The organism is Herbaspirillum sp. 3R11, assembly GCF_004563925.1.
Classification (GTDB): Bacteria; Pseudomonadota; Gammaproteobacteria; order Burkholderiales; family Burkholderiaceae_D; genus Herbaspirillum.
The window spans coordinates 457,031-513,068 of sequence record NZ_SPNJ01000003.1 but is presented as its reverse complement, the minus strand read 5'-3'; the positions used below and the strand labels follow the sequence as shown (position 1 = coordinate 513,068).

The following is a 56,038-nucleotide window of genomic DNA, read 5'->3' as shown; positions in this document are numbered from 1 at the left end:
CCAGGTTGAACGAAATCGTCACCGCCGGGAACTGGCTCTGATGGCTGATCGACAGATAAGCAGTCTTGGTCGTGTCGACCTTGATGAAGGTCGACAGCGGCACTTGCTGGCCGGTCAGCGGCGAGGTCAGGTAGAGCTTGTTGAACAGCGCCGGATCCTTTTGCAGTTCAGGCGTCACTTCCAGGATCACGCGATAGCTGTTCACTTGCGTGAAGTACTGCGCGACCTGGCGCTGGCCGATGGCGTCATAGATCGTGGCGTCGATCAGCGCCGGCGAAATGCCGAAGCTCGATGCACGCGCACGGTCGATTGTGATGGTCGCCGTCGCCGCCGAGTTTTGTTGATCTGAGGCGACGTCGGTGAGTTGCTTCAGACGGCGCATGCGATCCACCATTTTCGGCGCCCAGACATTGAGCTCATCGAGGTTGGAATCGGTCAGCGTGTATTGATACTGCGTACGTGACAAACGGCCGCCGACGTTGATGTCTTGGCTGGCCTGCATGAACAGGTTGACACCCTGGATCTTCGCCACTTGCGGACGCAGGCGCGTGATGATCTCGCTGGCGTCCAGCGTGCGGCCTTCGCTCTTCGGTTTCAGCGCAATGAAGAAGTTGCCGGTATTGAAGGTAGTCGAACCCGCGCTCATCGCGAAGCCGGTCACGTCCGGATCCTTGCGCACCACATCGGCCACTTGCAGCAGGCGGCGATGCATCGCGGTCGAGGAAATATCCTGCGCCGATTCGGCAAAGCCGGCGATCACGCCGTTGTCCTGTTGCGGGAAGAATCCCTTCGGAATGAAGATGAACAGCACTACGGTCACCGCAACGGTGGCGAGGAAACTCATCAGCGTGATGAACTGGTGACGCAGCACCAGATCGAGGCCGCGCTTGTAGCCGTTCAGCAGGGCGTCGAAGAAGCGCTCGAACAACTGGTACATCTTGCCGTGCTTCTCAGCGTGGCTGTTCTTCAGGAAGCGCGAGCACAGCATCGGCGTCAGCGTCAGCGAAATGATCACCGACACGCCGATGGTCAGCGTCACGGTCACGGCGAACTCGCGGAACAGACGGCCGACGATACCGCCCATCAGCAGCAGCGGGATGAACACCGCCACCAGCGACACCGAGATCGAGATGATGGTGAAGCCGATTTCGCTGGAGCCTTTCAACGCCGCTTCCATCGGCGACATGCCTTCTTCGACGTAGCGGTAAATGTTTTCCAGCATCACGATCGCATCGTCGACCACGAAGCCGACCGCGATCGTCAGCGCCATCAGCGACAGATTGTCGAGACTGTAGCCGACCAGATACATCACGGCGGCGGTACCCATGATCGCCAGCGGCACGGTGATGCTCGGGATCAGCGTCGCTGCGATGTTGCGCAGGAACACGAAGATCACCATCACCACCAGCGCAATCGTCAGGACCAGCGTGAACTCGACGTCTTCAACCGAGGCGCGGATGGTCTGGGTGCGATCGATCAGCGTATTGACGTGCACGCTGGCCGGGATCGCTGCGCGCAGGCGCGGCATCGCGGCCTTGATGCGGTCGACCGTTTCAATCACGTTGGCGCCCGGCTGCTTGGTGATCGCCAGCACGATGGAGCGGCCGTTGGTCAGCGTCGTGTCGGTCTCTGCGGCAGCGCCGGAGAATGCCCACGCGGCGATCTTCATGTTTTCAGGCGCATCGATCGCCACGCCGATGTCGCGCACGCGGATCGGTGCGCCGGCGCGGTAAGCCAGCACCATGTCGTTCCATGGATCGGCGCTCAGCAACTGATCGTTGGTGTAGACGGTAAAGCTCTGATGCGTGCCGTCAACCGTACCCTTGGGCTGGTTCACGGTGGTGGTGGCGATCACGCCGCGGATGTCTTCCAGGCTCAGGTTCAGCGTGGCCAGCTTGGCCGGATCGACCTGGATGCGCACGGCCGGTTTTTGCGCGCCGTTGACGTTGACCAGACCGACGCCGGAGATCTGCGAGATCTGCTGCGCCAGGATATTGTCGGCAAAGTCGCTGACCTGCGTCAGCGGCAGCGCATCGGATTGCACCGACATGATCATGATCGGCGAGTCGGCCGGATTGACCTTGCGGAAGGTCGGCGGATTCGGCAGGTTGGCCGGCAACTGGCCGGTCGAGGCGTTGATCGCCGCCTGCACGTCCAGCGCGGCGGCGTCGATGTTGCGGTTGAGATCGAACTGCAAGGTGATCTGGGTGCTGCCCAGCGCACTTTGCGAAGTCATTTGCGACAGGCCGGCAATCAGCGAGAACTGGCGTTCCAGCGGTTGCGCGACGTTGGAGGCCATGGTTTCAGGACTGCCTCCGGGCAAACTTGCGGAGACTTGAATCGTCGGGAAGTCGACCTGCGGCAGCGGCGCGACCGGCAGCAGCGGCCAGACCGCAACGCCGACCAGCAGGATAGCCAGCGCCAGCAGCGTGGTGCCGATGGGGCGCTTGATGAAGGTAGCGGACACACTCACTTTGCGGATCCTTTCGCAGCAGGAGCATTGGCAGGAGCATTGGCAGGAGCAGCAGAAGCAGCAGAAGCAGCAGAAGCGCCGGCGCCGTTGGCAGCCGCCTTGTTTTCAATCACGTGGCTGCCGGGTTTGAGCTTGTACTGACCGTCCAGCACGACACGTTGATTGACCTCGAGACCCTGGCTCAGCACCGCAATGGCGTCCTGGATGCGCGTGACCTTGACCGGCTGGATCGCCACCGTTTCGTCGGCCTTGACGATGTACACGTACGTGCCTTGCTGGTTGCGCTGGATCGCAGCGGCAGGCAGGGTCAGCGCCGGCGCATGGTCATCCATCTGCAGGTTGACGTTGACGTACTGGCCCGGCCACAGCGTGTGCTGCTGGTTGGTGAAGCGCGCCTTGAGCTGCACGGTGCCGCTGGTGGTGTCGATCTGGTTGTTGAGCAGGATCAGCGTGCCGGTCGCCAGCGGTTCATTGCTGGTGCGCGCGTAGGCGGTGACCTTCAACGGCTTGTGGCTGGAGAGCTGGGCGCGGTTGATGGCCGGCACAGCTTCTTCCGGCAAGGTGAATTGCACGGTGATCGGATCGATCTGGTTGATGATCACCAGGCCGTTGGCATCGGAGGCGTGGACGATATTGCCCGGATCGACCAGACGCGCGCCGACGCGGCCGCTGATCGGCGCGTTGATGGTGGTGTAGCCGAGCTGGACCTTGGCGTAGCTGATCTGCGCTTCATCGGTTTTGACGGCGGCTTCGAGCTGCGCCACCAGGGCCTTTTGCGTATCCAGTTGCTGTTGCGTGGCGGCGTCCTGCTGACGCAGCGTGGTGTAGCGTTGCAAGTCGATTTTTGCGTTCGTCAGCTGGGCCTGGTCACGCGCCTGTTGCGCCTGTACCTGCGCCAGTTGCGCCTGCAGCGCGCGCGGATCGATCTGCGCCAGCAACTGGCCTGCCTTGACGTCCTGGCCTTCGGTGAAGCCGACCTTGTCGAGCTGGCCGTCGATGCGCACCTTGACGACGACGCTGGCGTTGGCGGTCACGGTGCCGACGCCCGACAGGTAGAGCGGAATGTCGCGCTCCTGCACCTGCACGGTGGTGACGGAAATCGACGGCGCTTGTTGCGCCTGTTCCTTGGACGCGGCGACTGCGTCGGCGCGATGGAACAGCGACCAGGCGCCGCCGCCGATGGCGATCAGCACGGCAGCGGAAATCAACAGGGTGGAACGTTTTGGTGTCAAAGAAGTAGTCATGCTTTCACTCGCGAAATTGTTTTTATTGCTCGGCTTATTTGTCGGCTTTGTTGGCGGAGGTGGATGCCGCGGAAGCACTCACCTTGTCGATGTCGGCCACGGTCCAGCCGCCGCCGGTGGCCTTGATCAGCGCCACGCTGGCCACCAGCTGGCGACCCAGCAGGGTGACGGCGGTGCGCTGGTTGGTCAGCGAAGTCGCCTGCGTCGTCACGACCGCGATGTAGGTGGTGGTGCCGGCCTGGTACTGGCTCAGCGCCAGTCGCTCGGACAATTGCGCCGCCTTCACCGCCTGATCCTGCACCTGGCTTTCCTGATCCAGCACGCGCAGCGTCGACAGGTTGTCTTCGACTTCCTGCAAGCCGCCCAGCACGGTTTGTTTGTAGGTGGCGACGGCGCCGTCGAACGCCGCGGTGGCCTGGTCGTTGCGCGCGCTGCGGGCGCCGCCGTCGAACAGCACCACCGCCAGCGTGGCGCCGAGCGACCACACGCGGCTAGGCGTATCGAACAACTGCGAGAACGATACGCCGCTGTAACCGCCGGAGGCGCCCAGGGTCAGCGCCGGGAAATACGCCGCGCGCGCCACGCCGATGTTGGCGTTGGCGGCTGCGGCCAGACGCTCGGCGTTGGCGATGTCAGGACGACGTTCCAGCAGATCGGACGGCAGTCCGGTCGGCGTCGCCGGCATGCTGGCTTGCAATGCTGCGGCATCGGTAGTCAGCGGCGCCAGCGAGAATGCCGCCGGTGCCTTGCCGAGCAGGATGGCGATGGCGTGTTCCAGCTGGTTGCGGGTGGCGTCGAGGTCGATCAGCTGCGCCTGTGCCGCGCGCAATTGCGTTTCCGCCAGCGCGACATCGGAGCGCAACGCCACGCCCGCGTCATACTGATGCCGGGTCAGCTGGAACGAGCGCGTATAGGCAGCCACGGTGCGCGCGTACAAATCCTTTTGCAGATCAGTCACGCGCAATTGCAGGTAGTTCTGCGCCAGCGTCGCCTGGATGCTCAGACGCGCCGCGCCCAGGCTGGCCGCGCTGGCGTGGCTGGCTGCGTCGCCGTTTTCTACCGAGCGCCGCACGCGGCCCCAGATGTCTGCTTCCCACGAGGCGTTGAGACCGACAGCGTAGGTATCGGTCAGCCTGCTGCCGGCGGTCGGGCTGTTGGTCTGCGCCCGCGTAGGTCCAGCCGAGGCGCCGATGGTCGGCCACAGGCTGGCGCGTGCAATGGCGGCGGTGGCCTGGGCCTGGCGATATTGCGCTTCGGCAAGACGGATATTCTGATTGGCCTGGTTGGCTTGCTCGATCAGGCCGTTGAGCACCGGGTCGCGATACGCTTCCCACCAGCGCTGGTTGCTGTCGATCTGACCGGGCTCGGCCTTCTTCCACGGGCCTTGTTCCTTGTAGGCCGTGGGCAGGTCGAGTTGCGGGCGGACGTAGTCAGGACCGACCGCGCAGCCGCCGAGCAGCAGGGCCGTGGCGATGGCAGCGGCGGACAACAGGGGGGCTGGCTGGAATGCGGTGGAGCGGGGTGGCGATTTGGTGGTCGCTGTCATGGGTGGGTTTGGCGGCATGGTGGACGGCATTGCATTGAGCGGGCGATCAAAATGGAAATGTTGACGGACGGGAACTACGAATTGCGGACGGCCGTCGACACCTTTTTATACGGTGTTCACTTTATAGAGAGGCGGTCAACTGGAGGCTGACGGAAATATGACATTTCTGTCAGTTTCGGATTTGGCTAGCTTCGATCACGTGTTTGCGTTGCTGATGCTGTTCTTTCTTCGGACTACCGGGGTTGCCGGGGGCGGCCCGGCAGCCGCTTACTTTCTTTGCTTCGCCAAAGAAAGTAAGCAAAGAAAGGCGACCGCGATTCGCCGCCCCGCTGCGCGGGGTTCCCGTTGGCGCCGCACTCAAATCGGGAAGGGAAACAAACTCGCTGCGCTCAGACAAGTTTCCCTTCTTTTTCCGATTTGAGCACGTCACCAACGGCGACTCATAAGCGGAATTCTTTTTCCGGCTCGCTTCGCATTGCCTTGGGGGGCTCGCCTGCGGCATCGTGATTCTCATTCTTGGTTTTATTGGTAGCGGAGAACTGCGACCGTTGCTTCATCTCCGTCCCCTGGCGATGCGAAGCGAGCCAGTTTGGCCGTTCCGCTTGGAGCCAGCCGGTGATGCGATGCGAAAAATGGAAAAAGAGGGGAAACTTGTTTGAGCGAAGCGAGTTTGTTTCCCCTCCCATTTTTTGCATCGCAGCACCGGGAAGTCCGAAGGACCTGGATCCCGCGGTCGCCTTTCTTTGCTTACTTTCTTTGGCGAAGCAAAGAAAGTGAGTAGCCGCCGGGCTACCCCCGGCAGGGTTGATCGAAGAAAGGACAATTTAGGCTATCGACAAACAGAAGTCGGGACAATACGAGTACAAAAGCTACGGCAAATTCTCTCTCAACATCACACTAATCCTCACCGCCTCCACCCCCGCCAACGCCTCCTTCTTCTCCCGCAAATTCCCAAATATCCGCACACAATTCATGATCATGTTCTGCGGATGCTGCGTCAAAATCGCATCCACCGTCCCATCGATCAGCAGCCCCCGCGTATCCGGCGTCAGGCCATGCCCGATGAACACCACCTTCTGTTCGCGACCGCTTTCCCTGAGCGCGCGCCCGACGCCGTCCGACGCGCCGCCGATGTTATACATGCCGACCAGATCCGGATATTGCTCCAGCAGCGTGCGCGCCTGCTTGTAGTTGGTATCGGCGTCGTCATGCCCCTCGCGCAGACCGACCACCTGCAGATGCGGGAACATTTCTTCGAGCACATGCAGAAATCCCATCTCGCGCTCTTCATGACCGCGATAGCTGAGACTGCCGGCAATCATCGCCACCTTCATCGGCTTGGCCTTGGCACTACCTGCGCCGCCGAGAAAACGGCCCAGCAAATAACCTGCCGTACGTCCCGCCGCCCGATTGTCCATGCCGACATAAGCCGCACGGCGTGAATTCGACAAGTCCGAAATCAACGTCACCACCGGGATGCCTTCTGCCACCAGCGTATTGACCGCCTCACGCACCAGCGGATGTTCGAGCGCCATGAAGGCCACGCCGTCGGCCTGGCGGCCGTAGTGCAGCAGGCGCTTGGCCAGCACGCTGGGGTTGAAGCCTTCAATGTGATGGCATTTGCATTTCACATTGAACGGCGCCAGCTGCTCCTCGGAAAACGCAATGTAGTCGCCCAGCATCTGCATGAAACGATTGCTCTGCGGCGGCAGCAAGAACACCAGCCGCATCGGCTTCGGCTGCATCGCCTTGTACAGATCGGCTTCCGGCAGATAGTCGAGTGCGGCGGCTGCCTTCAGGACTTTTTGCATGGTTGCGGCGCGCACGCCGGGACGCTGGTTGAGTACGCGGTCGACTGTGGCAGTGGAGACGCCGGCGGCGCGCGCGATGTCGGTCACGCGGGCGCGGCCACCTTCGTTGATGCCTTCGTTGATGCCATCGGCCGACAAGCGGGGATCAGGGGAAAATGCCATAGCGGGATATTTTATGTTTACATCAAAAACCATCATGAAATCGCTTTGACCGCAGCAGATTCAAAGCCTATTCTCTGCAAAAAGCAAACGAGACAAATCAAATAACATCAAGAATATACAAGGAGACAGCCCGGGCGGAAAACCTTTTTTTCGCTGCATCGACGCGCTGGTCTTCGCTACCCGAACAGAATCTGCACGCCATCAACGACCTATAAAAATCCAGGAGATACGCAATGCACGCCATGACCCGCCGCCACTTTCTGAAGACCGCTTCGGTCGCCTCGGCCGCCGCCGCGACCGGACTCTACGCAGGCTCGGCCAGCGCCGCTGCTGAATTCACGCTGAAGTACGGCAACAACCTGCCGATGACGCATCCGATGAACGTGCGCGCCAAGGAAATGGCTGCCAAGATCGCCGCCGAGTCCAAGGGCCGTGTCGACTTCCAGGTCTATCCCAACGGTCAGCTCGGCACCGACACCGACATGCTGTCGCAAGTGCGCGCCGGCGCCATCGACTTCTTCACCATCTCGCCGGAAGTGCTCGGTACGCTGGTGTCGGCCGGCCAGATCAGCGGCGTCGGTTTTGCCTTCAAGGATTACAGCCAGGTGTGGGCAGCAATGGACGGCGACCTCGGCACCTACGTGCGCAAGCAGATCGCTGCGACGACCTCGCTGTTCGCGTTCGAGCGCTGCTGGGACAACGGCTATCGCCAGGTCACCACCAGCACGCGTCCGATCACCAAGCCGGAAGACTTCAAGGGCATGAAGCTGCGCGTGCCGCCGAGCCCGCTGGCGACCTCGCTGTTCCGCGCGTTCGATGCGGCGCCGACCAGTATCAACTTCGCCGAGGTGTATTCCGCGCTGCAGACCAAGATCGCCGAAGGCCAGGAGAACCCGCTGGCAGTGATCTCCACCGTCAAATTCTATGAAGTGCAAAAGTATTGCTCCATGACCAATCACGTGTGGAGCGGCTTCTGGTTCATGGGCAACAAGAAGTCGTTTGAACGCATGCCAAAAGAGCTGCAAGAGATCGTGACGCGCAACGTCAACGAAGCCGGCCTCAAGCAACGCGTCGACGTCAAGGCGCTCAACGAGTCTCTGGTGGCCGACATGAAGGGCAAGGGCATGCAGTTCAACGATACCGACAATGAAGCCTTCCGCACCAAGCTGCGCGCTTCCGGCTTCTACACCGAGTGGCACAAGAAGTTCGGTCCCGAGGCGTGGGCGCTGCTGGAAAAGTACACCGGGAAGCTCGCGTAAATGGAAGCAGTAATGAATTACGCCACGCCATTGCCGACCAACCCGCTGGCGCGTTTGCTGGCGGGCGTCAATCGTGGCGTGATGCACGTTGTCGCCGCGGTTGCTGCGGCGCTGGTGGTGGTGGAAACCGGCGTGCTGCTGGCCGGCGTGATCTACCGCTATGCGCTGCACGATCCGCTGATCTGGTCGGACGAACTGGCCTCGACGCTGTTCATCTGGCTGTCGATGCTGGGTGCAGTATTGGCGCTGGACCGGGGCGAGCACATGCGCCTGACGGCCATCGTCAACAAGCTCTCCGACAAATGGCGCGTCTGGCTGGAAACGGTGGCCGCGCTGATCGTCTGCATCTTTGTCCTGATGATCATCCATCCTGCGGTCGACCACGCGTCGGAGCAGATGGCGATCACGACGCCTGCATTGGAAATCCCCGACGGCCTGCGCGCAGCGGCTTTGCCGGTGGGCGCCATCCTGATGTTCCTGGCGGCGATTGCCCGCATGGCGAGTCGCTCCAGCATCAGGCAGGTGCTGTCCGCTGTAGCCGTTGTCGCCGTGATCGGCGCTGTGCTGTGGATCAGCAAGCCGGCCTTGTTGGCCATGGGCAACTACAACCTGATCGTGTTCTTCGTGGTGCTGATCGGCGCTTGTGTGGCGGGTGGTATTCCGATTGCGTTTGCGTTTGGTACGGCGACGATGGCGTATCTGACCATTGCTACAGGCGCACCGATGATGATCGTGGTCAGTCGTATGGATGAGGGCATGTCCAGCCTGATCCTGTTGTCGGTGCCGCTGTTCGTCTTGCTAGGCTCGCTGCTGGAAATCAGTGGCCTTGCCAGGACGCTCATCGATTTCATGGCGGCTTTGCTGGGCCATGTACGTGGCGGCTTGCAATACGTGCTGCTGGGCGCGATGTTCCTGGTGTCGGGCATTTCCGGTTCCAAGGCCGCCGACATGGCCGCGATTGCGCCGGCGCTGTTCCCGGAAATGAAGAAGCGCGGCTCCAAGCCGGAAGAACTGGTGGCCTTGCTGTCGTCCTCCGGCGCCATGACCGAAACGATTCCGCCTAGCCTGGTGTTGATCACCATCGGCGCGGTATGCAGCGTATCCATCACGGCCTTGTTCATCGGCGGCCTGATGCCTGCGGTGATCGCAACAATTGCGATCGGCATCGTCTGCTGGTTCCGCGCTCGTCGCGAACCGATGCCGGATGTGAAGCGCGCCACCATCGGCGTGATCGGCAAGACATTGATCGCGGCGATTCCTGCACTGGCCTTGCCGATGCTGATCCGCGTGGCCGTGATTGAAGGCGTGGCTACTGCAACCGAAGTCGCAACGATTGGCGTCGCGTACACCATCGTGGTCGGCCTGGTCATGCATGCCTTCATGAAGCATATCGACTTCAAGCGCATCTATCCGATGCTGGTGGAAGCGGCGACCTTGTCGGGCGCAATCCTGCTGATCATCGGCATGGCCACCTCGATGGCCTGGGCGCTGACGCAGTCGGGCTTCTCGGCCAAGCTGGTGTCGCTGATGCAGGGCGTGCCGGGCGGCGGATTCGGTTTCCTGCTGATCACGATCGTGATCTTCATCGTGCTGGGCAGCATCCTGGAAGGCATCCCGGCCATCGTGCTGTTCGGACCGTTGCTGTTCCCGGTGGCCCGCTCCCTGGGCATCCATGACGTGCACTACGCCATGGTGGTGATCCTGGCGATGGGCATCGGCTTGTTCGCTCCACCGTTCGGCGTCGGCTTCTATGCCGCCTGCGCGATCGGCAAGGTGTCGCCGGACAAGGTCTTCAACCGCGTGTGGGGCTATCTGGCTGCGCTGGTGGTTGCCTTGCTGGTGGTGGCTGCGGTGCCGTGGATTTCGATCGGCTTCCTGACGTAAAAAATCTGGCAATTATTCAAACGAAACAAACGAAAAAAGAGGTGAGCAATGAGCCGTTTTCTGGGTGAGATCAAACAACTGGGCTACGTCGTCGAAGACATACAGGCCGCGATGAAATACTGGAGCGAAGTGCTGGGCGTGGGTCCCTGGTACTACATGGAGCGCGTGCCGCTGAAGAACTATCGTTACAAGGGCGAGCTGCAGGACATTCATTCCTCGGTGGCGCTGGCCAACTCCGGCAACGTGCAGGTGGAACTGATCCAGCAGCGCAACGATGCACCGTCGATGTACCAGGATTTCCTCAAGGCCGGCCGAACCGGCTTGCAGCATCTGGCCTACTGGACCGAAGACTTCGACAACGATCTTGCACGCCTGCTGGAAAAAGGCTGGAAGGTCGGCATGAGCGGTGAAGTCGGCGAGCGCGGTCGCTTCGTCTATTTCGAAACCGAATTCCATCCCGGCACCGTGATCGAACTGTCGGAAATCGCCGGCCCCAAGGGCACGGTGTTCCGCATCATCCGCGAGTCGGCGGAAAACTGGGACGGCAGCGATCCGGTGCGCACCTTCCCCGACCTGAGCAAGATGTGATGGCGGCAGCGATGGACAACAATCGTTTCTACGCCGACTACCTGATCGAAACGCCGCTCGACCCATCGCAGGTCGCCGAGGTCATGGCGGGCGAACAATCCTGCGGCACTTTCGTGCGTGTACAGGGCGAGACCGAGCAGTTGCGCGAACGCGCGCGCGCCGTCGTGGTGTCGGTGGAAGAGATCGACAGCGTGGCGACGCCGAGCCTGCCCAACGCCTGGCAGCAACGCCAGAACATGCAGGGCCCTTGGCGTCGCGCCAAGGTGAAGATTTCCTTCCCGATCGACAATGTCGGCGCCAACCTGCCGACGCTGGCGGCGACCGTCGCCGGCAACTTGTTCGATCTCGGCGAAGTCACCGGCATGCGACTGCTGTCGCTGTCGTTGCCGGAACATTACCGTCGCCAATTCGACATGCCGCGCCACGGCATTGCCGGCACGCGCAAGCTGACGGGAATGCCGCAAGCGCCGCTGCTGGGCACCATCATCAAGCCCAACGTCGGCCTCAGCGCCGTCCAGACCGGCGAACTCGTCACGCAGCTGTGCGAAGCCGGCGTCGACTTCATCAAGGACGACGAAGTCTGCGCCAACCCGGTTCATGCGCCGCTGGAAGAGCGTGTGCGCGAAGTCATGAAACGCGTGCGCGCGTATCAGGACAAATCCGGCCGCCGCGTCATGGTGGCGTTCAACATCACCGACGAGCTCGACGCCATGCGTCGTCATGCGGATCTGGTCGAGCGCGAAGGCGGCAGCTGCATCATGGTCGGGCTCAACTGGTGCGGCTTCTCGGCGCTGCAAAGCCTGCGTCGCAGCAGCGGCCTGGCGATCCATGGCCACCGCAACGGTTTCGGCATGATGTCGCGCCAGCCGGCGCTGGGCATGTCGTTCTCGGCATATCAAAGCCTGTGGCGCCTGAGCGGCGTCGATCATTTGCACGTGCATGGGCTCGACGGCAAGTTCTCCGAATTCAATGACGAAGTAGTGCAGTCGGCGCGCGATTGCCTGACGCCGATGGCGGCGGGCGATGAAGTGATGCCGGTGTTTTCCTCCGGGCAATGGGCGGGCACGGTGCCGGCGACCTTTGCGGCGGTCAACAGCACCGACGTGATCTTCCTCTCGGGCGGCGGTATCCTCGCGCACCCGGACGGCGCCACGGCCGGCGTCGCCAGCCTGCGCCAGGCCTGGGAAGCGGCACGCGACGGCGTCAGCCTGCAGGAACGCGCACGCCAGTCGCCGGAGCTGCAACGCGCGCTCGACTTCTTCGGGCCGCGTCTGAAATGAGCGAAGGGCATCGTCCGCGCGTCTGCTTTTACGGCGACGATTTCACCGGCGCCACCGACACACTGGCGACGGCGACCGAAGCCGGCTTGCGCAGTCTGCTGTTCCTGCGCGTGCCGGACCGGCGTCAGCTGGAGGCAGCCGGCGAACTGGATTGCCTGGGCATCGCCGGCGCCGCACGTTCGATGGAGCCGGATGAAATGCGTGAAGAACTGGAACCGGTCGCGCGGTTTTTTGCCGGCTTGCAGCCGCCGGTGACGCACTACAAAATCTGTTCAACCTTCGACAGCGCGCCGCATGTCGGCAACATCGGCACGGCCTTGTCGGTATGGCGGCAACACATCGCCAACGACTTTGTCCCCATCGTCGGCGGCCAGCCGAATCTGCAACGCTACTGCCTGTTCAGCAACCTGTACGCTGCAGTCAATGGCGGCGGTGAGGTGTTCCGCATCGATCGCCATCAGACCATGCGCAATCATCCGGTGACGCCGATGCATGAAGCTGACATGCGCGTCCATCTGGCGGCGCAAGGCATGACGGTGGCTGCAATCCATGCCCCGGCTTATGCGAAGGATACGGCGCAACTGGATGGGGAAGTGGAGCGGATAGCGCAAGCGCATCCCGACGCCGTGCTGTTCGACGTCGGCGACGCGGCGCATCTGCCGCTGATCGGCCGGCAGATATGGCGGCGTGCGCAAGCACAGCCTTTGCTGGCGATCGGCGCCAGCAGCGTAGTGCAAGCCTTGTGCACTCATTGGCGCGAACAAAAAGAGTTGCCTGCACCGTTGGCTGATACGACGCGCATCGCCCCGGCGGAAGGCGCCGTGTTCGTGCTGGCCGGCAGCCTGTCGCCGGTCACGGCGCGCCAGGTGGCGGCAGCGACCTCTTACGAGCGCATCACACTGGATGCACGCCGATTGATCGAAGGCGACCAGACTTATGTCGACACCATGCTGTTGCGCGTTGCGCAGCATCTGAACAACGGCAGCCACGTGCTGGCGTGCACCGCCGACGGCGCCCACCTCGACGGTGAACACGTGTCGTTGCGGCTGGCGCGGGCGAGCGGGGATTTTCTGCAGCGCTTGCTGCCGATGACCGCGGTGCGCCGCATCGGCGTGGCCGGCGGCGATACGTCAAGCCATGCATTGAAGGCGCTCGACATCTGGGGCCTGTCTTATCTCGGCAAGTTGTCGCCGGGCGTCGCGCTGTGCCGCGCGCATGCCGACGGCGCGCGCGAGGAGGGCATTGAACTGATGCTCAAGGGCGGTCAGATGGGCGGCGAGGATTTGTTCGAACGACTGGCGAACGGTATTTAGCTTTTACTGCGGCCACGCGCGCGCCAGGATGCTTTGCTGCAAGGACGCGGCATCCGCAGTTCCCGCCGGCAGCGTGCCGTACACACGGCCGTTGGCGGCGTCGCTGCGGCTGAGGACGAAGGCCTCGGCCATCGCCTGCGGCGCATGCTGCAGCATCAGCGCGCCCTGCACGGTCAGCACCAGTTGCTGCACCAGCCGGCGCGCCAGCATTTCGCGCTGCTCGGGCGCCAGCGTCATCATCTGCTTGAGCGCATGCAACGGCGCCTGCAAGACTTCATGGCCATCGGCGACCTGCTGCAATTCGTCCAGCAGCAACAGGCAGGCGTCCGGCTCGCGCTCCATCGCGCGCAGCACGTCCAGGCACATAACGTTGCCCGATCCTTCCCAGATCGAGTTGACCGGCGCTTCGCGATACAGGCGCGCCATCGGTCCGGTTTCGACATAGCCGTTGCCGCCCCAGACTTCCATGCACTCGCCGGTGAATTCCAGCGCACGCTTGCAGATCCAGAACTTGGCGGCCGGCGTGACGATGCGTCGCCAGGCGCGCTGCAAGGGATCGGCCGGCGCTTCGAAGGCGCGTGCCAGGCGCAGCATCAGCAAGGTCGCGGCTTCGCTTTCCAGCGCCAGGTCGGCCAGCACGTTGCGCATCAGCGGCTGCTCGGCCAGGTGCTTGCCGAAGGCGCTGCGGTGGCGCGCATGATGGATGGCCTGCACCAGCGCATGGCGCATCAGGCCGGCGCTGCCGATCACGCAATCGAGGCGCGTGTGGTTTGCCATCTCGATGATGGTCGGGATGCCGCGGCCTTCATCGCCGACCATGACGCCGTAGGCATCCTCGAACTCGACTTCGCTGCTGGAGTTGGAACGGTTGCCGAGCTTGTCCTTGAGGCGCTGGATCAGCACGCCGTTCTTGTGGCCGTCCGGCCGCCAGCGCGGCACGAAGAAGCAGGACAAGCCGTTGTCGGTGCGCGCCAGCACCATGTGGGCATCGCACATCGGCGCCGAAAAGAACCATTTATGACCGGTCAGAGTGTAGGCCGCGCCACGGCCGCTACCGTTGAGCGGACGCGCTGCGGTGGTGTTGCTGCGCACGTCCGAGCCGCCTTGTTTTTCTGTCATGCCCATGCCGATCAGCATTGATCGCTTCTGGTCCAGCGGCAGGTCGCGCGGATCATGTTCGCGTGAAAACAATTTGTCGCGCAGCAGCCGGTACAAAGCCTCTTCACTGCGCAATACCGGGATCGAGGCAAAGGTCATGGTGGTCGGACACAGCGACCCGGCTTCGATCTGGGCATGCAGGAAATAGCCGGCGGCGCGCGCCACGTGGGCGCCGGGCTTGCCGTCGAATTCAGGCATCCAGGGCAGCGCGTGCAAGGCTTCGCGCCGCAGCAGGCCCAGCAAGGCGTGCCAGGCGGGGTGGAAGTCGACGCGGTCGATACGGTTGCCGAAGCGATCGTGGGTATTCAGTTCGGGCGCGTGGCGGTTGGCCAGCGCCGCCATCTGCAGCACCTCGGCGCTGCCCAGTTCGGCGCCGTAATTGGTCAGCGTGGATGCATGCCAGCCGGCCTGTCCGCGCTGCACGCCCTGGCTCAGCGCGATATCGGTGTCATACGGATTGAAGTCCTGCAGTTCCGGGACCTGGTTGGCGACATCGTGCGTTTTCATTGCGGCTCCTAGGGGAAGACGGAAGAACGACTGGCGAGCGCGGACAGTGTAAGGCATAGCCGGCGCGGAAGAGCTGCGTTAGAACCTGTTTGCGATCTTACTGCGAGGCCATGATCCGGCATCGGGCGGTGCTCAGAATCCTCATGTACTCAAGTACATTCCGGTTCTTCCGCTCCGGCCGCTGCCGGCTGATGGCCTCTCGCTACAGATCGTAAACAGGTTCTTAGGCGTATTTGCTATAACTATATAAGTATCTTGTCGCTAGGCCTGTCCGGCACATGACAAAGACTCATATTAAAATGAGACTCCTGAAAGGATTCCTCCGACCATGCCTTATCTGACCATCGAAGACACCATCGGCAATACGCCCTTGATTCAATTGCAACGCCTCGGCGGCGAAGACGCCAAGCAACGCAACAACATCATCCTCGGCAAGATGGAGGGCAACAATCCCGCCGGGTCGGTCAAGGACCGCGCCGCGCTGTCGATGATCCGCCGCGCCGAAGAACGCGGCCAGATCAAGCCCGGCGACACCCTGATCGAAGCCACCAGCGGCAACACCGGCATTGCGCTTGCCATGGTGGCGGCATTGCGCGGCTACAAGATGGTTTTGCTGATGCCTGAAAACCTCAGCGAAGAGCGCCGCCAGAGCATGGCCGCCTATGGCGCCAAGATCGTCCTCACGCCCAAGAGCGGTGGCATGGAGTACGCACGCGATCTCGCCGAACAGATGCAGAAAGAAGGCCAGGGCCTGATCCTTGACCAGTTCGCCAATGGCGACAATCCGCAGGCGCACTATGAAACCACCGGTCCCGAATTGTGGCGCGACACCGAAGGCCGCATTACCCATTTCGTCAGCGCCATGGGCACCACAGGCACCATCATGGGCGTGTCGCGTTACCTGAAGGAACAGAATCCGGAGATCCAGATCATCGGCGCCCAGCCGGAAGAAGGTTCGTCGATCCCGGGTATCCGCAAATGGCCGGAAGCCTACCTGCCGAAAATCTATGAAAAGCCGCGCGTCGACCAGATCGAATCCGTGAGCCAGGCTGCTGCCGAAAACATGGCGCGCAAACTGGCGATGGTGGAAGGTCTGTTTTGCGGCATTTCTGCAGCCGGCGCTTGCGAAGTGGCGCTGCGCATATCGCAGCAGGTCGAGAACGCGACCATCGTGTTCGTGGTCTGTGATCGTGGCGACCGGTATCTGTCTACCGGCGTATTCCCTGCATAACTAATTTGGCATGGCATGGGCCTGTGGGCCCGGCGTCGGGATGTTTCCTTGGCGCCAATAAAAAACGGAGCTTACGCTCCGTTTTTTTATTCCACGCCTGGTGTTGCCGGCGAGCCTGGCTTCGGCTTGAACTGCTTGTCGCTGATGCGGAATTTCTCGCGACGATCGCCCATCAATTCGCGCAATTCGCGGATCGACAGTTCGCTGACTTCGTGCATGCGGATCAGCAGCGACGCGCCCACCGGCAGACGACGGTGACGGATCTTGCTGATAACTGGTGGAGCCACTTCCAACGCACGCGACAAGGCGGCGTCGTTCTTCAGATGCAATTTCTCAATCAGCGCATCCAGCAGGTGGTTGGGATCGTAGTTGACTTGATCCGAAAGGGAAGTATCGTTGATGCCATTAGGTGTAGTCATGATCGGACGTTCCATTATGCAGATGTTTATAAAGGCCTTGTTTGTGCAAGTGCATTAGTTCTTGGTAAAACTGCAAAACGTGGTTCACTAGTTTCCATCAGAGGTGCCATTCTTTTCCCACTGCAACAACACAACTCGAACCAAGGCCATCGGGATCAGTCGGTCTGACTTGCCAGCCTTCACTATTCGTTTCCGTGCTCCCAACGTCTGTACTATCAAAACGCCAATGTTGACGCACAGTACATTCGTTCAGAAAAGTCTATTACAAAATAGTTGCGAGAAATCACCTCGAATTTGTAACAGATATTAACAGGAATTTTTCTATAATTGGTGTTGTTTCTTTGACACGACAAAAGCCAGTCGATTCCAGCCATTTAAGCCGAGATCCCGCATGGTTGCGATGTTTCGTTCGAAAATGGCGCTCGCTTCGGGGAAGGCGGCGACCGCCCGGTCGATGCTGCTTTCACGCAACAGATGCAAAACCGGAAACGGCGAGCGGTTGGTGTAGTTGTCGATATCGTCGGGCAGGGCGTCGGCAAACTGATACTGCGGATGGAAGCTGGCGATCTGGATGACGCCGTCCAGCTCCGCGTCTTCCAGCACCTGGTCGGCGACGTCGAGGAAATTGTTGTAGTCGTAAAAATCCTGCAACACGCGCGGATGAATCAACAAAGTGGTGTCGAGCAACTCCGGATCGGCGGCTTGCAGATGTTGCAATTCATCCAGCAACTGCTGAGCCAGGCCGGCTTCATCGTCGGCGTGGCTGACCACATAGCGGACCTGATCCTTGACGTAGACCGCTTTGGCGAAGGGGCAGAGGTTGAGGCCAATCACGGCTTCGGCGACCCAAGCGCGGGTCAGGGCGACAACATTGTCGTCGTCGGGAAAAGTGGCGGTATCCATGGCGGAATTGTCTCATGGGTATGCTTTTCCAATCGCGCGGGAAAGCGTAGAAAAGCCCTGAAATCGGCTATGCTTCACATCCTTCGCAAGCAATCCACCCAACACCGCACCAAAAAGAAGACCGTCATGGCGCTCAAAGCAACCATTTTCAAAGCCGATCTGCAGATCTCCGACATGGATCGGCACTACTACCAGAATCATTCCCTGACCATCGCGCGCCACCCGTCGGAAACCGATGAGCGCATGATGATCCGCGTACTGGCCTTCGCGCTCAACGCCAGTGAAGCGTTGACCTTTGGCAAGGGCCTCTCCGACGTTGAAGACCCGGACGTGGTGGCAAAGGACCTGACCGGCGCCATCGACCTCTGGATCGAAGTCGGCCAGCCCGACGACAAGCGCATCCTCAAGGCCTGCGGCCGTTCCGCGCGCGTCATCGTGTACAGCTACAGCAGCGTCAGCAGCATCTGGTGGAACCAGATCGGTAACCGCGTCGAGCGCGCCAAGAATCTCACGGTCATCAACATTGCCGCCGAGACCAGCCAGGCATTGGAAAAGCTCGCCCAGCGCAACATGCAGCTGCAATGCACGATCCAGGACGGCCAGATCTGGCTGGGCAACAATGAAGAGATGGTGCAGATCGACCCGCAGGTCATCAAGCCGTAGGTATTTTTATCCGGCAGAAAACAGGCCGCGCACCGACGGCAGGGTCTCGAGCGATTTGAGGCGAGATAGCAGCAGGGCGCCTGTGCGCATGCTGTCGCCTTGACCGTCGACATTGCCGGCTTTCACGCATGTCATGAACTTGTATTCGATTTCATCCTGCCCCATCGGGCATTGCGCGGTGCCGCGCGCCTGGGCCTGAAATCCCTCAAGCCACTCGCCGCCGCGTATCTTGACCCGCACATTGGCGCCCTCCGGCGCCGCCTCGCAGGCGCCTTCCAGATTCCAGCGCGGGCCGACGGTCATCTTCACGCGCTTCATCAGTTCGAGGACACGCGGTTCTTGCAGGACTGCGCCGTCCAGATGGCGTAATTCCACTGTGCCGTACAGCAAGGACACCGCAATGGCGAAGGGCATGCTGAATTGCGCCTCTTGCCGTGTCGCCGGCCGGTTGTAAATCAGGTTGGCAAAGACGATCTGCGGAACGTCGCAGACGATTTCTTCGATTGCCGCTACGTCGATGGCATGCCGCGCGACAAGCACCATCACGGCATCGACCGCAGCATGCGAAGACAGGCAAAGCGGAATGCGCTTGATGTCGACGCCGGGCGACTCCATGAACCATTGCGACCCCAACTGCGCAATCATGGCGAGGTTGAATTCGCCGTGATTGAACAGGCCCGTAAATCCATTCCAATGTTCAAAGGCGTCGTGCGGTCCGCTCGCGCCCTGGGCGGCGAGCAGGGCGGCGACGACGCCGGCTTCTGCCGCGCGGCCTGCCATCAGCGCCTTGGCGTCAGTGCCGAAACAGGCCTTCATGCCACCCGTACCGGCCACCGCCAGTCCCAATGCCGACGCAGTCTGGCGGCGGTCCAGCCTGAGCAGCCAAGCCGCCGCCGCACAGGCGCCGATCGGGCCGAGCACGCCGGTAGTCCACCAGCCGTGGTCATACAGGACGCTGTTGGTTGCGGCGCCGACGGCATATTCACATTCGGAACCGACAATGAACGCCGTCAGCAAATCGGCGCCGGAGGCATTGCGCTTTTGTGCGACCGCGATGGCGGCAGGGGCGATCACGGCCGAACCGTGCACGAAGCCGGCATAGCAATTGTCGTCAAAGTCGAGTGCATGCGCCGACGCGCCGTTGACGAACGCCGCCGCCGGCGCGGAGAACAAGTGATGACTTCCCACCACCGCAGCGTCACCGCGTGAACCGGCATCCACAGCGATGGCGCGCGCCGTGCGAGCGACTGTGGTCGCCGAGCCGGCAAAGGCGACGCCTATCGTATCGATCAGGCAATTGGCGGCGATGTTGCGTACGGACGCAGGAATGTTGCGCACGGCATGGTCAGCGTGCAGGCTGCAGATCCAGTCGGCCAGGCGGTCGATGGCGGTAGGGTGAGTCATGTGGTGATGCTGTTTCATTGAGGGGAAATCACGGGCGCCGCCCTGCCCGATGCGATTCTGGAAAATGGCATCGGGCAGGGAAAGCAGAAGAACAGTGTGCGGACTTATTCCGGCAGCGCGCCGGCAGGAGCGCCCAGCCACTTCTTCGACATCTCGTCAATGGCGCCGTTGCTCTTGGCCTCGCGGATGATCTCGTTGAGTTTGGCGACCAGTTGCGGCTCGCCCTTGAGCACGCCGATGTAGCACGGCGAATTGGACAGGATCACTTTCAGATCCATGCTCACCGACGGATCCTTGGTCTTGATCGTGGCAGCCACCGCCGTGCCGGTCGCGAACATCTGCGCCTGGCCGGCAAGGAAAGCCGAGACCGTGCCGTTATTGTCTTCAAAGCGTTTGATCACGGCGCCCGGTGCCAGGCGCGAGAGTTCTTCGTCCTGCATCGAGCCGCGCGTCACCGCGATGACCTTGCCGGTGAGCTCGCTGTAGTTCTTCGCGATGATGTCCTGTTTGCCGAAGACGGCGTCGAAGAACGGCGCATAGGCGATGCTGTAGTCGATGACCTTTTCACGCTCGGGCGTTTTGCCGAGTGAAGAAATGGTCAGGTCGGATTTCTTGGTCTGCAGGTAGGCGACGCGATTCGGGCCGGTGACGGGAATCAGTTCCAGTTTGACGCCGAGCTTCTTGGCGACCAGTGTCGCCATGTCGATGTCGTAACCGCGCGGTGTCATGTCGGTGCCGACCGAGCCGTAGGGCGGATAGTCAGTCGGTACGGCGACGCGGATCACCTTGCGCGCAAGGATGGTGCTCAGGGCGTCCTCCGCCATGGCGTTGCCGGAAGCAGCGGCGGCAATGGAGACGGCGATCAGGCTAAGCAGGAGGGAGCGGCGTTTCATTTGGATATCCTTTTAATTGAAGTCATTCTTGAAGTGCGGGTAGTTCTGAAACAGATTGCATGAGGGGTGCAATGATCGTCAGTAATCGTTCTTGCGCGTGCGTGCTCTGGGTAATCCGGGAAGCTCGGAATCTTCCGAACCCCACCATTCACCCATGCTCCAAAGATTCTTTTCCGTCTCCGACACCGAGGCCTTGACGTCGACCTTGGAGGTTGCCGCCATCAGCGCGACCAGAATTTCGCTGACGAGAAACGCGGGAACCAGCGTGTCGAAGAAGGAGGCATTCTGTTTGCCGACCAGGATGGTCTCGGTGGCCATGCGTGCAATCGGCGAGCTGTCGCTGTCGGTGATGGCGATCAGCTTGACGCCCGCTTTGGCCAGATGTCCGGCAATTGATATGGCGCGGCGCGAGTACGGCGCGATGCAGCAGACGAACAAGGCGTCTTTGGGGCCGGCCTGATGCATGATCTTCATCATGCCGCTTTCACCGGCGCCATCAATGAGCGTGATATTTTTGGCGAAATATTCGGAAACGTGGGAAAACTGAAACGCCACAGGAAACGACGAACGCAGTCCCAGGCAATAGATAGTGCGCGACGATGACAATATTTTCACGGCGCGCACGATGGCGGCCAGCGTATCGGTGCTGCATAGCGCCTGGATGTGGGCAATGGCATTGTTGGCGACGTCGAGCGCGAGCGCGGTTTCGCCGATCTTCTGATTCAGTTCGACCAGCCCATGGGCGCGCCGGCTGTAGTCGTTGCCGCGTGAACGCAGGTTGTTCTTGAACACTTCGCGGATGTCGTCATAGCCCTCCATGCCGAGGAACTTGGCCAGGCGCGTCATCGTTGATGGCGGGATACCGGCTAGCCGCGCCTGTTCGCGCATGGACATCACGGCAACTTCGTGCGGATGATCAAGCACGAAGCCGGCCGCCAGGCGTACTTGCCGCGGAAGGCTGTCGAAACATTGCTTGATATGCAGCACCAGCGCCTGCTGCGTCCGCAAGGACTCGGACGTCTTTGGCGAGGTTGATGAGGCTTGAGTCACGAGGATGCTCCGCAATCAGGATGTGCAGGGCATCAAGCAACATATGTGCCAATATTTTTTGCAAATGATTCAAATGAATCATTTTTGCAGCGCATTTCAGCGATCAAAAAAATCGTGGCGCAGGAACGGTTTGATTTCAGTGATTCAAAAATGCACGTTGGCGTGAATCAAAGCGGAATCAAAAGCGCATGGCGCAGGAAGGTAACGCATCGCCATGTCCATCACAATGCGCCACGATGGACAGGCGTCTGACGCCGCCATGCGTCGCTTTGGGGAGAGCTTAGTTGCCTGAGTTGCCCGGATGCAGTTCTCTGAGGATGCCGAGGAAGAGGTCCGCGCGATACGTTGTAGGACGAGACGATTCGGTGACTGCGCAGATCTGATGGTGGTAGGAAGGGCTGTTGCTTCTCGTCCTGAGCGCATAGCGCTTGCCCAGCAGCTGGACGTAGTGCACCGGCAGAATGCCCAGGTAACAACCGGTCGCCACCAGCAGGCCGATGGCTTCCAGGCCGCCGGCATCCGGTCCGCGCGCATAGCCTTCGGTGGCCAGCGCCTGATCGACATAAGGGTGCGGCCGGTAGACCAGCGGCAGATCGTCAGCGCCGCGCCTGGTTTTTTTCGCCGCGGTATAGACGCGATGGGTTTCGGCGAACAAGGGCAGGTAACTGAATTCACCCTCGCGCGGATACCTGCCGCGAATCGCAATGTCGACGCGGTGTTCACGCAGCGCCTGATTGAGATCGGGGAAGGTCATGACGCTGATTTCCGGCCGCACGTTGGGCGCGCGCTCGCGCAGGATGGCAAGTGCTTCCGGGATCTTGCAGTCGGGATGCGTCAGCGTGTGTTCGACGATGCCGATCGACAGCGAGCCGGACAGCACGCCATGCACGGCATCGATTTCAGAGCGGATCCGTTCCAGCGAACGCAGTGCATCGGAGGCCAGCTTGAGCGCGACTTCACCCTCCGGCGTCAGCTTGAAACCCGCAGGGCCGCGTTCGCACAGGCGTACGCCGAGGCGCTCTTCGACTTCGCGTACGTGGCGGCTGATGGACGCCTTGGACATGTGCAGACGCTTTTCTGCGGCTGCGAATCCGCCGGCCTGAGCGGCATTGCAAAACACGCGCAGAGAGCGCAGGTCCCGCTCGTCGAAGTCCAACTGGATCATGATTGCCTGCCGGGAGGGTAAGTTGAAAGCGTAAGTGGAAAGCCAAAATGCAAGGTATTGAATTTCAAGACTATACCTGCAAAACAATCATTTTTTATTATCCGGCTTGCTTGCTAGAGTCCATCGATCAAATCCGTTCGGCTGTGTCGGCACATGCGCTGGCTTCGATCTTGCATGGACATCGGCTTGCTTTCTTCATCACACATTTCGTCAAAGGATCCAGGCTCATGGAGCAACTTACCGTAGCGCCGCGCACCGGCCACAAAACATTGCTGTATTCGGAGCTGGTCACCGACATGACCGATCTGAAGGCGGACATTGCCATCCTTGGCGTGCCGTTCGGTTCGGCTTACACGCCGAGACAATTCACCAATGATCAGAGCAATGCGCCGCAGGCGATCCGCGACGTCACCGACCGCATCGTGCGCGCACCGGAACATTACGATTTCGATATCGACGGACCGCTGCTGCAAGGGCGCAGCGATATTCGCTTCGTCGATTGCGGCGACGTGTTGCCCGATCTTGCCGTGCCCGGCGATCATCAGCGTCGCGCCGAACTGGCGATCCGTCAGATCCTGCGCGGCGGCGGCATGCCGATCGTGTTGGGCGGCGACCACGGCATCACCAATCCGGTGTTGCGCGGCTTCGACGAAGTCGGGCCGGTGACCATCGTGCACATCGATGCGCATCTGGATTGGCGTGACGAAGTTAACGGTGTGCGCGACGGTTTGTCGAGCGTGATACGCCGCGCCTCCGAACTGCCTTTCGTCAAACATATCGTGCAGATCGGTTTGCGCGCGCAAGGCAGCGGACGTCCGGCGGATTTTGAAGCGGCCAAGGCCTGGGGCGCCGACCTGATCTCGGCTTACGAATTGCACGACATCGGCATGGATGCGGTGCTGGCGCGCATTCCTGACGGCGGCAACTATTATCTGACGATTGATGCCGACGGCCTCGATCCAACCATCATGCCGGCGGTCGACGGTCCGGCGCCCGGCGGCGTGAACTTCGTGCAGGCGCGCAAGCTGATCCATGGATTGGTGAAGAAGGGACGCGTGGTCGGCATGGATATCGTCGAAATCCAACCGATCAAGGACAACGCCAGCAAACTGACTTGCGTCACCGCCGGCCGCCTGATCGTCAACCTGATCGGCGCGACGATACGCGCCGGTTATTTCGACAAGAAGAACACCGCGTAATCAATCCGAAGTTCTTTCATTCACCTGTTCATCGAGGCTTTCATGGAACACACGCGCATTCGCAGATTCAACACCAAAGATACTTATCCTGAACAAAACATCGACAACGATTTGTGCCAGGCCGTCGTTGCACGTGGCACCACCGTGTTCCTGCGCGGCCAGATCGGACAGAACCTGGATACCTCGGAAAGCGTCTGTATCGGCGACGTGAAAGGACAGACCGAGCAGGCGATGTACAACATCGACATGCTGCTCAAGGAAGCAGGCGGCAAGCTGGAGCACATCTGCAAAGTGACGATCTACATCTCCGACCCACGCTATCGTGAAGACGTGTATCGCGTGGTAGGACGTTGGCTCAAGGGGGTGTTTCCAGTGTCGACCGGCATTGTCGTGAGCGCGTTCGCGCGGCCGGAGTATCTGGTGGAAGTGGATGCCACGGCGGTAATTCCCGACTAACTAATCAGCCGCAGCGCGTTGCGCGATCCGTGCGAGCAGTCGCTGCCCATCCGCACTGTTGAACCACGCGGCGTGGCCAAGATAGTAAGCGTCGTAGGCCAGTGCCGCATTATTGGCCGAACGCGTGATGCCGTGGAAGTACGCCAGCTCCGCCAACGCGAATTCAGCATGCACCAGCGGCAGCAGCGCTGCCAGCGCCAGCCACTGGCGCGACGTCAGCGGCCGCACCAGATGGTAGCCGTCGAGCAGCGCGTCGAGCAGGTCGGGATGGACGGCGTCGGTCTTGCCCTCCTGGATCGCCAGCCATTCGATGACGTTGCGCTCGATCGCGGTCGCCAGGTCATGCAGCGCACAGGTGCGGTCGCTGAGGCCGAAATCGAGAATCGTCTTGACGCCTGCCGCCGCACTGCGATCGGTCCACAGCAAGTTGGACGCGTGCCAGTCGTTGTGGGTCCACAGCGGCGTCAATTCATCCAGGTAAGGCAGCAATCGCGCGTGGAACGGTAATAGCGTGCCGGCGGCTTCGGTGCGCCAATCACGCTCCTTCAGATAGTCGGCAATCGCAGGATAGCGCTCGATGTAGCGTTGCAGCGCCGGCAGCGGATCTGGCTGAGAAAAAATCGTGAAACTCGACACCAGTGTCTGCGCCTTGCGCGCCGGCGCGGTGTAATCCTGCGCGGCCAGATGCAAGCGCGCCAGCGCCTTGCCGGCTTCATGCGCATGCACGCTGCTGCTGAACGGCGTCCATGACACCGCGTCTCGATACAGGTCGACGCCGGAGGCGACGCCATGCACTTCATAGGTCCAGTGATCGTCGGTGAAGGCGGTGGCGCCATCGGCGGTCGTGAGCACTTCACTGACGGCGATGCCGCGGCTGCGCAGGTGATTGATGAAACCGTGTTCTTCGCTCAGGCCGGCGACGTCGCGCACCGACACATGGTGACGCTTGACGAACACGTCCATGGTCGAGGTCGTCATTACGCAACCTGCCGAGAACGGTCGCGGGCTGTGCCACACCAGCCGCTTCGGCGTGCCGGCTTGCGGATAATGCTGCAGCACGCGCGCCACCTCGGCCGAAGTGAGCGCCGGCCAGTCGGATATCACGGCGTCGGCGTTCATGCCGTGGCTCAGTACGCGAGTCAGATGGTGGGAGGCGGCTTCCATGCGGCTGGCTTGGCGTCTGCTTAGAAGTCGTACTGCACCGACAGGCGCGCCAGACGAGGAGCGCCGAGATGCAGGTAGCTGTCGCCGAGCGACTCGCCGGTGTCTTTCCAGTAGCGCTTGTCGAACACATTGTCGACAGTCAGGCGCACGGTGGTCGGATGGCCGGCCATCTTTGTCTGATAGCGCAGGCCGGTGTTGAAGATGTGATACGACGGCACTGAGGCGCTGCCGTCGCGCGTGGCGCTCTTGCTGCCGCTGTACAGCCAGCTGCCTTGCAGGTTCAGACCGGGCAAGGCGGCCAGCGCGTAGTCGGCATACAGTGCGCTGCGCACGCGCGGCACGTTGATGGCTTGCTTGTCGTCGTAAGCCGGCGTGCCGGTGCCGTCGGCGCGGGCCTGGATGAAGGCTACGCTGGCGGCAAGGCGCAGCTGTTTTGTGACGTTGCCGGAGGCGCCGAGTTCGAGGCCGGTGTGGGTCTGCTTGCCCTGCTGGACGTATTTGAAGCCGCCCGCGCCATCCGGTTGCGGGTACTCGTATGCCTTCTTCATGCGGAACACCGCCGCAGTGAAACTCAGGTCCTTGTTCCAGTCGTACTTGACGCCGGTTTCCAGCTGACGCGCCACCGAAGGCGGCAGGATGGTGGGGTAGTTGGTCTGCCAGAACGCCGCCGCCGTGCCCATGCTCAGCGTCTCGGCGTAGCTGACGTAGAGTGACATGTTGACTTGCGGTTTATAGATCAGCGCGAGTTGCGGCAGGAATTGGTTGCGGTCGGTATCGCGCGTGGTGACGCCGGCCAGGTTATACGTTTTTTCCTTCAGCCAGACCTGGCGTCCACCGGCCAGCACTTCCCAGCGTTCGCCGAACTGCACGCGGTCGGTGAACAGGATCGCCTGCTGGCGGCTGTCCAGATTGCGGTACGAGGCCGGTATGACGGCGCCCGACGGCGCCAGCGCCGCAGCGACCGGGCTGTAGATGTTGCCGGTGCCGACCGGGATCGAAATGCCGTCCGACTTGTCGACCACGCGGCGCGACATGGTCACACCCAGCATCAGGTCATGCTTGATGGCGCCCGTGTTGAACTTGCCTTGCACGACCGCTTGCGCTTCGTCGTTGCGACGAGTGTCGTCCGGGCTGCGATAGTCGTACACGTCGTAGTCGCCATTGGCGGCGAAGCTCGGCGAGAACACGGTGGCGCTGTTGCTGCCGTAAGGGAAGGCCAGGTAGTCGTCGATCACCGCGCGGCTGCGGCCGGCCGTGATGTAGCCGCGCCAATTGTCGTTGAATTCCAGGTCGAAGCGGGTGTTGAAGTTGAGCGAATCGATGCGCACCGGCTGCACCCACGGCTGCGGCGACAGCATCGTCTTCGGCGAGACGCCGGACGGCACCGTGGTGCCGCCCAGCAGCTGATAGCCGGCGACCGATTTCTGCGCCTTTTTCTGGTATTCGATGTTGAAGGCAAGGCGCGCCTTCGAACTGATATCCCACGACGCCGCCAGCGAGGCGAAGTCGCGGTAGCCGTTGCTGTAGTCGACGTAGGAATTGATGTCTTCGTGCGCGGCATTGACGCGCAGGCCGAACTGTTTGTGATCGCCGAACAGCACGCCCAGATCGGTCGAAAAATAGCGTGAACCGTTGGAGTCGGTGCCGAACATGACTGAGCGCACGTCGGCCGGGCGCTTGGTCACGTAGTTGACCAGGCCGCCGGCGTTGACGACACCACCTTGCAGGCCGGACAGGCCCTTGATGATCTCGACCTGTTCCTTGTTCTCCAGCGCGATGTTCTGTTCGCCGACTGCCGACAGGCCGTTGATGCGATAACCGCTCGCCAGATCCAGCGGAAACCCGCGCACGCTGATGTTCTCGTAGTAACCGACCGGCGCATAGTTTTCACCGATGCTGGCGTCGTTCTTGATGACGTCGCTGAGCAGACGCGCCTGCTGGTCTTTCAATTGCGCTTCGGTGATTACCGAGACTGACGCCGGCGTGTTCAGCAGTGGCGTCTCGCCAAAGCCGGCAATGCCCGACGTACGTGCGCGATAAACGTCGGTGCGCGTTGCTTCAGCGCTGACGTTGATGGCCGGCAGCGTGCCGGCGTCAGTGCTTTCTTCGGCGAAGGCGGCAGGCGCGACGCTGGCCAGCGTCAGGGAAATGGCGAGGGGAGAAAAGCGTTTCATCGGTCTTGCTGTCGGTTTCTTAATGTGGCGCGGGCGTATCGGCGGGCGGCTTATTGCGCGCGCGCGGTGCGCACGGCGCGGGCCAGGTCGATCACCGACATGGCGTAGAAATAGCTGCGGTTGTACTGCGTGATCGCAAAGAAATTGTTGGTTGCCAGCCAGTGATCGGTCGGGGCATCGCCGTTCTGCAGGTCGACCAGGCCGAAGCGCAGGCCGGCCGGCAATTCGCTGCCCGGCACCACGCCGGCGGCGCGCAATTCGTCGGCGCTGAACTTGGCTTCCAGGCCCTGGTTGATGAGGTTGTCGATCTTGCCGGCGTCGGTGACGGTGGCAGGGAACACGGTCGGTTCGCCGCGCTGCCAGCCGTGGATCTTGAGGAAGTTGGCGACGCTGCCGATGGCGTCGACCGGCGAGTTGCGCAGGTCGATCTTGCCGTTGCCGTCGAAATCGACCGCGTACTGGCGGATGCTGCTCGGCATGAATTGCGGCCAGCCGATGGCGCCGGCGTAGGAGCCCAGCAGCGAGAACGGATCGATGTTGGATTCACGCGCGAACAGCAGCGTGTTTTCCAGCTCGCCGCGGAAGAACGCCATGCGGGCATCGCGGTTGGCGGTCTTGGGATAGTCGAAGGCCAGCGTGGTGACGGCGTCGAGTACGCGGAAATTGCCGGTGTTGCGGCCGTAGACGGTTTCCACGCCGATGATGCCGACGATGATTTCGGCCGGCACGCCGTATTGCGCTTCGGCGCGCGACAGCGCCAGTTCATGCTCGTTCCAGAAGTCGACGCCGGCGTTGATGCGCTTGGGTTCGACGAAGCGCGCGCGGTAGGCTTGCCAGTTCTTCGGCTTGCCGCTCGGCGCCGGCTTGATCAGCTGGATCGCGGTGTCGATGTAGCGTGCCTTGTTGAACAGCGCTTGCAGCGCGGCCTTGTCGAAACCGTTGCGCGCGACCATTTCGTCGATGAAGTCGTTGACTTCCTTCCACTGGCTGAAATTGGCGAACTCGCCGTCATCGGCCGGGGTGGCTTTTTTCTTCGGCTTGGCTTTCGTGCTGCCGTTTTTGCTCTTGTCGGCTTTACTCTTGTGGGTCGTCGATTCCGCATGAACCGCTGCAGGGAGCAAACAAGCGAGGGAAAGAACGGACAGGCCGAGCAGGCGAGGCAAACGAAGGCAGGGTTTCATTGACATGGAGGGCGCAGCGCTGCGCGTAAATTAACTCAGTAAGGTGGCTGACAGACAAGTCGGCCAGTATACATGATCGGCCGGGCGCGCCGACGGCCGCCCACTCCGCCTGAACCGCTTGGATGTACACTAGCAAAAATGCCACGAGACGCTCCCGCACCGGGAGAACAAAGCAAAGATAACAATGACGACCGCTTTTTATACGCATGCAGACTGCCAGCGCCACGAGATGGGCGAGTGGCATCCGGAGACGCCGTTACGCCTGCAGGCCATCGAGGATCAACTGATCGCCAGCCGCATCGACCAGTTCCTGGAACGACGCGATGCGCCGCTGGCCGAGGTCGCCGACATTGAGCGCGTGCACACCGCCAATGCGGTGGCGCTGATTCGTGACAATGCCGAGGCACTTGCTCTGGCGCAGGACAACGTTGCGCACTATCCGCTGGACGGCGACACCTCGATCAACCGGTACAGCTGGAACGCCGCTTTGCGTGCGGCCGGCGCCGCCGTCGCGGCGACCGATGCGGTGATCGCCGGCGAGCTGGAAAACGCTTTCTGCTCGGTGCGCCCGCCGGGTCACCACGCCACGCCGACCACGCCGATGGGCTTTTGCCTGTTCAACAATGTCGCCATCGCGGCGCGTCACGCCATGGACGTCCACGGCCTGGAGCGCGTCGCCATCGTCGACTTCGACGTCCATCACGGCAATGGCACCGAAGCGGCATTCAAACACGATCCGCGCGTGCTGATGGTGAGCTTCTTCCAGCATCCGTTCTATCCGTTCAGCGGCGCCGATCCGGCCGAGCCGCACATCCTCAACGAGCCGCTGCCGGCTTACACGGCGGGCAACGTGGTGCGCCAGCTGGTGACCGACAAGTGGCTGCCGGCGCTGCATGCACACCAGCCGCAGATGATCTTCATCTCGGCCGGGTTCGACGCCCATCGCGAAGACGACATGGGGCAGATGGCGCTGGTGGAAGCCGACTACGCCTGGATGACGAAGCAGATCATGGATGTCGCGCGGCAGTACGCGCGCGGCCGCATCGTGAGCTGCCTGGAGGGCGGTTACAACCTGTCGGCCTTGGGCCGCAGCGTGGTGGCGCATCTCAAGGTGCTGGCTGATCTTGACTAAGCTTGACTAGGCCGGGTCAGGACGCTTCCAGCCGGTCGTAAGCCGCAACGATGGCGTCAGCTACGGCGCGTACGCGGGCGGTGCGGTTGAGGTCGCTGTGCAGCACCAGCCACATGTCGTAGGGCTCGGCGCGCTCGGGCCAGAGCCGCACCAGTTGCGGCACCGTGTCGGCCATGTAGGTCGGCAACTCGCCGATGCCCAGTCCCGCTACCACTGCTTCCATCAGCATCAATCCCGAACTCACTTCCATCGCCACGCGCGCATTGGCGGTCGATTCGCCGCAGATGGCGTCGATCTGCGACGCATAGATCGCGCGCTGGTAAATCACCACGTCATGTCCCGCCAGCGCGGTGCCCGGTTGCGGCAGGCCGTGCTTCTTGACGTAGCTTTTGGAGGCGTACAGGCCGAGCGCCAGCCGCTTCAGGTGGCGCGAAATCAGGTCGGGACTGGTCGGGCGCAGGCTGCGCACTGCCAGGTCGGCTTCGCGCCGGGTCAGGTTGGAGACTTGCGTCGAGGTCGTCAGCACCACGCGAATCGCAGGATGATCGGCCGCCAGCTGTTGCATTGCCGGCATCAGCACGTGTTTGGCCATGGTGTCGGTGGCGGCGATGCGCACGACACCGCACAGGCGCTCGTCGATGCCCTGCATCTGGCGCTGCAGCTGGTCGGCGGCGGTTTCCATTTTTTCAACCGCGGCCACGGCCAGGTCGCCTGCGGGCGTCGCTACGTAGCCGGCCGGCGTGCGCAGAAACAGCCGCGCGCCCAGCGATTTCTCCATCGCGTTCAGACGACGGCCAACGGTGGCCTGGTCGATCTGCAGCTGTTCGGCGGCGCCGCGCAAGGTGCCGGCGCGCTGTATCGCCAGGAAAATACGGGCGTTGTCCCAATCCATGATGGCTTCCCTGCAAGATAAGTGAATAGGCTGTTGATGCAAATTTGCATCGGAGTGCCGAGATTATGCTTATTTATTGCATTGCGCAAGAAGCCTAGAATGGCATCCTTGCTCGCATTCCCTTCAGCGTTACGCGGTGATTGTCGGGCGGCAACCCTATCGAAAGAAATCATGTCTACACAATGTCCCGCGCCGGCCGGCGCCATCGCCACACCGTCACGCAAGGCCGAGGTCCAGGCGCGCACTGGCATGCTGCCGCTGGTGACGCTGGCCATCGGCTTCGTCATGGCGATGCTCGACGTCACCGTGGTCAACGTCGGCCTGTCGTCGATTGAAAAAAGCCTGGCCACGCCGCTCAGCATGCTGGTCTGGATCGTCGACGGTTATACGCTGAGCTTCGCCGCCATGCTGCTGGTCGGCGGCGCGCTGGCCGATCGCTACGGCGCCAAGAATATCTACCTGCTCGGCCTGGTGCTGTTCGTGGTCGCTTCGCTGCTGTGCGGCGCCGCGCCCAACGGCGGCATGCTGGTTGCCGCACGCCTCTTGCAAGGACTGGGCGCGGCGTTCTTCATGCCGAGTTCGCTGAGCCTGCTGACCCATGTCTATGAAGACGACCGCGTGCGCGCCCGCATGCTGGGCGTCTGGTCGGCCACGGTCGGCGGCGCGGCGGCGGTCGGCCCGCTGGTGGGCGGCATCCTGATCCATTCGTTCGGCTGGCGCAGCGTGTTCCTGATCAACGTGCCGGTCGGCCTGATCGGCCTGTACATGGCGGTCAAGATGATTCCGTCAGTGGAGCGGCACGTGCGCGCGCTGACCATCACCAGCCATTTCCTCGGCGTGCTGATGCTGGCGGCCTTGAGTTTCGTGCTGATCGAGGGACCGGTCTACGGCTGGACCTCGCTGCCGATCGTGAGCGCCGTGGTCGTGGCGGTGCTGGCGTTCGGCACGCTGGTGCAGCGCGAGCGCAGCGGTTCGGCGCCGCTGCTGCCGCGTGCGCTGTTCGCCACGCCGCAGTTCGCGGCCGCCAACGGCATCGGCTTCCTCATCAATTTCGGCGTCTACGGGCAGTTCTTTTTCCTGGCACTGTTCCTGCAGCAGGCGCGCGGCGCCGATGCGCTGCAGACCGGTTTGCAGATGCTGCCGATGATGGCGGTGATCTTCATCGGCAACCTGAACTCGGGTCGCATGACGGCGCGTTTCGGACCGCGCTTGCCGCTGCGCCTGGGCCTGACGGTCGGCGCGGTGTTTTCTGCGGTGCAGATCTGGCTGACGCCGGAGACGCCTTACTGGATGCTGGCCGTCGCCGGCGCGCTCGCCAACCTAGGCATCAGCACCGCCATCCCGGCCATGACCACCGCCGTGATGCAGGTGGCCGGCAAGGGCCACGCCAACAGCGCCGCCGCCGCGCTCAACGCCAATCGCCAGATCGGCGCGCTGGTCGGCGTGGCGCTGATGGGCGCGATCCTGCACAGTTTCAGCAGCTGGATCACGCGCATCGTGCTGGCCTACGGTGTGGTGGCGTTGGTCTACGCGTTGGCGCTGGTGCTGGTGTTGCGTTACGTCAATGCGCGCTCGGCTGCCGTCGTTCCGGCCGGGGAGTAACTACCGAGCAAGTTGCGGAATAAGTCGTCGAATCAGCGGAATCGACACCTTCGCCGACCTTCTTTTTAGGGGCAAACAGGCCGCAGGCCGTAAAATAGCGGCTTATTTTGCAAAAAGAAGAATTCCGCATGTCTATTCAATGGTTCCCAGGTCACATGAACGCCGCCCGCAAGAAGGCGGCGGAAGCGATGGAAAAGGTCGACCTGGTCATCGAGGTGGTGGATGCCCGCCTGCCGCAGGCCAGCTGCAACCCCATGATCGAACAGATCCGCCTGTTTCGCCAGCGGCCCTGCCTGAAGATCCTCAACAAGAGTGACCTCGCCGATCCGGGCGTGACGCAAGCCTGGATCGCGCACTACAACAGCCAGAAGAACGTCAACGCCGTTGCGCTCAGCTGCAAGAAGCCCAGCGACGTCGCCAAGGTGCCGAAGCTGGCGCTGGCGCTGGCGCCGCATCGCGGCACGCCGCTCAAGCCGCTGCGCATGATGATCATGGGCATTCCCAACGTCGGCAAGTCGACGCTGATGAATGCGCTGCTCAAGAAGCGTGTGGCCGCCGTCGGCGACGAACCGGCCGTGACCAAGACGCAACAGCGCCTTTATCTGGGCAACAACATGGTGCTGATCGATACGCCCGGCATGCTGTGGCCGAAGATCCAGCACCCCAGCGACGGCCTGATGCTGGCCGCCAGCCACGCCATCGGCAGCAACGCGCTGATCGAGGAAGAAGTCGCGACCTTCCTCGCCGATGAACTGCTCAAGCGCTATTCGCACCTGCTGGCGGCGCGTTACGGCTTCAAGACCGAAGGCATGGACGGCGTGGCGGTGGTGGAAGGCGTTGCCATCAAACGCGGTTTCCGCCTCAAGGGCGGCGACTTCGACTTCGAGAAAGCGGCGCACACTTTCCTGCAGGACTATCGCACCGGCGCGCTCGGAAAGATCACGCTCGAGACGCCTGCTACGCGTGCAGAGTTGCTGGCCAATTACCAGGCCGAGCTGGCGATCGCAGCAGCAGAAGAAGCCGCAGAACTTGCGATCATTGCCGCCGAGGAAGCCGAGAAGAATCGCGGTCGCCCCGAATAGAGCGAGCCGATGTCGTTGGTCAGGAAAACCGCTCCGGCGGTTTTTTTATTGCGTGCATGGTTGCAAGTTCTCGCTGAGGTTCGAGGTTCATGCCGGGCGGTGGACTTCAGTTTCCGTCGCAAGCAGCTGTTCCGGCGCCGGTGCCGGTGCCGGTATCGGGAGAGCAGGATTTTCTCCTGACGTCGTAGGTTTTGACCGGCACCCAGCGCTGGTCTTGTATGCGATAGACGGTAAACGCGGGATTTTGCAAATTGCCGTTGGCATCGAACGCCACCGTGCCAAGCAAGCCTTTGTGGCGAATTTTGTGGAGTTCCTCCACGATCATCCGCGGTTCCAGTGAATTGGCTTTCTTGATCGCCGCAATCAATGTGTTGCAGGCATCGTAGGACGAGACCGTGTAGACGCTGATAGCGGTTCGAAATTTCACGTTGAAGTTTTTCTCCAGCGCCTTGAATTGCGGGTGTTCCTCGTAGGGTTTGCCGGGGGCCGAGGCAAACAGGCCATCGCCCGCACCCTGGATCATGCTCAGGAAAATCGGATTCACTACGCTGCCGGTCAGGAACAATTTTGCGGGAACGCGCAGCCGTTGCCGGGCACGCACCAGATCCTCTGAACGCCGAAGGTAGCCGCCGAAGAAAATCAGATCGACTTCACCGGCTGTAAATTGGGTCAATACGGCGTTGAAATCGGAAGTCTTGTTGCTCACGGTGCTGCGGACAACCACCTGGTTGGGTGAACGAAATTGTTCGGCAAACAGCTCTGCCATGCGCGCGCCGAAAGCGGTGGTGTCGTCGATGATTGCAATGCGTTTTGACTTCAGTTCCTGAGTCGCAAACTCGGCAATGGCGATGGCGGCATCTTCACTGCTGCCGACCGCGCGAAAGCTGGTCGCATAGCCCTGTTGGGTAAATTCCGGCGCAGCCGCGGAGGAACTGATCTGCGGCACGCCGGCTGCGGCATAGATTGGCGCCGCAACATTGGTCGGCGCCGATAACCAGTGACCGATTACGCCGGCAACACCGGCGGCGACCATCGATTTGGCGATGAACCCGGCAACGGCGACGTCGGCTTTGTCGTCCATGGCAAGCAGCTTGAAGACCATTTTCTTGCCATTCATGGAATAGCCGGCGCGGTTGGCTTCATCGATCGCCAGCTGGACTCCGTATTGGCCGCTCTGCGCCAGAGGCCAGGCAAGCGGGCCGGCAAATCCGATCAGGATGGTATGGGTATTGTCGCCGGCAGAAGCGGCGAGGGCAGGGCTGCCGGAGAGAGCGGAGTGGATGAGGACGGCTAGAAAAAGGCGGCGGATCTTTTTCATGGATGTTCCTTCCTGAAACAGCCTTGCCGTCATCGGGCGGCTCCCGTGCGCAAGGCTGTGCACGGATTAATATATTTCCTTTTTGACAATTGTCTTGCGGGCAAGAAAAGGGTTTTTCGGTGTTTGTTTTGCTTTTCGGAAAGCTACAGGCGTAAAAAAGGGCTTTCCGAAGAAAGCCCTTTTTGCGGCGCAACTGCTTGCCGGTGACGGACTACAGCCGGATTACCAGGAAGTCACGACCGAGTTCTTGTACTTCTCGATCACGAATTTCTTGATTTCCGGGCTGTGGTAAGCCTTGACCAGCTTGGCGACCCAAGGCTTGTCCTTGTCTTCGACGCGCACGGCGATGACGTTGACATAAGGGCCCTTGGCGGCTTCGATGGCGATGCCGTCCTTGGTTGGCGACAAGCCGGCGGATTCAGCGAAGTTGCCGTTGATGGCGGCGGCATCGAAGTCATCCAGCGAACGCGGCAGTTGGGCTGCGTCCAGTTCGATGATCTTGACCTTCTTCGGATTGTCGACGATGTCCAGCGGTGTCGCCTTCAGGCCGGCATCGGCTTTCAGCTTGAGCACGCCTTGGGCTTGCAGCAACAGCAGCGCGCGGCCGCCGTTGGTCGGATCGTTAGGGATGCCGACGCGAGCGCCGTTCTTCAGGTCGTTGAGCGACTTGATCTTCTTCGAGTACACGCCCATCGGGAAGGTGATGGTGGTGCCGACGCTGACCAGCTTGTAGCCGCGGTCCTTGACTTGCGCGTCCAGGTACGGTTGGTGCTGGTAGCTGTTGGCATCCAGATCGCCGGCCGACAGCGCGGCGTTCGGCTGGATGTAGTCGCTGAATTCAACGATCTGCAGCTTCAGGCCGTCTTTCTCGGCGATCTTTTTGACTTGTTCCAGGATTTCAGCGTGCGGGCCGCCGGTGGCGCCGATCTTGATCGGCTTGTCTTGCGCCAGGACCGGTGCGGACACCAGGCCGGCAACCACGCCCAGACCTGCGAAAAATTGGATTAATTGACGACGATTCATTGTTTCCCTCTCTCTTCGATAGCAGCAGCGGATAGCTGCATTATTTTTTACGCCTGGACCTGTTCTTAACGATGGCTCAGACGACGTACCAGGACATCGCCCAGTGTTTGCACCAATTGCACAAATACGATCAGGATCAGCACCACCGCCAGCATCACTTCCGGCAGGAAGCGCTGGTAGCCGTAGCGGATGCCGAGGTCGCCCAGGCCGCCGCCGCCGATCGCGCCCGCCATGGCGGAATAGCCGACCAGGCTGACGAAGGTGATCGTAAGACCCGCGACGATACCAGCAAACGCTTCAGGCACCAATACCTTGTAAATGATTTGCCAGGTGGTCGCGCCCATGGCTTGCGCGGCTTCGACCAGGCCATGGTCGACTTCGCGCAAGGCGGTCTCGACCAGGCGCGCGATGAACGGCGCCGAGGCGATGGTCAGCGGCACGATCGCAGCGGCGGTGCCAATTGAGGTGCCGACGAAGAAGCGCGTGAACGGGATCACGGCCACCAGCAAAATGATGAACGGCGTCGAACGCACGGCGTTGACCAGCAGGCCGGCGATGCGATTGAACGCCAGGTTGGGCAGGATGCCCTTGCGTTCGGTCAGGTGCAGCGCGATGCCGAGCGGCACGCCGAAGACGGCGCCGAGCAGGCCGGAGATGCCGACCATCATCAGCGTTTCGCCGAACGAGCTGATGAAGAGATCAATCAGTTCAGATGACATGGTTCAGCTCCTCTACCACGACGCCTTGCGCACGCAGGTAATCCATTGCATTGGTAATGTTCTCGGCGGTGCCGTTGGCGAGGATCGCCAGCGAACCGAAGGCCTGGCCCTGGATCTCGTCGATCTGGCCGTGCAGGATGTTGAAGTCCAGGTTGAAGCGGCGCACCGCTTCCGACAGATGCGGCTGGTCCACGCCCGAGCCGGTGAAGGCGAAGCGGAACAGGTGATCCGTACCCGAACCTGCTTCGGTATTGGCCAGACGCGCACGCAGGCGCTCCAGCACGCCCTTGGGCAGTTCATGGGCGATCACGTCGCCGATCAGGGCGCGCGTGACTTCATGTTTCGGTTCGCGGAACACGTCCAGCACTTCACCCTGTTCGATGACTTCACCGGCTTCCATCACGGCGACGCGGTCGCAGATCACCTTGATGACTTCCATCTGGTGCGTGATCAGCACGATGGTCAGGCCCAGTTCCTTGTTGATCTTGCGCAGCAGCTCGAGGATGGAGCGTGTGGTTTCCGGATCGAGCGCCGAGGTGGCTTCGTCCGACAGCAATACCTTGGGATCGTTGGCCAGCGCGCGGGCGATGCCGACGCGCTGTTTCTGGCCGCCGGAGATTTGCGCCGGATAGCGATCCTTCAGAGCGGTCAGGCCGACCAATTCCAGCAGCGGCTCAACTTTCTTGGCGATCTCAGCCTTGGACAGGCCCGCCAGTTCCAGCGGCAGCGCGATGTTGTTGTAGACGGTGCGCGACGACAGCAGGTTGAAGTGCTGGAAGATCATGCCGATGTGGCGACGCGCATCGCGCAGGTCGTCGGCCGACAGCGTGGTCATGTCTTTGCCGTCGAGGATGATCTTGCCTTCGGTCGGGCGATTGAGCAGGTTGATGGTGCGCACCAGCGTGCTCTTGCCGGCGCCGCTGCGGCCGATGATGCCGAAGACTTCGCCCTTGCGGATGGACAGGTCGACGTTGCGTACCGCATCGACCGAGCCGTCACCGTTGGGGAAGCGTTGGGTGACCCCCTGTATTTCGATCATATTGCTTTCGATGTTGCTTGAATGAAAAAGGCAGCAAAACCAGCCTCGTTGGGCAAGCTGCTGCCGATATTTTTATATAGAGCCGTGATTTTATGAGGATTTCGTTGCAGGCGGAACTACATTTTGCATATTCCCTAATGAGAAAAAGGCATAACCAAGCGCTTTTTGGGGCGAATTGCAAGCAAGAATGCCTGCTTTGATCATGCCCGCAGTTTCATTTTTGACAAACCGGAATGCCTCGCCTGCATGTTTGCGCCAATGCGACTAAGATAGCCGTCCCGGCCCGGAAGGAAACCATCAATGGCATACGTCTACACAACCATGAAGTCGCCCGTCGGCGAGCTGACCCTGGTCGGCCGCGGCGAGCGGTTGGCGGCGATCCTGTGGGAAAACGACAAGCCCACGCGGGTACGGCTGGGCGAAATGAGCGCCGACCCAGGCAGCCCGGTGCTGCTGGAGACCGAGCGCCAACTCAACGAATACTTCGCCGGCAAGCGCAAACAGTTTGAAGTGGCGCTGGATTTCACCGGCACCGATTTCCAGAAGCGGGTGTGGGCGGCGCTGCTGACCATTCCGTTCGGCGAGACACGCAGCTACAGCGAAATCGCCGTGCAGCTCGGCGACATCAAGGCGGTGCGCGCAGTGGGTGCGGCCAACGGCAAGAATCCCATCTCCATCATCGCTCCCTGTCATCGCGTGATCGGCGCCTCGGGCGAGCTGACCGGATTCGCCGGCGGCCTCAAGGCCAAGGAACTGCTGCTTACGCTTGAGGGCGCGCATGCCTTGCACAACAAGCCCGGCACCGCCGTCCCGCAAAAACGTCGCAGCAAGCTGCCGGATCCGAACCAGGGTTTGCTGTTTGCCGACTGATCTGGACACCAGATACATCGGATGCCGGTGAAGAAACGACAATTCTCCGGACAATAAAAAAGGCCTCGATCGCTCGAGGCCTTTTTTGTACAGCGCGAAGCTGGTGTGGAAAAGTCTGTGCTTTTCGGTGCGCCCGCATTCCGGAGAATGCAGGCGCAGCCGAATTACATCATGCCGTCCATACCGCCCATTCCGCCCATACCACCCATGCCGCCTGGCATACCGCCAGCCGACTTGTCTTCCGGCTGCTCAGCGATCATCGCTTCGGTAGTCAGGATAAGGGAGGCGACCGAAGCAGCATTTTGCAATGCCGAACGGGTAACCTTGGTTGGATCCAGAATGCCCAGTGCAATCATGTCGCCATACGTGCCGTCAGCAGCGTTGTAACCGTAGTTGCCTTGGCCTGCCAGCACGGCGTTGACCACAACCGATGGCTCGTCGCCTGCGTTGAAAACGATTTGGCGCAGTGGCTCTTCGATCGCGCGCAGCACGATCTTGATGCCGGCTTCCTGGTCAGGATTGTCGCCCTTCAGGTCCTTGATATTGGCGCGTGCGCGCAGGAATGCCACGCCGCCGCCAGGAACAACGCCTTCTTCAACTGCTGCACGGGTAGCGTGCAGAGCATCTTCAACGCGTGCTTTCTTTTCCTTCATTTCGACTTCGGTAGCTGCGCCAACCTTGATCAGTGCAACGCCGCCTGCCAGCTTGGCAACGCGTTCTTGCAGCTTTTCACGATCGTAGTCGGAAGTCGCTTCTTCGATTTGCGCGCGGATTTGCTTGACGCGTGCTTCGATAGCGATGGCTTCGCCGTTACCGTCGATGATGGTGGTGTTTTCCTTGCTGATTTCGATGCGCTTGGCTTGGCCCAGTTCAGCCAGAGTGGCTTTTTCCAGAGTCAGGCCGACTTCTTCAGCGATCACTTGACCACCGGTCAGGATAGCGATGTCTTCCAGCATTGCCTTGCGACGGTCGCCGAAGCCAGGAGCCTTGACGGCTGCAGTCTTCAGGATGCCACGGATGTTGTTCACCACCAGAGTTGCCAGTGCTTCGCCTTCGACATCTTCAGCGACGATCAGCAGTGGACGGCCGGCCTTGGCGACTTGTTCCAGGATCGGCAGCAGGTCACGGATGTTCGAAACCTTCTTGTCGAACAGCAGGACGAATGGGTTTTCCAGAGCAACAACTTGCTTTTCTTGGTTGTTGATGAAGTATGGGGACAGATAGCCGCGGTCGAATTGCATACCTTCAACGATGTCCAGTTCGTTTTCCAGCGACTTGCCGTCTTCCACGGTGATGACGCCTTCTTTACCGACTTTGTCCATTGCCTTGGCAATGATGTCGCCGATATCGGAATCGGAGTTAGCCGAGATCGAACCGACCTGAGCGATTTCCTTGCTGGTAGTCGTTGGCTTGGACAGTGTCTTGATTTCGGAAACGATGGCGACAACAGCTTTGTCGATGCCGCGCTTCAGATCAGTCGGGTTGAAACCGGCTGCAACGTACTTGAAGCCTTCGCGAACGATCGCTTGTGCCAGCACGGTTGCGGTAGTGGTACCGTCGCCTGCGTTGTCGGAAGTCTTGGAAGCAACTTCTTTAACCAGTTGCGCGCCCATGTTTTCCAGCTTGTCTTTCAGTTCGATTTCTTTCGCAACCGAAACGCCGTCCTTGGTGACGGTCGGGGCGCCGAAGCTACGCTCCAGAACCACGTTGCGGCCCTTAGGACCCAGAGTTACCTTGACTGCGTTAGCCAGGATGTTGACGCCATTGACGATTTTTGCACGTGCGTCATCGCCGAAAATTACTTGTTTTGCTGCCATGTTGGATTCTCCAAAATTCGTTTGTATTGCTTTGAATTGGCTTGATCAGCTTCGATCAGACTTGTTCGCTGCCGGCGCAGGACGGTTGACGTCGCGCCGCGGCAGAGGACGTCGATTACTTTTCGACGACGGCGAACAGGTCTTCTTCGCGCATGACCAGCAGTTCCTGGCCGTCGATCTTCACGGCTTGGCCGGAGTATTTGCCGAACAGAACGCGGTCGCCGACCTTGACTGCCAGCGGACGGACCTTGCCGTCATCCAGGATCTTGCCGTTGCCGACTGCCAGGATTTCGCCTTGATCCGGCTTTTCAGTTGCTGCGTCAGGCAGCACGATACCGGATGCGGTCTTGGTTTCTTGGTCGAGACGCTTGACGATAACGCGATCGTGCAAAGGACGAAGGCTCATGAAAACTCCTTAAATTCAATTAGTTAAAAAAAACTGCGAAATAATGCGGCGTTGGCTGCAAAGTGTACTTAAGCCCTGCAGCAAGAACTCCGTGCCACATCGGAAAAGTGGGTAGGCCAGAAAAGAAGCTGTTAGCACTCTCCCCTGACGAGTGCTAAGTATAGGGGCGGGTGGAGGGTTTTTCAAGGGCGGGATGATTTAAGTCGCGCGGGGTGGCGTAATCCTGGCCGCGTTGAACGACTTTGCGATCGCATGATAATATACGTTTCATATACGATTAATATACATTTCATACAAAGAGCCTTTATGGGAATCGTCAAAATCACCGAACAGATGCACACCAATCTGCGCCTCAGCAGCGGCGCGATGAGCCGTTCCATCAATTCGCAGGCCGAGCACTGGCTGCGCGTGGGCATGATGGCCGAGTTGAACCCCGGCCTTTGCTACAACGAGATCTGCCAGAAATTGCGCGAGGCGGAGCAGCAGGCCCGCGCCGAAGACGAGCGCCGGGAAATCACCCTCGCGCTTGAAAAACCATGATGTTCACCGAAGTCGAGATCAAGACGCCCGACGACATTGCCATGCTGCGCAAGTCCGGCGCGCTGGCGGCCAAAGTCCTGGAAATGATTGCAGAGCACGTGCGCCCCGGCGTGACCACCAACCAGCTGGACAAGTTGTGCCATGACTACATCGTTGACATGCTCGAAGCGGTGCCTGTCAACATCGGCTACAACGGGTATCCGAAGACGATCTGCACTTCGGTCAATCACGTCATCTGCCACGGCATACCTTCCGACCGCGCATTGAAGGACGGCGACATCATCAATATCGACGTTGCCCTGACCAGGGACGGCTGGCATGGCGACACCAGCCGCATGTACTTCGTCGGCGAGCCGGGCATCCTGGCCAAACGCCTGGTGACCACAACCTACGAGGCGATGCGCGCCGGCATTCTCGCTGTGAAACCGGGTGCGACCCTGGGCGACATCGGCTACGCCATCCAGTCGATCGCACACAAGGAAGGTTTCAGCGTGGTGCGCGAATATTGTGGCCACGGCATCGGCAGGATCTATCACGAAGACTTGCAGATCCTCCACTATGGACAACCGGGCGCCGGCTTGTCGCTGCAAACCGGCATGGTGTTCACCATCGAACCGATGATCAATGCGGGCAAGCGGCATTCGAAGGAAATGCTCGACGGCTGGACCGTCGTCACCAAGGACCACTCGCTGTCTGCGCAATGGGAACACATGGTGGCGGTGACCGAGACCGGCTTTGAGGTGCTCACGCCATGGCCGGATGGGGTAGGCGAGTATTCAGCGCTAGTGTGAACATAAGAGGCCGGATGACCGGGCCTTTTTTATCGCTTTGTATAATCCTGAAGAATGCAATTCACATGAGAAGGCTATGGAATTAACAAGGCTGGAAAAGCAGCTGGGCTTCCTGAGGGAAATCGACAGGCTGAAAACGGTGGTGCGGCAATCGCCGCTGCTCGATCAAAGTCGCAAGGAAAACTCCGCCGAACATTCTTGGCACCTCGCCATGTACGCCATGCTGCTGAGCGAGTACGCCAACGGGGAGGTGGACGCCAATCGCGTCATCCGCATGCTCCTGCTGCACGACATCGTCGAGATCGACGTCGGCGATTTCCCGATTCATGGCGGATCTTCGGCGGCGGTGCAGGCGGAGCAGGAGGCCAAGGCGGCGGAGCGCCTGTTCGGCATGTTGCCCGAAAACCAGGGCGATCAATTTCTGGCCCTGTGGCAGGAATTCGAAGGTGCCGAAACCGAAGACGCCAAATTCGCGAAGGCGCTTGATCGCTTCCAACCGTTGCTCATCAATATCTTCACCGGCGGCGGCACCTGGACGGAGAACGGCGTTTTACTGGAGCAGGTGCTGTCGCGCTATGGTCCTGTGATTCAAAAAGGCGCGCCGCAGTTGTGGGAAGCGTGCGAGCAGTGGGTGATCCAGCATTTTGCACAGCAAAGTCTTTAAGCTATAAAAACCTAGCCATGGAAATGTCGGCAACGTATGTCCCGTCTCCCAATTTTATGCGCCTCTCAAACCGTCCCTCCTCAACAAAGCCGAAACGGGCATAGAGTCGCCGGGCAACGGCATTGCTCTCTCTGACCCTGAGTTCAACTTTCTCGACAAGCGGATTGTCTTCGGCCCATGTCAACACGTGGCTCATCAAGGCAGAGCCAATACCGCGTCCCGTGTAGCCGGGGTGGACGAGCACGGTCAATGAAAATACATGCGACATGGCCTGCAACGGCATCGGCTCCAGAGATGCGTGGCCAACGCCTTCGTTGCCGATCTCGGCGACAGCGTAGATTCCGGCCTCGGTCAGCCAGGTAATCTTTTTCCGGAAATCCTGTTCGGACAGTTCATCTGCCGTGGAGATGAGAAGGCCCGGTGTACGGCTCGTTTCGCGTTCAGCCTGGCACATTGCTGCAGCGTCGTCAGGAGTCGCCGGTCTGCACTTGATGATGTCTGAGTCGCCCATATCGTTTTTCATGTCATCTGCCTTATTTCCGCAACTCCCCCGGCGCTTTCCCCGTCCATCGCTTCAAGGCCCTCCTGAAGTTCGCGCCATCGCTGAATCCCAGCAGCATCGCAATATCGTCCGTGCTCATCTGCGTGGTGCGCAGGTATTCCTGCGCCAGCGAGCAGCGCACGTCGTCGAAGATGGCGACGAATGAGGTTCCCTCAGCTTCGAGGCGTCGGCGCAATGTCCGGCTGGTCATCTTCAGGGCATCGGCCACGCCTTCCATGTCCGGAAAAACACCGGGTTTGCTCATCAGCACCTGATACACCTCGCCGGCGACGCCGACCGATACCTTCGATTGCCCGATCAGGCGATCGCACATGTTCTGCAGCAGCTTTGCCGTGAGCTTGTGCGCCAGCTGCGGCTGCTGTCCCAGAATGGCGCTGTCGTAAATGAGTTCGCACGCTTCCTGATCGAAATAACATGGGCAGCCGATGTAGTCGCTGTAGAGGTCGGCATGCGCCGGCGCCGGGTAGGAGAAGCAGGCCTTGATCGGCGGGCAGCTGTGGCCGGCAACGTCTTGCAGGTGCGTGACATGCTGGGTGAACTGCTGCTCGACGATGAATTCGCGCAACTCGCGCGACGGGCTGGAAATGAAGGCGTCCGGAAACGACCAGACCGCGCGATCGGGATATTCGGTCCAGTCGATTTTCAGCGTCGGCGTGGCCAGGCGATGGTATTTCACGCCCAGCTTGAAATAGTCGCGCAGCGACAGGCACGACATCAGCGCGTAGCCGTACATGCCGTAGGCCGACAGATGCAGGCGACCGCCGACCTTGAACGGCGTCGCCGGATCGGTCGACAGCGCGATGGCGTTCTTGCAGACCGTGGCGTACTGGCGCACCGACGTCAGCAGCGCGGCATCATAAATCTGGTCCGGCGCGACGCCGCTTCCCTCCAGGCTGTCCTCTGCGGAAATGCCCTGTTCCGCCAGCACCTCGACCAGCGCCGCGATCTTGTAGGGCGCGTAAAGAGGTTCGTTGAGCATGGTGATTGGCGACAAAACGACTCCTTGAAGATTGTCCTAAGATGACTCTGCGGTGTCCGTTAAAGACCTTACTTTGCTGACTTTAACTGATTATGATCGCTCCCACAATGAAGACCAACCGTGCGCGGCGCCTTCGTAAAAATACAGGCAGGAGACAGGTCGGTGAGGTGCGTTTTAACTTTTTTACCCTCGCCACCACGGCTTGCTGTCGTTTTTCAATCCGTCGAAGAATGCCAAAATGAGCAAAGTCAGCAACTCCAACAAGGCCAGCAGGAAGGTCATCATCTCGTGCGCCGTCACCGGCGCCACCCACGTTCCCTCCATGTCGGCGTACCTGCCGATCACGCCGGCGCAGATCCGCGACCAGGCGATCGAGGCGGCCGAGGCCGGCGCGGCGATCATCCATCTGCACGCACGCGATCCTGGAGACGGTCGTCCGACGCCGGACCCGGCCGTGTTCCGGCAGTTCGTTCCCGATATCGTCAAGGCCACCGACGCCGTTATCAACATCACCACCGGCGGCAGCACCCGCATGACGCTGGCCGAGCGCCTTGCCTATCCGCGCCTGCTGCAGCCGGAGATGTGCTCGCTCAACATGGGCTCGATGAATTTTTCCATCCATCCGGTTGCCGCCAGGATCACGGACTGGGCCCACGACTGGGAAAAAGATTTCGTCGAAGGCATGGAAGACATGGTCTTCAAGAACACCTTCAGCGACATCAAGAAGATCATGCTTGAACTGGGCGCGCAGGGTACGCGCTTCGAGTTCGAGTGCTATGACGTCAGCCACTTGTACAACCTGGCGCACTTTGTCGAGCAGGGCCTGGTGAAGGCGCCGTTCTTCATCCAGGCAGCGTTCGGCATCCTCGGTGGCATCGGCGCCGATCCGGAAAACATGACCGTCATGCGCGCCACGGCAGACCGCCTGTTCGGCCGCGAGAATTATCACTTCTCGGTACTCGGCGCCGGCCGCCATCAATTATCGCTGGTGACCATGGCCGCGATCATGGGCGGCAACGTGCGCGTCGGCCTGGAAGACAGTGTCTACATCGCCAAGGGCGTGAAGGCGGAGAGCAACGCGCAGCAGGTGCGCAAGATTCGTCACATCCTCGAAGAACTGTCGTTCGAGATCGCCACGCCGGCGGAAGCGCGCGAGATGCTGGGCCTCAAGGGCGGCGACAGGATTTCGCTCTGACCCTCGCTCTGACCCAGCTTCATCCACAACAAGAACTGAATATTTTCAGGAGACATCATGACCAATAAAACCGTACCAGGCGACGCCGGTTTGCATCGGCTTGCCACGCACAAGGCTTTTCTGAAGCTGATCCCCTTGATGTGCGCGATTTACTTCATGTCCTTCCTCGACCGCACCAACGTCGCGCTGGCGAAGATCCATCTGGCCGCCGACGTCGGCATCAGCGCCGCGGCGTACGGGCTGGGGTCGGGCATCTTCTTCATCGGCTATGCGCTGCTCGAAGTACCCAGCAACCTGGCGGCGCATCGCTTCGGCCCGCGCCGCTGGATCTCCCGCATCGCGGTGAGCTGGGGCATCCTGTCGACCGCCATGATGTTCGTCTCGGGCGAGTGGTCGTTCTACATCCTGCGCGTCTTGCTCGGCATCGCCGAAGCGGGTCTGTTCCCGGCGTTGATGTACATGGTGACGCTGTGGTTCGCGGGCAAGGATCGTCCGGTTGCAATCGGTTGGATCTACACCGCACCGGCGCTGGCGCTGATGCTGGGCAATCCCATCGGCGGCGCGCTCATGCAGCTGGATGGTTTCGGCGGGCTGCACGGCTGGCAATGGATGTTCATGATCGAGGGTCTGCCCAGCGTCTTGCTCGGCATCCTGTTGTACTTCAAGCTGCCGGACCGGCCGAGTGATGCAACGTGGTTGACAGCGGCCGAAGCCAAATCGCTGGAACAGCACGCCGTCATCGATGCGCCCCAGCACGGGAACACGTCTTCCAAGGACTGGATGGCGGCGCTGAAACGTCCGACCACGATCCTGATCGGTTTGATTTATTTCCTGAACCAGGTCGCCTTTGTCGGGCTGTACTTCTTCACGCCGGCCATGGTCAGCCAGATGCACATCAGCTCGCCGCTGATCGTCGGCCTGCTCTCGGCCAGCGTCGGCATGGGCTTCCTGATCGGCGTGCTGGTGTTGCCGCGCATTCACCGGCGCGTCAGCAGCGACTCCATCTATCTGGGCGTGCTGACCGTCGGACTCGTGCTGTGCGCAATTGCCTTCATCGCCACCGCCAGCTTCGGCGGCAAGATCGCCCTGTTCGTCGTGACGGCCTTCTTTGCCGGCGGCGTGCTGCCGTCGTACTGGTCGATTGCCATGAAGCGCATGCAGGGCGTGCAGGCCGCAGCCGGACTGGCTTTCATCAACACGATCGGTTTGCTGGGCGGCTTCGTCGGTCCTTATCTGTTCGGCATGGCCGAGACGGCTACCGGGCGCAGCGACGCCGGCTTCAACGTCATCCTCGGCGCAGCAATCCTCGGCCTGCTGCTGGTGCCGCTGCTGGCGCGCTCCATCAGGAATGAATCCCTTAAGTAAAAGAAATTGAAATCAAGTCAGGAAAGAAGCGCAATGAGATTACGTGGAAATGTGGCAATTGTGACCGGCGCTGCGCAAGGCATCGGCAAGGCAACGGCGTTGAAGTTTGCGCGTGAAGGCGCGACGGTCATCGTCTGCGACCTCAACGCCGATGCGGTCGCCGCGGCGGTGGAGGAGTGCCGGGCGGCGGGAGGCGAGGCCGAAGGTTTTCAGCTGGACGTGACCTCACGCGACAGCCTCGACGAGATGGTCGCTGCGGTGAAGCTGAAATACGGCCGTATCGACACCCTGGTCAACAATGCCGGGATCACCCGCGACGCGCGCTTGCAGAAAATGACCGCGCAGCAGTTCGAAGACGTCATCGACGTCAACCTGCGCGCCGTGTTCAACGCCTCGCAAGCGGTGGTCGACACCATGATCGAAGGCGGTGGCGGCGCCATCCTGAACGCCAGTTCGGTGGTCGGTATTTACGGCAACTACGGCCAGACCAACTATGCAGCGACCAAGTTCGGCGTGATCGGCTTCACCAAGACCTGGAGCCGTGAACTGGGGCCGAAGGGCATTCGCGTCAACGCGGTGGCGCCGGGGTTTGTCGAGACCGCGATCCTGTCCACGGTGCCCGACGAGGTCTTGCAGAAGATGCGCGACCAGGTGCCGTTGCGGCGTCTGGGCAAGCCGGAAGAGATTGCCGACATCTACGCTTTCCTGGCCAGCAACGAAGCGAGCTATATTAACGGTGCGGTGATTGAGGTGTCGGGCGGTTTGACGCTGTAACACTCTCATCAGACATTTTTTATATTCGCCACGTCAGGCAATCGACGACGTGGCTCTCATGCGGGAATCTCCATGAAAACAGTTGATCTATTGAAGCCGGATGCCGGCCTGCGCGTCTTCATCTCCGGCGCTGCCACCGGCATCGGCGCCGCCATTGCGGAAGCCTTCCTGGATACCGGCGCGGCCGTTTACGTCTGCGACATCAATCCGGCCGCCGTCGAGGCAATCAGGAAGAAGCACCCAGGCATCCACGCCGGCGTCGCCGATGTCGGCAAGCGCGAAGATGTCGATGCCGTGATGGCGGACGCGGCCGAGAAGCTCGGCGGTCTTGATCTCCTGATCAACAACGCCGGCATCGCCGGTCCCACCGGTGCAGTGGAAGACCTCGATGCGGACGCCTGGGACCAGACCATCAACACCAATCTGAACAGCCAGTTCTACTTTCTCAAACGCGCCGTTCCGCTGCTGAAGAAGACCTCCGACAATCCAAGCATCATCACCTTGTCATCGGTGGCCGGACGCCTGGGCTATCAGTTCCGCACGCCGTACGCCTCGACCAAATGGGCCATCGTCGGCCTGATGAAATCGCTGGCCGTCGAACTCGGTCCCAGCAATATCCGCGTCAATGCGATCCTTCCTGGCGTGGTGGAGGGCGAACGCATGGACGGCGTCATCGCCGCCCGCGCAAAGACGTTGGGAGTGAGCTTCGACGAGATGCGCGAAGACTACGTCAAGAAGATTTCGCTGCGCCGCCTGGTGACTACTCAGGACGTGGCGGCGATGGCCTTGTTCCTCGCCTCTCCGGCTGCGCGGAATATCTCGGGGCAGGCGATCAGCGTCGACGGCAATCTGGAATATTTGTAATCCGAAGGATGCCCCGACGGCCCGGATCACCTCCGGGCCGTTTTAGCGCTATCTTTTTTACCTCATCGCTCGCATCACATCTGCGATCACACCTGCGCCATGCCGCCGTCAACGAACAGCTCAATGCCGTTGACAAAGCTGGCCGCATCCGACGCCAGGAAGGCCACGGCCTTGCCGACTTCCTGCGGTTCTCCCAAACGTCCCAGTGGGATTTGCGACGACAGGTAGTCGAACAGACCCTGACGGGCTTCATCCGGCACCAGGCCGCCCAGGCCGGGAGTACGGATCGGGCCGGGGCTGACCACGTTGACGCGGATGGCGCGATCCTTCAGGTCCAGCGCCCAGGAGCGGGCGAAGTTGCGCACGGCCGCTTTGCTGGCGCTGTACACGCTGAAGTTGGCGGTGCCCTGGATCGACACGGTCGAGGCGGTCAGGATCACCGATGCGCCGTTGCTCAGCAAAGGCAGCGCCTTCTGCACGGTGAACAGCACGCCGCGCACATTGGTGCCGAAGATGCGGTCGAAATGTTCTTCGGTAATTGCGCCCAGCGGCATCATGTCGCCGCCGCCTGCATTGGCAAACAGGATGTCCAGCTTGCCGGCGCTTTTGGCGATCTGGGCGTAGACCGCATCCAGGTCGGCCAGCACGGAAGCATCCGCACGGATGCCGGTGGCGGCTGCGCCGATGGCTGTCACCGCGGCGTCGAGTTCGGCCTGACGGCGACCTGTGATGAAGACCCGGGCGCCCTGGGTGGCCAGTTCCTGTGCTGTTGCCAGGCCGATGCCTGTGGTGCCGCCGGTGACCAGGGCGATCTTGCCGTTGAGTTGCTTGTCCATGATTGCTTCCTTTTGATAAGTGAAATTGAGTTGATCGAACATCGTTCCGTGCGCTTCTGTTTGGTGTGTTGCAGAAGGCATGGGTGTACTTTAACGACAAGCCTTTATGAGAAAAAGTGGGTAAAATCGAAATGACTATCCATGGTTGTGGATAATAAGATCGACTTTGAAGGGAGATGCGATGGATCAGTTATCGGCGATGCGATGTTTTGCGCGCGTGGTGGAGGCGGGAAATTTCACGCGCGCGGCGGATTCGCTGGAGATGCCCAACGCCACCTTGAGCAAGCAGGTCCAGGAGCTCGAGGCCCATCTTGGCGTGCGCCTGTTGCAGCGGACCACGCGGCGCGTGACGGTGACGTCCGAGGGACGTGATTACTACGAAAAGACCACCCGCATCCTGCGCGACCTGGAGGATATCGACACTTCGTTCAGCGCCTCCCGCAGCAAGCCGCGCGGGCATTTGCGGATCGATATCGGCAGTTCGACCGCAAGCGACGTGCTGATTCCGGCGCTGCCGGATTTCGTCGCACGCTATCCGGATATTCGGATTGACCTCGGTGTGTCGGACCGCTCGGTGGACCTGATCAGCGACAACGTCGACTGCGTCATCCGCGGCGGACCGCTGGACAATTCTTCACTGGTTGCACGCCATATCGGCAGCGCCGCTCTGGTCACCTGCGCGACCCCGGCGTATTTGAAACAGTGCGGCGTGCCGGCTTATCCGGAGGAGTTGAAGAACGGCCATCGCCTGGTCAGTTACGTGTCGTCGCAGAATGGACGCGCCGTGCCTTTCCGTTTCGAGCACAAGGGCGAAAAAACCGAGATCAAGGTCGAGCACCGGGTCGGCGTCAACGAAAGCAATGCGCATCTGGCGGCGGGACTGGCGGGATTGGGGATTATCCAGACCTTCAGCTATGCCGCCGGTGCGGGGCTCAAGCAGGGATCGTTGGTGGAGATACTGAAGAAATGGCGTCCGGCGCCTTATCCTTTCAACGTGGTGTATCCGCAGAACCGGCACGTGACGCACCGCTTGCGGGTGTTCATCGACTGGCTGGTGGAATGCTTTCCGGAAAAAGTCGGCGTCAACTGACGCGGACAGAAAAAAGCCCGCGTCGGCAAATGCGACGCGGGCTTGCAAACTTCAAATAAACATCAGGCCGCCGATGCCGCCGTCCGGCGTGTCGCGCTGCGCTTGAGCAGCCATGCCGCGAACACGAAGGCTGCCGCCACCAGTCCCAGGTTTTGCGCCGAGCCGTTCGCAACGGTCAACGCACCGGCGCTGGCGCCGATCGAAAAACCCAGGTACATGAACGAAGCATTCAGCGACATCACGATCGGCGCCAGCCTGATGCCCGCAATGCTGATCAGGTTGGTCTGCTGTGCAGGATAAAACGCCCAGCCCGAAATCCCCCACACGATCACGCTCAGGAACACCGGCAACACCGCCAGGTTGGCCGGCAGCAGGTAGGCGATCGCAGTCAGCGTCAGGAAGGCGGCAATCAGGAACATCAGCGCCGGACCCGTCACGCGGCGGAAGCCCACTCGGTCGGCGATCTTGCCGCCGGCCATGACGCCGATCGCAGCCGAGATGCCCCAGGCGAACAAGACGTATCCGACGTGGGTGCCATGGATGCCGGTAACCTGGTTCAGGTACAGCGCGAAATAGGTGTACATGGTGTAGGCACCGGTGGCCCACAACAGTGTCGTCAGCAGGGCACGCAGCACGGCCGGGTCACGTGCGGCCAGCACGCGTTCACGCAGGCTGGCGACCGGCAGGTTGTTGCCGATGCCCTGCGGCAGCCCCAGCATCAAGCCCAGTGTCGCGATCGCCGCCAGCAACGCCACGCCGGCGAAAGTCATGCGCCAGCTGAGGCTGTCGGCGATCACGGTTCCCAGTGGCGCAGCCAAGGCCACGGCCACGGTAATCCCTCCGCTCACGAGCGCCAGCGCGCCGCCGCGTTTTTCCGGCGCGACCAGCGCACCGGCGAGGGCCAGGGCGTTGGGGACGTACAAGCCGGCGGCGAAGGCCAGCAGGATGCGTGCAGTCATCAGCGACCAGTAACCGCTGGCCTGCCAGGCCAGCAGGTTGGCCAGGGTGAAGGCAACCATCGCGCCGATCAGCAGGCCGCGGCGGCTCAGAGCGCCGGTCAGTGCGGTCAGGATCGGCGAGCTGATGGCGTAAGCGGCGGTGAACGCCACCACCAGTTGGCCGGCGACCGCAACGCTGACGCCGAGGTCCTTGGCGACCGTCGGCAAAATGCCGGCGATCATGAAACCCTCGGCGCCGACGGCGAAGGTGCCGAGCGCCATCCAGTACAGGGGCGCATTGCTCGCTGCAGGAGCGGGAGCAGAGGCGGGAAGAGAAGATGTGTTCATGAAATTCTCGCTATAAGAAATAAATTGAAATGACCGGTCGTCTTAAACTTGGTGAAAAAAATGCCGCTTCAGCGAAGCGGCTTGCTGCAAATATTCGGTATTGCTCAGATCAGGACTTTATTGAAAATCACATCCATGAACTGGTTGAAGGCATCCGGGTTGCGCTCCACCCGCACTCGCAAGGTCGCACCTTCCCAGGCATTAAGCACAAAACCAGCCAGCGTCTTGGGGCTCAACTGGTTGGCAATGCTGCCGTCTTGCTGGCCGGCGGCAATCGCGTATTCGAGCGCCGCGCTCCAGTTGCCGTAAATCCTCAGCAACTGCTCGCGGATCACCGGGCTTTGTTCCGACAATTCGGCAGTCATGTTGCCGATCATGCAGCCGTGCTGGAAACCGCGGTCGACCAGGCGCTGATTGAGCGCCGTGAAGTAACCGCGCAAGCGCTCCAGCGCAGGCAGGCTGTCATCGCTCAGGATCTCGCGCAAGGTGCTGCGCCGTGAAGCGTAGTCGCTGACGATTTCCGCTGCCAATGCTTCCTTGCTCTCGAAGTGGTTGTAGAACGATCCCTTCGGTACGCCGGCCTCGACCGTGATGTCTTGCACGCTCGAGGCATTGAAGCCGCGCTCCAACAGGAGTTTGAGCGCGGCATCGAAAATCTGGTCACGGGTATTTGGCTTGGGCATGTGGCGATAATATGACCGGTCGTCTTAAAAGTCAACAGAGCTCGCGTGAATGTGGCGAAAACGCCATGGTGCGCCGGTTTGCGGCGGGCCGGGCGGGACTTTTAATTGCATCAGGGAAAACTATTTCCCTGAAATTGCAGCCACTTCCCGCGCAATCGCCAGCGAAGAGGTTAAACCCGGCGACTCGATACCGAACAGATTTATCAAGCCGGGAAAGCCATGCTGTGCGGGAGTACTGATGACGAAATCCTGCTCCGGCCCGCCGCGCGCCAGCTTCGGCCGCACGCCGGAATAGCTCGGCTGCAGCGCGGCGTCGGGTAAGTCCGGCCAATAACGGCGTATCGCAGCGTAGAAACCGTCCGCGCGGCGCGCGTCGACGGCGTAATCGATGGCGCGCTCGTCTTCAATGTCCAGCCATTCGACGTCAGGACCGAAGCGCGCCTGGCCGGCCAGGTCCAGCGTCAGGTGCACGCCCAGGCCGCCTTCTTCCGGCAGCGGATAGATCAGCCGCGAAAACGGCGTCTTGCCGCTCAGCGAAAAATAATTCCCCTTGGCGAAGAACGGCCCCGGCACGTGCGCCGCCGGGAAGCCTTCGAAGCGACACGCCAGCCGTGGCGCCGACAGCCCTGCGGCATTGACGACAAGCGTGGCGGACAACTGCATTTCTTCGCCATCTGCGGTCACCGCGTCGAGCGCGATGCCGTCGGCGGTTTTGCGCGCGGCGACGATTTCCGTCTGAAGCGCCAGCACTGCGCCGGCCGCTTCGGCGTCCGCCAGCAATTGCTGCATCAGCGCATGGCTGTCGACGATGCCGGTGGAGGGCGACAGCAGCGCGGCCGTGCATCGCAGAGCCGGTTCGAGTTCACGGGCGTGGGCGGCATCGACAGGCTGCAAATCATGCACGCCGTTCTGCGCGGCATGGGCGGCGATGCCCTGCAAGCGTGCGGCCTGGTCGGCGCCGGTCGCCACCAGCAGTTTGCCGCAGCGCCGGTGGGCGACCTGGCGTTCCTCGCAATAGCGATACAGCAGTGCGCGTCCTTCTACGCAGAGCTTGGCCTTGAGCGATCCGGGACGGTAATAGATGCCGGCGTGGATCACCTCGCTGTTGCGCGAGCTGATGCCGCTGCCGATACTGTGGGACGCTTCGACGATGATCACGTCGCGCCCGGCCAGCGCCAGTTCGCGTGCGATCGCCAGGCCGACCACGCCGGCGCCGATGATGATGCAATCGATATGGTCGCTCATGCGCGGAAACGTAGAAAATGGAGATTCATGGCGCTGTCGGAGGGTAAATTATTTGTCGAAAGACGCTATCGTACTATCGTATTGCGCTGCTGTTTCTCATGCGCGCAAAGTCATGGCGGAAAACAGATTTCCTCCGGCGCAACGCTGGTCTACAATCGCCCATCGACATAAATTACAACAAGCCTCAGCACAAGCGTCGAATCGAGACCACAACAAAAAATCGCACACAGGAAGGGTTGTCAGTCATGCACAGCTTTCTGCCGCTTGCTTATCAGATCGACAAACTCGCCCGCAGGCTCGCGGCCAGTTTTCCCGGCGTTTTTTCTATCGACGAGCGCGCGTCGCTGGCGGTTGGCGCGGAAACCACGCCGCTCCTGCGCAACGGCGCCGACGTGCTCAATCTCAACTTCGGCACGATCGACAACTTCTCCGCCGCGACCGGCGGCAGCGCCACCATCTTCGTCCAGCGCGGCAAGGACTTCGTGCGCGTCTCGACTTCGGTAAAAAAGGAAAACGGCGAACGCGCCATCGGCACCTTGCTCGATCACGCCCACGCCGGTTATCGCGACCTGCTGGCCGGGCGCAGCTATACCGGCTTCGCCCAATTGTTCGGCCGCCAGTACATGACCCGCTACGATCCGGTGCGCGATGCGCAGGGACGGGTGGTGGCGGTGCTGTACGTCGGCATTGACGTCAGCAAGCGCTTCCAGGTCGGCATCGGCGCGCGTCTGGGCATGCTGGCGTTCGGCATCGCCGGCGCGGTGCTGGGCGCCTATGTCTGGGCCAGCGTCGCCGCCGTCTCGGCGCTGCCGCCGGCAACCTCGTCAGCGACCGTGACGGCGCTGCTGCTGCGCTACGGCGCAATAGCGCTGGCCTTGCTGGCGTTCGGCATGGGCGGTTTGTACTGGCTGGCGCAACGCATGGTGACGCGGCCGCTGGTGGACGCCACGGCTGCCGCGCAGCAACTGGCCAAGGGCGATCTCACCACCATGATCCATGTCGGCCGGCGCGATGAAATCGGTCAGCTTACGCAAGCCATCAACGGCGTCGCCCAGGGACTGGCGACCATCGTCGGCGCGGTGCGCGCGAGTGCCGAACGCATCAACGTCGCCGCGCACGAGATCGCCGCCGGCAACAACGACCTGTCGGCGCGAGCGGAAGCGCAGGCCGGTGCGCTCGAACAGGTGCGCGCCACCATGGACAACTTCAGCGCGGGGATTCGCAACAACGCCGGCCACACCCAGGAGGCCGGCAGCCTCGTCGACAACGCCTCCACGCATGCAGGCGAAGGCGGCAAGGTGGTCGGTTCGGTGATGGCGACGATGGGCGCAATCCGCACCAGCTCGCACAAGGTCGCCGACATCATCGGCGTGATTGACGGCATCGCCTTCCAGACCAATATCCTGGCGCTCAATGCTGCCGTGGAAGCGGCGCGCGCCGGTGAACAAGGCCGTGGCTTCGCCGTGGTCGCGACCGAAGTGCGCCAGCTGGCGCAACGCTCGGCCGCCGCCGCGCGCGAGATCAAGGACCTGATCGCCGAATCGGTGGCCAACGTCGACCACGGCGACCGCCTCGCCGGCCAGGCCGGCGGCGCCATGTCCGGTATCGAGACGGCCATCGGCAGTGTGGCGACGATCATGCGCGATATCGCAACGGCCGGCGCCGGCCAGACTGAAGACATCGGCGAAGTCACGCGCGCGGTCGGCGACATCGACCAGATGACGCAACAGAACGCCGCGCTGATCGAGCAGGCCGCGACCGCCACCGAGAGCCTGCGACACGAAGCCGAAAAGCTGGTAGAACAGGTCGGCGCTTTCAAACTGGCGCAACGCGGCTGATCGCCGTCTATTCGGCGCTCATCCGGAGATTCATGGTTCATTACAAACGTTCATCCACGGCACTGCTGGCAGCGGCTTTCGTACTGCTGGCCTGCGCGGCAATCATCGGCCTCGACATCTGGCGCACCTGGCAGGCGCGCGTGATCGAGGAGCGCGAAGCCGCTGTTTCGGTCACGAACATGGCGCGCGCGCTGGCCCAGCATGCCGACGACACCTTGAAGGAAGCCGACACCGTGCTGGTGGGTCTGCTGGAGCGCCTGCGCATTGACGGCGCCGGGCCGGCGGCGCTGGAGCGCGTG

General features: G+C 61.2%; 53 protein-coding genes and 1 other RNA gene (2 of these 54 cut by a window edge). 25 read left to right on the top strand and 29 right to left on the bottom strand.

Annotation, left to right across the window (positions count from 1 at the left end):
* The 6 genes from E4P32_RS15755 to E4P32_RS15730 all read right to left on the bottom strand — a co-directional run.
* Window positions 1-2,473, bottom strand: partial view of an efflux RND transporter permease subunit gene (locus tag E4P32_RS15755; protein WP_116434904.1) — the 5' portion only. 698 nt of this gene lie to the left of the window's left edge; only the first 2,473 of its 3,171 coding nucleotides appear in the window; its start codon is at window positions 2,471-2,473; its stop codon lies beyond the left edge, outside the window.
* Window positions 2,470-3,717 carry an efflux RND transporter periplasmic adaptor subunit gene (locus tag E4P32_RS15750; protein WP_199525647.1) on the bottom strand — a complete coding sequence of 416 codons (1,248 nt, stop codon included), beginning with the start codon at window positions 3,715-3,717 and terminating at the stop codon, window positions 2,470-2,472. The genes E4P32_RS15755 and E4P32_RS15750 overlap by 4 nt, the downstream gene beginning before the upstream one ends.
* Window positions 3,718-3,751: 34 nt before the next feature.
* Window positions 3,752-5,263 carry an efflux transporter outer membrane subunit gene (locus E4P32_RS15745; RefSeq protein ID WP_116434906.1) on the bottom strand — a complete coding sequence of 504 codons (1,512 nt, stop codon included), beginning with the start codon at window positions 5,261-5,263 and terminating at the stop codon, window positions 3,752-3,754.
* A gap of 169 nt (window positions 5,264-5,432) precedes the next feature.
* Window positions 5,433-5,660, bottom strand: coding sequence for a hypothetical protein (locus E4P32_RS15740; protein WP_135008754.1), 228 nt, complete (start codon window positions 5,658-5,660; stop codon window positions 5,433-5,435).
* 43 nt (window positions 5,661-5,703) lie between these two features.
* Entirely contained in the window at window positions 5,704-5,958 is a 255-nt protein-coding gene (locus E4P32_RS15735) for a hypothetical protein (RefSeq protein ID WP_135008753.1), read from the bottom strand.
* 174 nt (window positions 5,959-6,132) lie between these two features.
* Window positions 6,133-7,236 (bottom strand): LacI family DNA-binding transcriptional regulator, encoded by a 1,104-nt coding sequence (locus E4P32_RS15730; protein ID WP_116434909.1) that lies wholly within the window; start codon window positions 7,234-7,236, stop codon window positions 6,133-6,135.
* 233 nt (window positions 7,237-7,469) lie between these two features.
* Here E4P32_RS15730 and E4P32_RS15725 point away from each other — a divergent pair, with 233 nt between their 5' ends.
* The 5 genes from E4P32_RS15725 to E4P32_RS15705 are packed head-to-tail and all read left to right on the top strand — an operon-like array spanning window position 7,470 to window position 13,560.
* Window positions 7,470-8,495: a TRAP transporter substrate-binding protein gene (locus E4P32_RS15725; protein WP_116434910.1), complete on the top strand. Its 1,026-nt coding sequence runs from the start codon at window positions 7,470-7,472 to the stop codon at window positions 8,493-8,495.
* 12 nt (window positions 8,496-8,507) lie between these two features.
* Entirely contained in the window at window positions 8,508-10,379 is a 1,872-nt protein-coding gene (locus tag E4P32_RS15720) for a TRAP transporter large permease subunit (RefSeq protein WP_199525648.1), read from the top strand.
* A gap of 48 nt (window positions 10,380-10,427) precedes the next feature.
* Window positions 10,428-10,967 (top strand): VOC family protein, encoded by a 540-nt coding sequence (locus E4P32_RS15715; protein WP_116434912.1) that lies wholly within the window; start codon window positions 10,428-10,430, stop codon window positions 10,965-10,967.
* Window positions 10,968-10,978: 11 nt separating this feature from the next.
* Window positions 10,979-12,247, top strand: a complete 1,269-nt coding sequence (locus E4P32_RS15710; protein WP_116435309.1) for a ribulose-bisphosphate carboxylase large subunit family protein — start codon at window positions 10,979-10,981, stop codon at window positions 12,245-12,247.
* Window positions 12,244-13,560, top strand: a complete 1,317-nt coding sequence (locus E4P32_RS15705) for a four-carbon acid sugar kinase family protein (protein WP_116434913.1) — start codon at window positions 12,244-12,246, stop codon at window positions 13,558-13,560. Before E4P32_RS15710 ends, E4P32_RS15705 begins: the two co-directional genes overlap by 4 nt.
* A 3-nt stretch (window positions 13,561-13,563) precedes the next feature.
* On the opposite strand, the gene E4P32_RS15700 is transcribed toward E4P32_RS15705, so the two are convergent.
* Window positions 13,564-15,225 (bottom strand): isovaleryl-CoA dehydrogenase, encoded by a 1,662-nt coding sequence (locus E4P32_RS15700; RefSeq protein ID WP_116434914.1) that lies wholly within the window; start codon window positions 15,223-15,225, stop codon window positions 13,564-13,566.
* Window positions 15,226-15,368: 143 nt separating this feature from the next.
* On the opposite strand from E4P32_RS15700, the gene E4P32_RS15695 reads away from it, so the two are divergent.
* Both E4P32_RS15695 and cysM read left to right on the top strand, forming a co-directional pair.
* Window positions 15,369-15,443: non-coding RNA, sX9 sRNA (locus E4P32_RS15695), on the top strand.
* A 110-nt stretch (window positions 15,444-15,553) separates the two neighbouring features.
* Window positions 15,554-16,456 (top strand): cysteine synthase CysM, encoded by a 903-nt coding sequence (cysM, locus tag E4P32_RS15690; RefSeq protein WP_116434915.1) that lies wholly within the window; start codon window positions 15,554-15,556, stop codon window positions 16,454-16,456.
* Window positions 16,457-16,542: 86 nt separating this feature from the next.
* Here the strand turns inward: cysM and E4P32_RS15685 are convergent, their stop codons facing one another.
* Window positions 16,543-16,875, bottom strand: coding sequence for a hypothetical protein (locus tag E4P32_RS15685; RefSeq protein WP_116435310.1), 333 nt, complete (start codon window positions 16,873-16,875; stop codon window positions 16,543-16,545).
* A gap of 321 nt (window positions 16,876-17,196) precedes the next feature.
* The gene (locus E4P32_RS15680) at window positions 17,197-17,778 is read right to left on the bottom strand and encodes a DUF1415 domain-containing protein (protein ID WP_116434916.1); all 582 of its coding nucleotides are present in this window, start codon (window positions 17,776-17,778) and stop codon (window positions 17,197-17,199) included.
* Between the two features lie 126 nt (window positions 17,779-17,904).
* On the opposite strand from E4P32_RS15680, the gene E4P32_RS15675 reads away from it, so the two are divergent.
* Entirely contained in the window at window positions 17,905-18,441 is a 537-nt protein-coding gene (locus E4P32_RS15675) for a YaeQ family protein (protein WP_116435311.1), read from the top strand.
* Window positions 18,442-18,447: 6 nt separating this feature from the next.
* On the opposite strand, the gene E4P32_RS15670 is transcribed toward E4P32_RS15675, so the two are convergent.
* The 3 genes from E4P32_RS15670 to E4P32_RS15660 all read right to left on the bottom strand — a co-directional run bounded on the left by E4P32_RS15670 (window position 18,448) and on the right by E4P32_RS15660 (window position 21,788).
* On the bottom strand, window positions 18,448-19,845 hold the full coding sequence (locus tag E4P32_RS15670; RefSeq protein ID WP_116434917.1) for an MmgE/PrpD family protein: 1,398 nt from the start codon (window positions 19,843-19,845) through the stop codon (window positions 18,448-18,450).
* Between the two features lie 104 nt (window positions 19,846-19,949).
* Window positions 19,950-20,738, bottom strand: a complete 789-nt coding sequence (locus E4P32_RS15665; protein WP_116434918.1) for a transporter substrate-binding domain-containing protein — start codon at window positions 20,736-20,738, stop codon at window positions 19,950-19,952.
* Window positions 20,739-20,816: 78 nt separating this feature from the next.
* Window positions 20,817-21,788: a MurR/RpiR family transcriptional regulator gene (locus E4P32_RS15660; RefSeq protein ID WP_233526669.1), complete on the bottom strand. Its 972-nt coding sequence runs from the start codon at window positions 21,786-21,788 to the stop codon at window positions 20,817-20,819.
* Between E4P32_RS15660 and E4P32_RS15655 the strand changes: the two genes are divergently transcribed.
* Window positions 21,780-22,040, top strand: coding sequence for a hypothetical protein (locus tag E4P32_RS15655; RefSeq protein ID WP_135008752.1), 261 nt, complete (start codon window positions 21,780-21,782; stop codon window positions 22,038-22,040). The two genes, E4P32_RS15660 and E4P32_RS15655, sit on opposite strands and share 9 nt — an antisense overlap.
* Before the next feature lie 28 nt (window positions 22,041-22,068).
* On the opposite strand, the gene E4P32_RS15650 is transcribed toward E4P32_RS15655, so the two are convergent.
* Window positions 22,069-22,953 carry a LysR family transcriptional regulator gene (locus E4P32_RS15650; protein ID WP_116434919.1) on the bottom strand — a complete coding sequence of 295 codons (885 nt, stop codon included), beginning with the start codon at window positions 22,951-22,953 and terminating at the stop codon, window positions 22,069-22,071.
* A gap of 227 nt (window positions 22,954-23,180) precedes the next feature.
* On the opposite strand from E4P32_RS15650, the gene E4P32_RS15645 reads away from it, so the two are divergent.
* Both E4P32_RS15645 and E4P32_RS15640 read left to right on the top strand, forming a co-directional pair.
* A complete protein-coding gene (locus E4P32_RS15645; RefSeq protein ID WP_116435312.1) occupies window positions 23,181-24,152 on the top strand; it encodes an agmatinase in 972 nt (323 codons plus the stop codon).
* A 42-nt stretch (window positions 24,153-24,194) separates the two neighbouring features.
* Entirely contained in the window at window positions 24,195-24,608 is a 414-nt protein-coding gene (locus E4P32_RS15640) for a RidA family protein (RefSeq protein ID WP_116434920.1), read from the top strand.
* On the opposite strand, the gene E4P32_RS15635 is transcribed toward E4P32_RS15640, so the two are convergent.
* From E4P32_RS15635 to mltB, 3 genes are read right to left on the bottom strand one after another with little or no spacing between them, the layout of a single operon-like run.
* Window positions 24,609-25,772 carry a phosphotransferase gene (locus E4P32_RS15635; RefSeq protein WP_116434921.1) on the bottom strand — a complete coding sequence of 388 codons (1,164 nt, stop codon included), beginning with the start codon at window positions 25,770-25,772 and terminating at the stop codon, window positions 24,609-24,611.
* Window positions 25,773-25,792: 20 nt separating this feature from the next.
* Entirely contained in the window at window positions 25,793-27,946 is a 2,154-nt protein-coding gene (locus tag E4P32_RS15630) for a TonB-dependent siderophore receptor (RefSeq protein WP_116434922.1), read from the bottom strand.
* Window positions 27,947-27,996: 50 nt separating this feature from the next.
* Window positions 27,997-29,109, bottom strand: a complete 1,113-nt coding sequence (gene mltB, locus E4P32_RS15625; protein ID WP_233526670.1) for a lytic murein transglycosylase B — start codon at window positions 29,107-29,109, stop codon at window positions 27,997-27,999.
* A 202-nt stretch (window positions 29,110-29,311) separates the two neighbouring features.
* Between mltB and E4P32_RS15620 the strand changes: the two genes are divergently transcribed.
* On the top strand, window positions 29,312-30,259 hold the full coding sequence (locus tag E4P32_RS15620; RefSeq protein WP_116434924.1) for a histone deacetylase family protein: 948 nt from the start codon (window positions 29,312-29,314) through the stop codon (window positions 30,257-30,259).
* 16 nt (window positions 30,260-30,275) lie between these two features.
* On the opposite strand, the gene E4P32_RS15615 is transcribed toward E4P32_RS15620, so the two are convergent.
* A complete protein-coding gene (locus E4P32_RS15615; RefSeq protein WP_116434925.1) occupies window positions 30,276-31,151 on the bottom strand; it encodes a LysR family transcriptional regulator in 876 nt (291 codons plus the stop codon).
* A 171-nt stretch (window positions 31,152-31,322) separates the two neighbouring features.
* Here E4P32_RS15615 and E4P32_RS15610 point away from each other — a divergent pair, with 171 nt between their 5' ends.
* Both E4P32_RS15610 and ylqF read left to right on the top strand, forming a co-directional pair.
* Window positions 31,323-32,753, top strand: coding sequence for an MFS transporter (locus E4P32_RS15610; RefSeq protein WP_233526671.1), 1,431 nt, complete (start codon window positions 31,323-31,325; stop codon window positions 32,751-32,753).
* A 128-nt stretch (window positions 32,754-32,881) separates the two neighbouring features.
* Complete coding sequence (gene ylqF, locus E4P32_RS15605; RefSeq protein ID WP_116435314.1) at window positions 32,882-33,835, top strand: ribosome biogenesis GTPase YlqF; 954 nt, start codon at window positions 32,882-32,884, stop codon at window positions 33,833-33,835.
* Window positions 33,836-33,941: 106 nt separating this feature from the next.
* On the opposite strand, the gene E4P32_RS15600 is transcribed toward ylqF, so the two are convergent.
* The 4 genes from E4P32_RS15600 to E4P32_RS15585 form a co-directional block, all read right to left on the bottom strand.
* Window positions 33,942-35,153: a branched-chain amino acid ABC transporter substrate-binding protein gene (locus E4P32_RS15600; protein ID WP_158559729.1), complete on the bottom strand. Its 1,212-nt coding sequence runs from the start codon at window positions 35,151-35,153 to the stop codon at window positions 33,942-33,944.
* Between the two features lie 222 nt (window positions 35,154-35,375).
* Entirely contained in the window at window positions 35,376-36,176 is an 801-nt protein-coding gene (locus tag E4P32_RS15595; RefSeq protein WP_016835965.1) for a MetQ/NlpA family ABC transporter substrate-binding protein, read from the bottom strand.
* Window positions 36,177-36,241: 65 nt separating this feature from the next.
* Window positions 36,242-36,895 (bottom strand): methionine ABC transporter permease, encoded by a 654-nt coding sequence (locus E4P32_RS15590; RefSeq protein ID WP_050477859.1) that lies wholly within the window; start codon window positions 36,893-36,895, stop codon window positions 36,242-36,244.
* Window positions 36,885-37,934 carry a methionine ABC transporter ATP-binding protein gene (locus E4P32_RS15585; protein WP_116434927.1) on the bottom strand — a complete coding sequence of 350 codons (1,050 nt, stop codon included), beginning with the start codon at window positions 37,932-37,934 and terminating at the stop codon, window positions 36,885-36,887. Before E4P32_RS15585 ends, E4P32_RS15590 begins: the two co-directional genes overlap by 11 nt.
* Before the next feature lie 300 nt (window positions 37,935-38,234).
* On the opposite strand from E4P32_RS15585, the gene E4P32_RS15580 reads away from it, so the two are divergent.
* Window positions 38,235-38,804, top strand: coding sequence for a methylated-DNA--[protein]-cysteine S-methyltransferase (locus E4P32_RS15580; protein ID WP_116434928.1), 570 nt, complete (start codon window positions 38,235-38,237; stop codon window positions 38,802-38,804).
* Between the two features lie 164 nt (window positions 38,805-38,968).
* On the opposite strand, the gene groL is transcribed toward E4P32_RS15580, so the two are convergent.
* Window positions 38,969-40,621 (bottom strand): chaperonin GroEL, encoded by a 1,653-nt coding sequence (gene groL / locus E4P32_RS15575; RefSeq protein WP_116434929.1) that lies wholly within the window; start codon window positions 40,619-40,621, stop codon window positions 38,969-38,971.
* Window positions 40,622-40,736: 115 nt separating this feature from the next.
* Complete coding sequence (gene groES / locus E4P32_RS15570) at window positions 40,737-41,027, bottom strand: co-chaperone GroES (RefSeq protein WP_007882171.1); 291 nt, start codon at window positions 41,025-41,027, stop codon at window positions 40,737-40,739.
* A gap of 306 nt (window positions 41,028-41,333) precedes the next feature.
* On the opposite strand from groES, the gene E4P32_RS15565 reads away from it, so the two are divergent.
* From E4P32_RS15565 to E4P32_RS15555, 3 genes are all read left to right on the top strand, one after another.
* Window positions 41,334-41,567: a ParD-like family protein gene (locus E4P32_RS15565; RefSeq protein ID WP_116434930.1), complete on the top strand. Its 234-nt coding sequence runs from the start codon at window positions 41,334-41,336 to the stop codon at window positions 41,565-41,567.
* Window positions 41,567-42,358 (top strand): type I methionyl aminopeptidase, encoded by a 792-nt coding sequence (map, locus tag E4P32_RS15560; RefSeq protein WP_116435315.1) that lies wholly within the window; start codon window positions 41,567-41,569, stop codon window positions 42,356-42,358. Before E4P32_RS15565 ends, map begins: the two co-directional genes overlap by 1 nt.
* A 76-nt stretch (window positions 42,359-42,434) precedes the next feature.
* On the top strand, window positions 42,435-43,022 hold the full coding sequence (locus tag E4P32_RS15555; RefSeq protein WP_116434931.1) for an HD domain-containing protein: 588 nt from the start codon (window positions 42,435-42,437) through the stop codon (window positions 43,020-43,022).
* A 1-nt stretch (window position 43,023) separates the two neighbouring features.
* On the opposite strand, the gene E4P32_RS15550 is transcribed toward E4P32_RS15555, so the two are convergent.
* Together E4P32_RS15550 and E4P32_RS15545 are read right to left on the bottom strand one after the other, a co-directional pair.
* Window positions 43,024-43,545, bottom strand: a complete 522-nt coding sequence (locus E4P32_RS15550; RefSeq protein ID WP_233526672.1) for a GNAT family N-acetyltransferase — start codon at window positions 43,543-43,545, stop codon at window positions 43,024-43,026.
* Between the two features lie 10 nt (window positions 43,546-43,555).
* Window positions 43,556-44,563 carry an AraC family transcriptional regulator gene (locus E4P32_RS15545; protein WP_116435317.1) on the bottom strand — a complete coding sequence of 336 codons (1,008 nt, stop codon included), beginning with the start codon at window positions 44,561-44,563 and terminating at the stop codon, window positions 43,556-43,558.
* 238 nt (window positions 44,564-44,801) lie between these two features.
* Here E4P32_RS15545 and E4P32_RS15540 point away from each other — a divergent pair, with 238 nt between their 5' ends.
* From E4P32_RS15540 to E4P32_RS15525, 4 genes are all read left to right on the top strand, one after another.
* A complete protein-coding gene (locus tag E4P32_RS15540; RefSeq protein WP_116435318.1) occupies window positions 44,802-45,758 on the top strand; it encodes a 3-keto-5-aminohexanoate cleavage protein in 957 nt (318 codons plus the stop codon).
* A 57-nt stretch (window positions 45,759-45,815) separates the two neighbouring features.
* Window positions 45,816-47,123: an MFS transporter gene (locus E4P32_RS15535; protein WP_116434932.1), complete on the top strand. Its 1,308-nt coding sequence runs from the start codon at window positions 45,816-45,818 to the stop codon at window positions 47,121-47,123.
* Between the two features lie 33 nt (window positions 47,124-47,156).
* Window positions 47,157-47,897, top strand: a complete 741-nt coding sequence (gene fabG, locus E4P32_RS15530; RefSeq protein ID WP_116434933.1) for a 3-oxoacyl-ACP reductase FabG — start codon at window positions 47,157-47,159, stop codon at window positions 47,895-47,897.
* Window positions 47,898-47,969: 72 nt separating this feature from the next.
* Window positions 47,970-48,761: an SDR family oxidoreductase gene (locus E4P32_RS15525; RefSeq protein WP_116434934.1), complete on the top strand. Its 792-nt coding sequence runs from the start codon at window positions 47,970-47,972 to the stop codon at window positions 48,759-48,761.
* Between the two features lie 86 nt (window positions 48,762-48,847).
* On the opposite strand, the gene E4P32_RS15520 is transcribed toward E4P32_RS15525, so the two are convergent.
* Entirely contained in the window at window positions 48,848-49,597 is a 750-nt protein-coding gene (locus E4P32_RS15520; protein ID WP_116435319.1) for an SDR family oxidoreductase, read from the bottom strand.
* 181 nt (window positions 49,598-49,778) lie between these two features.
* Here E4P32_RS15520 and E4P32_RS15515 point away from each other — a divergent pair, with 181 nt between their 5' ends.
* A complete protein-coding gene (locus tag E4P32_RS15515) occupies window positions 49,779-50,687 on the top strand; it encodes a LysR family transcriptional regulator (RefSeq protein WP_116434935.1) in 909 nt (302 codons plus the stop codon).
* A gap of 62 nt (window positions 50,688-50,749) precedes the next feature.
* Here the strand turns inward: E4P32_RS15515 and E4P32_RS15510 are convergent, their stop codons facing one another.
* From E4P32_RS15510 to E4P32_RS15500, 3 genes are all read right to left on the bottom strand, one after another.
* A complete protein-coding gene (locus E4P32_RS15510) occupies window positions 50,750-51,973 on the bottom strand; it encodes an MFS transporter (protein WP_116434936.1) in 1,224 nt (407 codons plus the stop codon).
* A 104-nt stretch (window positions 51,974-52,077) separates the two neighbouring features.
* On the bottom strand, window positions 52,078-52,656 hold the full coding sequence (locus E4P32_RS15505; protein ID WP_116434937.1) for a TetR/AcrR family transcriptional regulator: 579 nt from the start codon (window positions 52,654-52,656) through the stop codon (window positions 52,078-52,080).
* A gap of 120 nt (window positions 52,657-52,776) precedes the next feature.
* Window positions 52,777-53,901 (bottom strand): NAD(P)/FAD-dependent oxidoreductase, encoded by a 1,125-nt coding sequence (locus E4P32_RS15500; protein ID WP_116434938.1) that lies wholly within the window; start codon window positions 53,899-53,901, stop codon window positions 52,777-52,779.
* Window positions 53,902-54,146: 245 nt separating this feature from the next.
* Here E4P32_RS15500 and E4P32_RS15495 point away from each other — a divergent pair, with 245 nt between their 5' ends.
* Window positions 54,147-55,739 (top strand): methyl-accepting chemotaxis protein, encoded by a 1,593-nt coding sequence (locus tag E4P32_RS15495; RefSeq protein WP_116434939.1) that lies wholly within the window; start codon window positions 54,147-54,149, stop codon window positions 55,737-55,739.
* Window positions 55,740-55,771: 32 nt separating this feature from the next.
* Window positions 55,772-56,038 carry the beginning of a sensor domain-containing diguanylate cyclase gene (locus E4P32_RS15490; RefSeq protein WP_116434940.1) on the top strand. 1,248 nt of this gene lie beyond the right edge of the window, so the window shows 267 of its 1,515 coding nt (coding positions 1-267); it begins with the start codon at window positions 55,772-55,774; the stop codon falls past the right edge of the window.

Coding starts and splice junctions, on each gene's coding strand:
- E4P32_RS15750 (WP_199525647.1), bottom strand. CDS start 3,717: ATGACTACTTCTTTGACACCAAAACGTTCCACCCTGTTGATTTCCGCT.
- E4P32_RS15745 (WP_116434906.1), bottom strand. CDS start 5,263: ATGACAGCGACCACCAAATCGCCACCCCGCTCCACCGCATTCCAGCCA.
- E4P32_RS15735 (WP_135008753.1), bottom strand. CDS start 5,958: ATGCAAAAAATGGGAGGGGAAACAAACTCGCTTCGCTCAAACAAGTTT.
- E4P32_RS15730 (WP_116434909.1), bottom strand. CDS start 7,236: ATGGCATTTTCCCCTGATCCCCGCTTGTCGGCCGATGGCATCAACGAA.
- E4P32_RS15725 (WP_116434910.1), top strand. CDS start 7,470: ATGCACGCCATGACCCGCCGCCACTTTCTGAAGACCGCTTCGGTCGCC.
- E4P32_RS15720 (WP_199525648.1), top strand. CDS start 8,508: ATGAATTACGCCACGCCATTGCCGACCAACCCGCTGGCGCGTTTGCTG.
- E4P32_RS15715 (WP_116434912.1), top strand. CDS start 10,428: ATGAGCCGTTTTCTGGGTGAGATCAAACAACTGGGCTACGTCGTCGAA.
- E4P32_RS15710 (WP_116435309.1), top strand. CDS start 10,979: ATGGACAACAATCGTTTCTACGCCGACTACCTGATCGAAACGCCGCTC.
- E4P32_RS15705 (WP_116434913.1), top strand. CDS start 12,244: ATGAGCGAAGGGCATCGTCCGCGCGTCTGCTTTTACGGCGACGATTTC.
- E4P32_RS15700 (WP_116434914.1), bottom strand. CDS start 15,225: ATGAAAACGCACGATGTCGCCAACCAGGTCCCGGAACTGCAGGACTTC.
- cysM (WP_116434915.1), top strand. CDS start 15,554: ATGCCTTATCTGACCATCGAAGACACCATCGGCAATACGCCCTTGATT.
- E4P32_RS15685 (WP_116435310.1), bottom strand. CDS start 16,875: ATGACTACACCTAATGGCATCAACGATACTTCCCTTTCGGATCAAGTC.
- E4P32_RS15680 (WP_116434916.1), bottom strand. CDS start 17,778: ATGGATACCGCCACTTTTCCCGACGACGACAATGTTGTCGCCCTGACC.
- E4P32_RS15675 (WP_116435311.1), top strand. CDS start 17,905: ATGGCGCTCAAAGCAACCATTTTCAAAGCCGATCTGCAGATCTCCGAC.
- E4P32_RS15670 (WP_116434917.1), bottom strand. CDS start 19,845: ATGACTCACCCTACCGCCATCGACCGCCTGGCCGACTGGATCTGCAGC.
- E4P32_RS15665 (WP_116434918.1), bottom strand. CDS start 20,738: ATGAAACGCCGCTCCCTCCTGCTTAGCCTGATCGCCGTCTCCATTGCC.
- E4P32_RS15650 (WP_116434919.1), bottom strand. CDS start 22,953: ATGATCCAGTTGGACTTCGACGAGCGGGACCTGCGCTCTCTGCGCGTG.
- E4P32_RS15645 (WP_116435312.1), top strand. CDS start 23,181: ATGGAGCAACTTACCGTAGCGCCGCGCACCGGCCACAAAACATTGCTG.
- E4P32_RS15640 (WP_116434920.1), top strand. CDS start 24,195: ATGGAACACACGCGCATTCGCAGATTCAACACCAAAGATACTTATCCT.
- E4P32_RS15635 (WP_116434921.1), bottom strand. CDS start 25,772: ATGGAAGCCGCCTCCCACCATCTGACTCGCGTACTGAGCCACGGCATG.
- E4P32_RS15630 (WP_116434922.1), bottom strand. CDS start 27,946: ATGAAACGCTTTTCTCCCCTCGCCATTTCCCTGACGCTGGCCAGCGTC.
- E4P32_RS15620 (WP_116434924.1), top strand. CDS start 29,312: ATGACGACCGCTTTTTATACGCATGCAGACTGCCAGCGCCACGAGATG.
- E4P32_RS15615 (WP_116434925.1), bottom strand. CDS start 31,151: ATGGATTGGGACAACGCCCGTATTTTCCTGGCGATACAGCGCGCCGGC.
- E4P32_RS15610 (WP_233526671.1), top strand. CDS start 31,323: ATGTCTACACAATGTCCCGCGCCGGCCGGCGCCATCGCCACACCGTCA.
- ylqF (WP_116435314.1), top strand. CDS start 32,882: ATGTCTATTCAATGGTTCCCAGGTCACATGAACGCCGCCCGCAAGAAG.
- E4P32_RS15600 (WP_158559729.1), bottom strand. CDS start 35,153: ATGAAAAAGATCCGCCGCCTTTTTCTAGCCGTCCTCATCCACTCCGCT.
- E4P32_RS15595 (WP_016835965.1), bottom strand. CDS start 36,176: ATGAATCGTCGTCAATTAATCCAATTTTTCGCAGGTCTGGGCGTGGTT.
- E4P32_RS15590 (WP_050477859.1), bottom strand. CDS start 36,895: ATGTCATCTGAACTGATTGATCTCTTCATCAGCTCGTTCGGCGAAACG.
- E4P32_RS15585 (WP_116434927.1), bottom strand. CDS start 37,934: ATGATCGAAATACAGGGGGTCACCCAACGCTTCCCCAACGGTGACGGC.
- E4P32_RS15580 (WP_116434928.1), top strand. CDS start 38,235: ATGGCATACGTCTACACAACCATGAAGTCGCCCGTCGGCGAGCTGACC.
- groL (WP_116434929.1), bottom strand. CDS start 40,621: ATGGCAGCAAAACAAGTAATTTTCGGCGATGACGCACGTGCAAAAATC.
- groES (WP_007882171.1), bottom strand. CDS start 41,027: ATGAGCCTTCGTCCTTTGCACGATCGCGTTATCGTCAAGCGTCTCGAC.
- E4P32_RS15565 (WP_116434930.1), top strand. CDS start 41,334: ATGGGAATCGTCAAAATCACCGAACAGATGCACACCAATCTGCGCCTC.
- map (WP_116435315.1), top strand. CDS start 41,567: ATGTTCACCGAAGTCGAGATCAAGACGCCCGACGACATTGCCATGCTG.
- E4P32_RS15555 (WP_116434931.1), top strand. CDS start 42,435: ATGGAATTAACAAGGCTGGAAAAGCAGCTGGGCTTCCTGAGGGAAATC.
- E4P32_RS15550 (WP_233526672.1), bottom strand. CDS start 43,545: ATGAAAAACGATATGGGCGACTCAGACATCATCAAGTGCAGACCGGCG.
- E4P32_RS15545 (WP_116435317.1), bottom strand. CDS start 44,563: ATGCTCAACGAACCTCTTTACGCGCCCTACAAGATCGCGGCGCTGGTC.
- E4P32_RS15540 (WP_116435318.1), top strand. CDS start 44,802: ATGAGCAAAGTCAGCAACTCCAACAAGGCCAGCAGGAAGGTCATCATC.
- E4P32_RS15535 (WP_116434932.1), top strand. CDS start 45,816: ATGACCAATAAAACCGTACCAGGCGACGCCGGTTTGCATCGGCTTGCC.
- fabG (WP_116434933.1), top strand. CDS start 47,157: ATGAGATTACGTGGAAATGTGGCAATTGTGACCGGCGCTGCGCAAGGC.
- E4P32_RS15525 (WP_116434934.1), top strand. CDS start 47,970: ATGAAAACAGTTGATCTATTGAAGCCGGATGCCGGCCTGCGCGTCTTC.
- E4P32_RS15520 (WP_116435319.1), bottom strand. CDS start 49,597: ATGGACAAGCAACTCAACGGCAAGATCGCCCTGGTCACCGGCGGCACC.
- E4P32_RS15515 (WP_116434935.1), top strand. CDS start 49,779: ATGGATCAGTTATCGGCGATGCGATGTTTTGCGCGCGTGGTGGAGGCG.
- E4P32_RS15510 (WP_116434936.1), bottom strand. CDS start 51,973: ATGAACACATCTTCTCTTCCCGCCTCTGCTCCCGCTCCTGCAGCGAGC.
- E4P32_RS15505 (WP_116434937.1), bottom strand. CDS start 52,656: ATGCCCAAGCCAAATACCCGTGACCAGATTTTCGATGCCGCGCTCAAA.
- E4P32_RS15500 (WP_116434938.1), bottom strand. CDS start 53,901: ATGAGCGACCATATCGATTGCATCATCATCGGCGCCGGCGTGGTCGGC.
- E4P32_RS15495 (WP_116434939.1), top strand. CDS start 54,147: ATGCACAGCTTTCTGCCGCTTGCTTATCAGATCGACAAACTCGCCCGC.